The sequence below is a fragment of the Comamonas sp. Tr-654 genome, assembly GCF_011752915.1.
Lineage (GTDB): Bacteria > Pseudomonadota > Gammaproteobacteria > Burkholderiales > Burkholderiaceae_C > Comamonas.
Genome location: NZ_VWWQ01000005.1, coordinates 1 through 57671 on the forward strand (window position 1 = coordinate 1; position 57671 = coordinate 57671).

Annotated in this window: 50 protein-coding genes, 3 tRNA genes and 1 riboswitch (1 of these 54 running past the window's edge); of the genes, 18 read left to right on the forward strand and 35 right to left on the reverse strand. The window is 62.4% G+C overall.

Going from position 1 to position 57671, the window contains the following annotated elements:
- The first annotated feature begins 37 nt into the window (after positions 1-37).
- From F3J24_RS15710 to F3J24_RS15720, 3 genes are all read left to right on the forward strand, one after another.
- Positions 38-122: transfer RNA gene (locus tag F3J24_RS15710), tRNA-Leu, on the forward strand.
- A gap of 145 nt (positions 123-267) precedes the next feature.
- A tRNA-Leu gene (locus F3J24_RS15715) sits at positions 268-352 on the forward strand.
- Positions 353-600: 248 nt separating this feature from the next.
- Positions 601-685, forward strand: a tRNA-Leu gene (locus F3J24_RS15720).
- A 149-nt stretch (positions 686-834) separates the two neighbouring features.
- Here the strand turns inward: F3J24_RS15720 and F3J24_RS15725 are convergent.
- Together F3J24_RS15725 and F3J24_RS15730 are read right to left on the reverse strand one after the other, a co-directional pair.
- Positions 835-3486 carry a DUF349 domain-containing protein gene (locus tag F3J24_RS15725; RefSeq protein ID WP_167008260.1) on the reverse strand — a complete coding sequence of 884 codons (2652 nt, stop codon included), beginning with the start codon at positions 3484-3486 and terminating at the stop codon, positions 835-837.
- A 215-nt stretch (positions 3487-3701) separates the two neighbouring features.
- The gene (locus F3J24_RS15730) at positions 3702-7595 is read right to left on the reverse strand and encodes a DUF748 domain-containing protein (protein WP_167008263.1); all 3894 of its coding nucleotides are present in this window, start codon (positions 7593-7595) and stop codon (positions 3702-3704) included.
- Between the two features lie 868 nt (positions 7596-8463).
- On the opposite strand from F3J24_RS15730, the gene F3J24_RS15735 reads away from it, so the two are divergent.
- From F3J24_RS15735 to nrdR, 3 genes are all read left to right on the forward strand, one after another.
- Entirely contained in the window at positions 8464-9297 is an 834-nt protein-coding gene (locus F3J24_RS15735) for a lytic transglycosylase domain-containing protein (protein ID WP_167008266.1), read from the forward strand.
- A gap of 116 nt (positions 9298-9413) precedes the next feature.
- A riboswitch (ZMP/ZTP riboswitch) is annotated at positions 9414-9568 on the forward strand.
- A gap of 35 nt (positions 9569-9603) precedes the next feature.
- Positions 9604-10851 (forward strand): serine hydroxymethyltransferase, encoded by a 1248-nt coding sequence (gene glyA / locus F3J24_RS15740; RefSeq protein ID WP_167008269.1) that lies wholly within the window; start codon positions 9604-9606, stop codon positions 10849-10851.
- Between the two features lie 21 nt (positions 10852-10872).
- Entirely contained in the window at positions 10873-11355 is a 483-nt protein-coding gene (gene nrdR, locus F3J24_RS15745) for a transcriptional regulator NrdR (RefSeq protein ID WP_167008272.1), read from the forward strand.
- A gap of 131 nt (positions 11356-11486) precedes the next feature.
- Here the strand turns inward: nrdR and F3J24_RS15750 are convergent, their stop codons facing one another.
- Genes F3J24_RS15750 through F3J24_RS15760 form a run of 3 tightly spaced genes read right to left on the reverse strand, consistent with a single transcriptional unit; the run spans position 11487 to position 15954 of the window.
- Positions 11487-13322, reverse strand: a complete 1836-nt coding sequence (locus F3J24_RS15750; protein WP_167008275.1) for a bifunctional UDP-sugar hydrolase/5'-nucleotidase — start codon at positions 13320-13322, stop codon at positions 11487-11489.
- Between the two features lie 50 nt (positions 13323-13372).
- Complete coding sequence (aroC, locus tag F3J24_RS15755) at positions 13373-14470, reverse strand: chorismate synthase (RefSeq protein WP_167008278.1); 1098 nt, start codon at positions 14468-14470, stop codon at positions 13373-13375.
- 29 nt (positions 14471-14499) lie between these two features.
- Positions 14500-15954: a CoA transferase gene (locus F3J24_RS15760; RefSeq protein ID WP_167008281.1), complete on the reverse strand. Its 1455-nt coding sequence runs from the start codon at positions 15952-15954 to the stop codon at positions 14500-14502.
- A gap of 161 nt (positions 15955-16115) precedes the next feature.
- On the opposite strand from F3J24_RS15760, the gene F3J24_RS15765 reads away from it, so the two are divergent.
- Entirely contained in the window at positions 16116-17381 is a 1266-nt protein-coding gene (locus F3J24_RS15765; protein WP_240154343.1) for a citrate synthase family protein, read from the forward strand.
- A 69-nt stretch (positions 17382-17450) separates the two neighbouring features.
- Here F3J24_RS15765 and F3J24_RS15770 read toward each other — a convergent pair whose 3' ends face one another.
- A complete protein-coding gene (locus F3J24_RS15770; protein ID WP_003053381.1) occupies positions 17451-17903 on the reverse strand; it encodes a CBS domain-containing protein in 453 nt (150 codons plus the stop codon).
- A gap of 254 nt (positions 17904-18157) precedes the next feature.
- Between F3J24_RS15770 and F3J24_RS15775 the strand changes: the two genes are divergently transcribed.
- The 4 genes from F3J24_RS15775 (at position 18158) to F3J24_RS15790 (ending at position 21659) form a co-directional block, all read left to right on the forward strand.
- The gene (locus tag F3J24_RS15775) at positions 18158-19456 is read left to right on the forward strand and encodes an O-acetylhomoserine aminocarboxypropyltransferase (protein WP_167008284.1); all 1299 of its coding nucleotides are present in this window, start codon (positions 18158-18160) and stop codon (positions 19454-19456) included.
- The gene (locus F3J24_RS15780; RefSeq protein ID WP_167008287.1) at positions 19456-19878 is read left to right on the forward strand and encodes a GNAT family acetyltransferase; all 423 of its coding nucleotides are present in this window, start codon (positions 19456-19458) and stop codon (positions 19876-19878) included. Before F3J24_RS15775 ends, F3J24_RS15780 begins: the two co-directional genes overlap by 1 nt.
- A 66-nt stretch (positions 19879-19944) precedes the next feature.
- The gene (locus tag F3J24_RS15785; protein ID WP_167008290.1) at positions 19945-20754 is read left to right on the forward strand and encodes an alpha/beta fold hydrolase; all 810 of its coding nucleotides are present in this window, start codon (positions 19945-19947) and stop codon (positions 20752-20754) included.
- Between the two features lie 17 nt (positions 20755-20771).
- On the forward strand, positions 20772-21659 hold the full coding sequence (locus F3J24_RS15790; RefSeq protein ID WP_167008293.1) for a PoNe immunity protein domain-containing protein: 888 nt from the start codon (positions 20772-20774) through the stop codon (positions 21657-21659).
- Here the strand turns inward: F3J24_RS15790 and F3J24_RS15795 are convergent.
- Positions 21645-22457, reverse strand: coding sequence for an alpha/beta fold hydrolase (locus tag F3J24_RS15795; RefSeq protein ID WP_167008296.1), 813 nt, complete (start codon positions 22455-22457; stop codon positions 21645-21647). The genes F3J24_RS15790 and F3J24_RS15795 overlap by 15 nt on opposite strands.
- 252 nt (positions 22458-22709) lie before the next feature.
- Between F3J24_RS15795 and F3J24_RS15800 the strand changes: the two genes are divergently transcribed.
- Complete coding sequence (locus F3J24_RS15800) at positions 22710-23066, forward strand: DUF962 domain-containing protein (protein ID WP_167008299.1); 357 nt, start codon at positions 22710-22712, stop codon at positions 23064-23066.
- 134 nt (positions 23067-23200) lie between these two features.
- On the opposite strand, the gene F3J24_RS15805 is transcribed toward F3J24_RS15800, so the two are convergent.
- The gene (locus F3J24_RS15805) at positions 23201-24484 is read right to left on the reverse strand and encodes a YhjD/YihY/BrkB family envelope integrity protein (RefSeq protein ID WP_240154362.1); all 1284 of its coding nucleotides are present in this window, start codon (positions 24482-24484) and stop codon (positions 23201-23203) included.
- A gap of 533 nt (positions 24485-25017) precedes the next feature.
- Here F3J24_RS15805 and F3J24_RS15810 point away from each other — a divergent pair.
- Positions 25018-25533: a DUF2069 domain-containing protein gene (locus tag F3J24_RS15810; RefSeq protein ID WP_167008304.1), complete on the forward strand. Its 516-nt coding sequence runs from the start codon at positions 25018-25020 to the stop codon at positions 25531-25533.
- Here F3J24_RS15810 and F3J24_RS15815 read toward each other — a convergent pair.
- On the reverse strand, positions 25520-26464 hold the full coding sequence (locus F3J24_RS15815; protein ID WP_167008307.1) for a LysR family transcriptional regulator: 945 nt from the start codon (positions 26462-26464) through the stop codon (positions 25520-25522). The two genes, F3J24_RS15810 and F3J24_RS15815, sit on opposite strands and share 14 nt — an antisense overlap.
- 143 nt (positions 26465-26607) lie before the next feature.
- Between F3J24_RS15815 and F3J24_RS15820 the strand changes: the two genes are divergently transcribed.
- A complete protein-coding gene (locus F3J24_RS15820; RefSeq protein WP_167008310.1) occupies positions 26608-28038 on the forward strand; it encodes an FAD-binding oxidoreductase in 1431 nt (476 codons plus the stop codon).
- A 66-nt stretch (positions 28039-28104) separates the two neighbouring features.
- Here the strand turns inward: F3J24_RS15820 and F3J24_RS15825 are convergent, their stop codons facing one another.
- Positions 28105-28716 (reverse strand): hypothetical protein, encoded by a 612-nt coding sequence (locus F3J24_RS15825; RefSeq protein ID WP_167008313.1) that lies wholly within the window; start codon positions 28714-28716, stop codon positions 28105-28107.
- A gap of 243 nt (positions 28717-28959) precedes the next feature.
- On the opposite strand from F3J24_RS15825, the gene F3J24_RS15830 reads away from it, so the two are divergent.
- On the forward strand, positions 28960-29790 hold the full coding sequence (locus F3J24_RS15830; protein WP_205244812.1) for a thymidylate synthase: 831 nt from the start codon (positions 28960-28962) through the stop codon (positions 29788-29790).
- On the opposite strand, the gene F3J24_RS25060 is transcribed toward F3J24_RS15830, so the two are convergent.
- On the reverse strand, positions 29787-29921 hold the full coding sequence (locus F3J24_RS25060) for a hypothetical protein (protein WP_255498908.1): 135 nt from the start codon (positions 29919-29921) through the stop codon (positions 29787-29789). The genes F3J24_RS15830 and F3J24_RS25060 overlap by 4 nt on opposite strands.
- Here F3J24_RS25060 and F3J24_RS15835 point away from each other — a divergent pair.
- Together F3J24_RS15835 and F3J24_RS15840 are read left to right on the forward strand one after the other, a co-directional pair.
- Positions 29914-30417 carry a dihydrofolate reductase gene (locus F3J24_RS15835; RefSeq protein WP_167008315.1) on the forward strand — a complete coding sequence of 168 codons (504 nt, stop codon included), beginning with the start codon at positions 29914-29916 and terminating at the stop codon, positions 30415-30417. The genes F3J24_RS25060 and F3J24_RS15835 overlap by 8 nt on opposite strands.
- Before the next feature lie 166 nt (positions 30418-30583).
- Positions 30584-31666 (forward strand): metallophosphoesterase, encoded by a 1083-nt coding sequence (locus tag F3J24_RS15840; protein WP_167008318.1) that lies wholly within the window; start codon positions 30584-30586, stop codon positions 31664-31666.
- A 125-nt stretch (positions 31667-31791) separates the two neighbouring features.
- Here F3J24_RS15840 and F3J24_RS15845 read toward each other — a convergent pair whose 3' ends face one another.
- Positions 31792-31998: a DUF333 domain-containing protein gene (locus F3J24_RS15845; protein WP_167008321.1), complete on the reverse strand. Its 207-nt coding sequence runs from the start codon at positions 31996-31998 to the stop codon at positions 31792-31794.
- 283 nt (positions 31999-32281) lie between these two features.
- On the opposite strand from F3J24_RS15845, the gene xth reads away from it, so the two are divergent.
- The gene (gene xth / locus F3J24_RS15850) at positions 32282-33058 is read left to right on the forward strand and encodes an exodeoxyribonuclease III (protein ID WP_167008324.1); all 777 of its coding nucleotides are present in this window, start codon (positions 32282-32284) and stop codon (positions 33056-33058) included.
- An 11-nt stretch (positions 33059-33069) separates the two neighbouring features.
- On the opposite strand, the gene F3J24_RS15855 is transcribed toward xth, so the two are convergent.
- From F3J24_RS15855 to F3J24_RS15965, 23 genes are all read right to left on the reverse strand, one after another.
- Entirely contained in the window at positions 33070-33813 is a 744-nt protein-coding gene (locus F3J24_RS15855) for a hypothetical protein (protein ID WP_240154363.1), read from the reverse strand.
- 203 nt (positions 33814-34016) lie between these two features.
- Positions 34017-35567: a nitrogen regulation protein NR(I) gene (ntrC, locus tag F3J24_RS15860; protein ID WP_167008330.1), complete on the reverse strand. Its 1551-nt coding sequence runs from the start codon at positions 35565-35567 to the stop codon at positions 34017-34019.
- A 46-nt stretch (positions 35568-35613) separates the two neighbouring features.
- Positions 35614-36687, reverse strand: a complete 1074-nt coding sequence (glnL, locus tag F3J24_RS15865) for a nitrogen regulation protein NR(II) (RefSeq protein WP_167009330.1) — start codon at positions 36685-36687, stop codon at positions 35614-35616.
- A 72-nt stretch (positions 36688-36759) separates the two neighbouring features.
- Positions 36760-37272 (reverse strand): hypothetical protein, encoded by a 513-nt coding sequence (locus F3J24_RS15870; protein ID WP_167008333.1) that lies wholly within the window; start codon positions 37270-37272, stop codon positions 36760-36762.
- A 179-nt stretch (positions 37273-37451) separates the two neighbouring features.
- On the reverse strand, positions 37452-38867 hold the full coding sequence (glnA, locus tag F3J24_RS15875; RefSeq protein ID WP_003053345.1) for a type I glutamate--ammonia ligase: 1416 nt from the start codon (positions 38865-38867) through the stop codon (positions 37452-37454).
- A gap of 320 nt (positions 38868-39187) precedes the next feature.
- Entirely contained in the window at positions 39188-40066 is an 879-nt protein-coding gene (locus F3J24_RS15880) for an EI24 domain-containing protein (protein WP_167009333.1), read from the reverse strand.
- Between the two features lie 14 nt (positions 40067-40080).
- Entirely contained in the window at positions 40081-41061 is a 981-nt protein-coding gene (locus tag F3J24_RS15885; protein ID WP_167008336.1) for a sterol desaturase family protein, read from the reverse strand.
- 21 nt (positions 41062-41082) lie between these two features.
- Positions 41083-41910: a polysaccharide deacetylase family protein gene (locus tag F3J24_RS15890; RefSeq protein WP_167008338.1), complete on the reverse strand. Its 828-nt coding sequence runs from the start codon at positions 41908-41910 to the stop codon at positions 41083-41085.
- A 70-nt stretch (positions 41911-41980) separates the two neighbouring features.
- Positions 41981-43162 (reverse strand): YncE family protein, encoded by a 1182-nt coding sequence (locus tag F3J24_RS15895; protein ID WP_167008342.1) that lies wholly within the window; start codon positions 43160-43162, stop codon positions 41981-41983.
- A gap of 280 nt (positions 43163-43442) precedes the next feature.
- Entirely contained in the window at positions 43443-43967 is a 525-nt protein-coding gene (locus F3J24_RS15900) for a phosphoribosyltransferase (RefSeq protein ID WP_003053337.1), read from the reverse strand.
- A gap of 40 nt (positions 43968-44007) precedes the next feature.
- Positions 44008-45384 (reverse strand): adenylosuccinate synthase, encoded by a 1377-nt coding sequence (locus F3J24_RS15905; protein ID WP_167008345.1) that lies wholly within the window; start codon positions 45382-45384, stop codon positions 44008-44010.
- Between the two features lie 37 nt (positions 45385-45421).
- Positions 45422-46570: an ATP phosphoribosyltransferase regulatory subunit gene (locus F3J24_RS15910; RefSeq protein ID WP_003053335.1), complete on the reverse strand. Its 1149-nt coding sequence runs from the start codon at positions 46568-46570 to the stop codon at positions 45422-45424.
- 93 nt (positions 46571-46663) lie between these two features.
- The gene (locus tag F3J24_RS15915; protein ID WP_167008348.1) at positions 46664-46852 is read right to left on the reverse strand and encodes a DUF2065 family protein; all 189 of its coding nucleotides are present in this window, start codon (positions 46850-46852) and stop codon (positions 46664-46666) included.
- 147 nt (positions 46853-46999) lie between these two features.
- Entirely contained in the window at positions 47000-47890 is an 891-nt protein-coding gene (gene hflC, locus F3J24_RS15920) for a protease modulator HflC (RefSeq protein WP_003053333.1), read from the reverse strand.
- An 11-nt stretch (positions 47891-47901) separates the two neighbouring features.
- Positions 47902-49293 (reverse strand): FtsH protease activity modulator HflK, encoded by a 1392-nt coding sequence (gene hflK, locus F3J24_RS15925; protein ID WP_167008351.1) that lies wholly within the window; start codon positions 49291-49293, stop codon positions 47902-47904.
- A 71-nt stretch (positions 49294-49364) separates the two neighbouring features.
- Entirely contained in the window at positions 49365-50528 is a 1164-nt protein-coding gene (gene hflX / locus F3J24_RS15930; RefSeq protein WP_370527745.1) for a GTPase HflX, read from the reverse strand.
- Between the two features lie 101 nt (positions 50529-50629).
- On the reverse strand, positions 50630-50884 hold the full coding sequence (gene hfq / locus F3J24_RS15935; protein ID WP_003053328.1) for an RNA chaperone Hfq: 255 nt from the start codon (positions 50882-50884) through the stop codon (positions 50630-50632).
- 104 nt (positions 50885-50988) lie between these two features.
- Entirely contained in the window at positions 50989-52329 is a 1341-nt protein-coding gene (gene der / locus F3J24_RS15940; protein WP_043008468.1) for a ribosome biogenesis GTPase Der, read from the reverse strand.
- Positions 52330-52344: 15 nt separating this feature from the next.
- Positions 52345-53520, reverse strand: coding sequence for an outer membrane protein assembly factor BamB (gene bamB / locus F3J24_RS15945; RefSeq protein ID WP_167008357.1), 1176 nt, complete (start codon positions 53518-53520; stop codon positions 52345-52347).
- Between the two features lie 2 nt (positions 53521-53522).
- Positions 53523-54200, reverse strand: a complete 678-nt coding sequence (locus F3J24_RS15950) for a tetratricopeptide repeat protein (protein WP_167008362.1) — start codon at positions 54198-54200, stop codon at positions 53523-53525.
- A gap of 49 nt (positions 54201-54249) precedes the next feature.
- A complete protein-coding gene (gene hisS, locus F3J24_RS15955; protein WP_240154364.1) occupies positions 54250-55518 on the reverse strand; it encodes a histidine--tRNA ligase in 1269 nt (422 codons plus the stop codon).
- 235 nt (positions 55519-55753) lie between these two features.
- Positions 55754-57034: a flavodoxin-dependent (E)-4-hydroxy-3-methylbut-2-enyl-diphosphate synthase gene (ispG, locus tag F3J24_RS15960; protein ID WP_167008368.1), complete on the reverse strand. Its 1281-nt coding sequence runs from the start codon at positions 57032-57034 to the stop codon at positions 55754-55756.
- 19 nt (positions 57035-57053) lie between these two features.
- Positions 57054-57671 carry the 3' portion of a helix-turn-helix domain-containing protein gene (locus F3J24_RS15965; protein ID WP_167008371.1) on the reverse strand. Its footprint extends 345 nt past the window's final position, so 618 of the gene's 963 nt are visible here — the last part of the coding sequence; the start codon falls outside the window, past its right edge; its stop codon occupies positions 57054-57056.

Genomic DNA, 57671 nt, shown 5'->3' on the forward strand with positions numbered 1-57671 from the left:
CTAGATCAACTGCTATATAATTCAATCACTCTGAAATGCCCAGGTGGCGGAATTGGTAGACGCACTAGTTTCAGGTACTAGCGGGTAACTCCGTGGAGGTTCGAGTCCTCTCCTGGGCACCAAACACGACAAGCCGTTGCATGCAAATGCAGCGGCTTTTTCGTTTCTGCCCCCCCGCTCAATCGACTGCGCTGAATTTTTTGAAAAACATGCGCAAACCGGCATCTGCGCTAGATCAACTGCTATATAATTCAATCACTCTGAAATGCCCAGGTGGCGGAATTGGTAGACGCACTAGTTTCAGGTACTAGCGGGTAACTCCGTGGAGGTTCGAGTCCTCTCCTGGGCACCAAACACAGCAAGCCGTTGCATGCAAATGCAGCGGCTTTTTTGTATCCGCACTACGCCCTTGAAGTCACTCATATCAGGAGCAGGACTCTGGTGCAAGCTGGCTCCTGCCTGCGTCTGCGGCACTTCCGATCCATCAAATCGAAGAGGATCGCTAAAGCACTAGAACGCCGCGCCGACAACTTGCACAAAAAGTGCCTCAACTCGCCTGACTGCAGCTTTTGACGCTATATAATTCGCTCACTCTGAAATGCCCAGGTGGCGGAATTGGTAGACGCACTAGTTTCAGGTACTAGCGGGTAACTCCGTGGAGGTTCGAGTCCTCTCCTGGGCACCAAATACGACAAGCCGTTGCATGCAAATGCAGCGGCTTTTTCGTTTGTCAGTGTCCTAGCCAAGGGAGCAAGAGACAGATGCAAAAAAGGGAGCTCTCAAGCTCCCTTTTTTGCGACCGCCCCTTTACCGAGGCGGCATGCACAGCATCACTTACTTGCGCAGCAATTGCTTGAGTGCGGCCTGCAGGCGACGGGCAGATGCCTCATCGCTCGCACTGCCCAGCACTGTGGCCACATCTTGGCCCCAGGTCTGCTGCGGCGCAGGATCGTTGCGGCGAGTCAGCATCTGCAGCTGCAGCGCACGGCGTGCAGCCAGCTGATCGGCCGGGGTGTGCACGTCAGCAGCCATTTCCAGGCGCAGCAGGGCTTCCGCAGCATTGCCCTTGGGCGCGGCGGCCACAGCGCCGGACCAGGATGTACGCACAGGAGCCGTCACCTTGCCGCCCAGCTGCTGAGCCGACGGCAGCTGTGCCGCATCACGCGCCTGCCAGGCACCCAGCAACTGGGTCAGCGCTTCGCCATGGGCCTGGGCCGCCAGCTTGCGCAAAGCTTCCTGGGCATGCTCCACGGCATCACGCTGGGCACGGAATGCGGGATCGGCCAGACGAGGACCGCGCTCTTCACGCGTGAACTCGCGGCGACCACGACCGGCATCGCGGCTGTCGCGACCATCACGGCCACCGCGCTCGCCACGGGCTGCATCTCGGCCACGGCCGCCATCCTTGCGATCGCCAGGACGGCCACCGACGGCAGCTGCCGCCTCCTTCTTCATGCCAGGGCGGTCATCACCACGTACGGCGACCACTGGACGTGCCGGCTTGACCACAGACGCAGCCTCTGCAGCATCTGCTTCAGCTCCCGGCCCTGCCTGGGCTTGAGGCTGATTTTCGCCAGTCTTGGCAGGCTGGGCCTTGATGGCAGCCTCCAGCTCGGCCAGCGCTGCGTGAATCTTCTGCGCATCGCCGCTGGCATTGGCCGCTTCGACCGCCTTGGATGCATCCAGCACGCGGCGATCATGCTCGGACAGCTCGACCGCTGCCTGGCTGCGACCACCACGCTCCACGCTCTTGCGATTGAAGGCATCATCCAGCGGCTTGCGGAATGCATCCCAGAGCTTTTGCTCATGCTTGCGATCCAGCGGCACTACCTGAGCCTCGGCCTGCCAGCGCTGCTGCAGCGCCTTCACGGCGTCGATGCGCAGGCTGGGCGCCGCGCCCAGGGCCGTTGCCTCGTCGATCATGGCATGGCGACGCTCCAGGCTGGCCTTCTGCGCCGTCTGCAAGGGCGCTTCGGCGGCAGCCATGGCCTGCTTGAAAAGGGGTTGCAGCTCGGCAAACAGCTTTTCGCCGATATGCCCGCTTTCGCGCCAGCGTTCGCCAAACTGGCGCAGTGCGCGCAGCATGTTCTTCCAGTCCTGGCTCGCAGAATGCTCTGCGGCCCAGGCCTTGATTTCTTCGATCAGCGCCAGACGCTGGGCCTTGGCTTGCGTGCTGTCCTGGCGAATCTTGTCGTGCCAGGACTCGACCACCTTGTAGGCGGCATTGCAGGCCTCGTCGAACTTCTTCCACAGTGCATGATTGGCCGCAGCACCCTGGTCGGCCTGCTTCCACTGCTCGCGCAGGCTACGCAGGGTTTCCTGGATCTTGCGACCACCCAGAACCTGACCATCGGGGCGGTTGAGCAAGGCCTCGGCCTTGGCCACCAGATCTTCGCGCAGCTTGTCGGCCAGCTGACGCTGCCAGCCATCGGCCTCACCAGCAGCCAGCAGGGCGTCGTGCACTTCGCTCACGGTCGCTTCATCCACAAAGCGGCCATGGGTCTTGATAGCAGCGCGCATGGCTTGCACGGCTTCGGAGCCTGCCTTGCTGCTGCCGGCTGCGGTCTCGGCCTTCAGCGCCTCCAGAGCCTGCCCCAGGCCGGCCTTGGCAGCTTCGACCTGCTCGGAGGTGGGCTTGCCACGGCCACCGGCCGCTGCGCGTGGCACAGCAGGCTTGGCCACTTCCACAGCAGCGGCTTCAGGCGGCAAACCACGAGCCACACGGATTTCGTCAGCCCAGACCGGCACGGTGGGCAGAGGTGCGGCCTCGTCGGCGGCAGCCGCTTCGGTCTGCGCAAGCGCAGACTGGAAGGCATCCCAAACCAGCGCCAGTTGTGCTGATGCGGCTTCCAGCTGAGGCGGGAAACGGCCGTCCACGCTGCTCCAGCTGGCGTCACCGGTCAGCTCCTTGGCCTGTTCTTGCCAACGGGCCACATCAGCGCCCAGAGCTTCCAGAACGGCCTTGGCATCCTTCCAGGACTTGGTGGACAGCACTTCGATGCGCTGCGCCAGCAACAGCGCCACCTCGCGCTGCACCTGGGTACGGTGTTGCAGGTCTTCCACGGCCTTCACACGCTCGACCAACTGGGCCTTGAACTGCGACAGCGGCTCGCGCGACAGTGCGGCACCCGCCTTGGCGGCATCACGCTGCCAGGCAGCTGCAGCTGCGGCGTCAAAGGGCACGGCTGCCAACAGCGCCTCGGCCTTCTCGGCCCATTCCACCGAAATCTTTTCCTGATTTGCGGTGCGGCGGATTTCATCAAGGCGCTCACGCACGGCACGGGCAGCACTCTTGTCGCCCTTGCTCAGTTCCTTGTGAACGTCCTGGAGTTGCTCGACCGTGGGCTGGGTCGCCAGCCAGTCGCGAATGCGCGCGGCGCGATCACCCGAGGTCTCGGCGGAGAAAGCACCACCCGTCAATGCATCCAGCGGATGTTGCTCAGAATTCTTGGCAGAGGCCGGGTTCACTTCAGATGCATCAGACATGGTGCTGCTAGGAGAAATAGATGTCATGTAAGGGTCAGAAAATGCTTGGCAGCCACCGCAGTCAACGCTGCAACAGGCCAGAGCCAACCCACATGAGGGCAGACTTTCCAAGCGCAAGCCCAGGCACATGAGTGCCTAGGCAAACCGATATTTTCGCCTTTATTTAAAGGCAAGCCAAAAAATGCGAAATCGCAAGGTATTTCGCGGCGATTTCATCACTGCGCCGACAGGCTCAGCTGGGCACGCGGAGTCCAGTCCTTGTCCTTCAGATCCAGCTTGGGAGCGCCCAGGAACAGGCGCTCCAGCGGCAGCTGCTGCGTGGCCAGATAGTCCCGCACAGCCACGCCGCGCGCCAGTGCCAGCTCACGCATGGCATCGTCAGGCACCTTGATGCTGGCCACCAGCAGGGCCTTCATCTGATCGGCCGGCAGATCCTTGGCCATCCCGACCATGTTACGGGGCTTTTTGATGTCGGCACGGCCGTAGACAGCCTTGAGCAAGGCCAGGCGCTCGGTTTCGCTGAACTCCGTCACCTCATCGCCACTCTTGCCTTCGCGAATCACGTTGCGGCGCTTCTGGGCCAGCAGCAGGCGATCCAGCTCCTCCGACTTCCAGGCCTCCAGGTCTTCGGCTGCACGCGACTCGCCGACCACCGTCATCTTGAGTGCCGGGCGGTCGTTGAGTGCCTTGACGATCTTGGCCAACTGCTCCCTGGCCTGGCCATCGAGCTTGGCACTGCCCGGCGCAAAATTGACGGCGCCCGACTCGTCGCCACCCGAGAATGCGCCCGACAACAGCGCAAACGGCGCCGTCACGGCTTTCATGATGATGTTGCCGATCACCTTGAAGATGATGGGGGCCAGACGGAACTGCGGATCGTTGAGCGAGCCGCTCAGCGGCACATCCAGATCGATCACGCCATTGCGGTCGGACAACAGGGCCACAGCCAGCTTGACGGGCAGCGACGCGGGCGCGCCTTCGACCTTGTCACCAAAAGTCAGCTGACGCAGCACCAGCTTGTTCGAGGCCGTGAGCTGTCCATCGGGCTGAACCTTGTAGTTCACATCCATATAGAGCTTGCCGCGCTCTATGCCATAGCCCGCGTACTTGATGGAATATGGCGACAGCGGCGACAGCTCCAGGTCATTCATCTGGGCGCGCACATCCAGTGCCAGAGGCTTGGCCAGCGGATTGATCTTGCCGCTGATATCGAGCTTCGCCGTGCCCTGGGCCCGGCCCTTGATTTCAAGATCGGCCATTTGCGGCTCGGCCTGGCCTGCAGGGGCCTGTGAAGAGAAAGCACTCAGACGGCCGGTCAGCTCACTCAGATCGGCCGAGTAGTTGGGCTGGATGAAGTAGTCAGAGAACTGCACCTTGCCGCCCGTCAGCACAATCGGCCCCACCTTGATGATGGGCGCAGGCCCGTTGTCCTCTGGCTTTGCCGGCTCTGGCGCAGGCTTGCTGGCTTCGGGCTTCTGGCCCGCCGCCACCTTGGCGTTCGCCTCTTCGTTCTGCGCGACGGACTGTTCGGACTTTTCGGTCTTCACAATGTCCTGCAGATTGATGCGACCGTTGCGCTGCACGATGACGCGCGCAAAGAAATCGCTCAATGCCGTCTCGCGCACGCTCACGCGCAGCGGCTGGGCCGGCTGCATGCTCAGATCCAGCCCGCGCACGGCCAGTGTCTTCCAGGCCAGCAGATCATCGCCCAGGCCAAGGCCGGTACGCGCTGCCAGCGCCTTGGCGCGGTCCGCCGTGGAGTCATTGAGCACCGCCGTCAGCGCCCCCTTGGCGGTGCTGGGCTTGCCAGCCTCCTCCTGCACCGGAGCAGCCAGCGTGGAGCGCACGCGCAAGTCGTTGAGCTCGACATCCCCCGACACGGACACTTGCGGCCCCTTGGCATGGGCCAGGTAGTTGAGTCGGCCGCGGAAGTTGCCATCGGCACGCACCAGATCCACATTGAGCTTGTGAGCAAAGTACGGCTCCAGTGCATGCAGCGGCACGGCACGGGCCTGCAGCTGACCCTGAGCCGAAACCGGCGTCAGACCCAGCAGCCCCTTGAACTGAATTTGGCCAGCCTGCACCCGGCGATTGGCCGAGAGCTGAGCCGAGATCTCGAGCGGAGTCGGCGCCGCCTTGGCCGCCAAAGGCTCAAAAGCGCCAAGGCGCACGCGCAAGGCGCTCACATCCAGCTGTACCGGCTGTGCACTGCGGCCTTGCACAGGTGCGGCATCGCGGAACTGCAGCGCACCGCCATCCACGGCAATCGCTGCGAGCTTGACCGACCAGGGCTGGCCTGGCTCCGTCTTGGCCCCCTGGCTTGTCGATCTGCCTGCCGGCACTGCGGCAGGCAGCCAGCGCTCGTACATCCAGCGCCCTTGTGCGTCGCGCAGCGCCGCAAGCTGAGGTTTCTGGACGGCGATGGCCTCCACCTGCACCTGCCGGGCAGCGAGATCGACCTGAACGCCACTGACCTTGATCTGCTCGATATTGACGGGAGCCTGCTTGTCCTGCAACTGCAGCTTGTCGGCAGTCAGCTCGTTCACTTCCACCACCACCCCGCCCTCGCCCCAGGAAATCCGGGCATCGGTATTGAGCATGGCGCTGAGCTGCGGCTTGAAATGCGCTTCCAAATAAGGCTGCACCCATTGCAGCGGCAACTGCTCCAGCTTGAGGCTGAGCTTGCCGGACTTGAGCGTGGCCTCACCATCCACAGCCAGCCTGGCCTCCTCTTGCGCAGACGGCAGACCGCCTGTTTGCACTCCCGCGGAGACCTTCAGATGCAAAGCTTCATTCATGGGCCAGGCCAGGCTCCTGGCCTGCAGGGTCAACGGGACCAGCGTCAGCGCCGCGGGTGCCGCACCTGTTGCAGCATCCTGCCAATGCACGATGCCGCCTTCAATATCGAACTGTTGCACGCCAACGACCAGGGGGTTGGGCTTCTCAGCCTTCGCATTTGCCTGGGCCGGATTGCTGGCCTGGACGGAAGCGGGCTCAGGCCCGGCCTTCTCAAGCGGCGCTGCGGGGGCGACGGCCGGCGCATTCAGCCCCAGCCAGTTGATCACGCCTTGTGCATTGCGGCTGGCATGTACCTCCGGCTTGACCCAGCGCACCGTCTCCAGCGCAATCTGGTTCTGCAGCGGTTGAACATTCTGGAGCTGCACTTCCAGCGCATCAAAGCTCAGCAGCGGCGCGCCCTGACGGTCCTGCAAAGCGACCTCGCTCAAGGCCAGTTTGCCGCTGATGCGAACCACTGGCTGGTCTTTTTCCTCGAAGCTGACCTGCAGATCCGTATCGAGCATTCCCGAGAGAGGCTGCACCGGAACGCTGGCAGGCACATAGCCCAGATAAGGAGTCAGATCGATGCGGTCCCATTTGAGATGCATCGCCGTCTGCCGGCTGTCCGTGAATGGCGTGCTCTCGCCCGATGTATCGAACTTGCTGCCGTTGAGATCGAAAGCCAGATGCGGCAACACCTTGATCTCGCGCTTGGACGCCAGATTGCTGATGAAGGGAATGCTCAGCTGCAAGTCCTTGAGTTCATGCTTGCGCTGCACCGACTCGTCATTGAGTTCGATACGGCCGTCGCGCAAGGCAATGTTGTAGAGCGCAAAGCTCACGGGCTTGGCAGATTGCTCGTCATCGGGCTCCATGAGCCTGGCAATCACATCGTCGATATCGAGTTTGCCCAACGAATACTGAGTCAGGCGCACCACGGGCGCATCGACCTCAATGGCATCCAGCACAGGCGCAAGTCTGAACAGTGATTGCGCACTGGCATTGATGAAGATGCGCTTGATCTCCAGCTGGGGCTCTGCGGCAGACTTCAGGTCTTTCTCAGCTGGAACGCCTTCTGCAACAGCGGCTTCAGCTACTTTTTTAATAGCTTTATCAATCACCAGATCATGCAGGGTGATGGACATCGCCCAGGGCGCAAACTCGATCTTGCCCACATGGACGCCGCGCCCTAGCTTCTCGGCAGCCCGTTTTTCCAGCTGGCTCTTGGCCACCCAGGGCACTAGCGCCCAGAGCAGCAGCCATAACAGCAAAAGAGCAAGAACAGACCAGATCAGCCGGCGAAGCCAGCGATTCGATGTGAGCAAGGACATGAGGATTTTTTATTGATGCAGGGATTGAAAGCCTTCCAAGACTCTCAGGGGCGGGATCCGCCACGCGCCCGGAACACCACTGTACCTTGAGCGCATACAGGTGTATCTAGATTGCGCTCTATATATAGATAGAGGCAAGAGGCGTTTCCAGGGAGAAGTTTGCGTCATCGGCATGCCCGCCAGAGACAGATGGGCGCGAAAAATGCAAACAATGCGCTGCAGCACGAGAAATCGCCAGAAACGACAAAGCCCGGAAGTGGCGAAACCGACTTCCGGGCTTCACGGCCGGTACCAGACCGGGCCGTTTTCGCGGTTCAAGGAGGGTGTGGTCCTTGCCGCTGGAAGCAACGATTGCTCCCTTTTGTGCCTCAAGCGAAGATAAAGAGCAAGTGCCAACAGCCCATGGAATCAAAGGCCTCGGCGGAGTTTGCTTTTCCTTTCCTTTGGCAAGCACCTGCAACTTGCAGGCAGATTCACTATATCTGTGCTCGCGTAGGGCTACCAAGCTTTTTGCACTTTATTTCGGCTTGATGACAAATAAAACGATGTGAGCGTATACACCTCTTGAATCCGTGATTTTTTGCTGTAATTTTTTGAGCAAGCTGTACATTTATACAGTTTTTATATAATTTTAAAATCTAAAAAGTATTTTTGTTAGTGTTGACTGAATATTTAGGAGGCTTCTAGAATCCGCCAGCGCTCGAAATGAGCGTTTTTTGTTTCCGCTGCCTCACGACTGAGCAGACCGATCGGCGCCCCGAGGGGCGCTTTTAATCGGCCCGCAGCAAACCTCATCGGCCAGTTGTCCTGGTTGCACCGAGAGATTGATCCGGTGCGACCTCGGGCGATAGCCAAGAAAGGACAAGCTATGCCAGCGTCAGGAAAATTAATCGCCTCCGCGCGAACGTTGGGCCACAAGACGGCCCACGGTTTTCTTGCTCTTACTCACAACGGTTTCGCCCTGCTGGGCTTGGCCGTGGCCATTTCGGCCCTGATTTTGATCTCTCGTCCGGACCTGCGTCTGGCCGGCGCCACCGAACTGCGCGAGTGGCTGGACACACGCCTGCCCGCCAGCACCGTTGTGGCTGCCGCCGAAGTGGAGGAAGCCCCTGCTTCTGCCAACATCGTCGTCGCCAGCGACCGCGCCACGGCCGTCAACCCCAAGAACCTGCCCAAGGAGCAGGCGGCTGTCGCCTACTGGCTCAGCAAAAAATACCGGGTGGCGCCCGAGCCGATCGCCGCCCTGGTCAGCGAAGCCTATGCCCAGGGCAAGGCCAACAAGCTGGACCCGACGCTGATTCTGGCCATCATGGCGATTGAATCGAGCTTCAACCCGTTTGCCCAAAGCTCGGTCGGCGCCCAGGGCCTGATGCAGGTGATGACGTCCGTGCACACCGACAAGTACGAAAGCTTTGGCGGCCAGCATGCGGCCTTCGACCCTGTGACCAACCTCAAGGTCGGCGTCAAGGTGCTCAAGGAATGCATTGCCCGCGCCGGCTCCATCGAGGGCGGCCTGCGCTACTACGTGGGCGCAGCCAATCTTCCGTCGGATGGCGGCTATGCGGCCAAGGTGCTTGCCGAACACCAGCGCCTGCGCCAGGGCGTAGGCCTGCAGGCCAGCCCGCTGATGACAGCCAAGTCCGAAGCGGCCACCAAGGTCTCCCACGCCCAGCAGGTGGCCCTGGCCGACTCCAACCTCTAAGCGACAGATCTCCCGTATTTCTCAAGCTGGCTGCGGCCAGCTTTTTTTTATGCCTGGCAAGGCTCTGAGGGAAAAACGGGCATAGGCCTTGGAGCCATGCCGGCTCAGCTACACTAGCGGGTGTACGCAACTGGCGATAGGCGCAGAGTTTTCTGCCGCTGACGTGGAAACCGGCAGACTGCAAGGTCTGTGAACCACCGGGGAGCGTACCGCCCAGAGCCGCAGCGACTGCAGCCTGCAAGCGTTTCAGCCGTTCGCCTGGGCAGCCCTTGGCCTCAAGGGAATATCTAAGTTCATAGGACTGCCATGTTTCAACGCACCGATACCGTCGCGAAAGTCGACCCCGAACTGTTTGCAGCTATTGAAGCTGAAAACCATCGCCAGCAAGAGCACATCGAGCTGATCGCCAGCGAGAACTACTGCTCGCCCGCCGTGATGGAAGCCCAGGGCTCCCAGCTGACCAACAAGTACGCCGAAGGCTATCCCGGCAAGCGCTACTACGGTGGCTGCGAGCATGTGGACGTGGTCGAGCAGCTGGCCATCGACCGCATCAAGCAGATCTTTGGTGCCGAAGCCGCCAACGTGCAACCCAATTCTGGCTCTCAGGCCAACCAGGCTGTGCTGATGGCTTTCGCCAAGCCCGGCGACACCATTCTGGGCATGAGCCTGGCCGAAGGTGGTCACCTGACCCACGGCATGGCGCTTAACATGTCCGGCAAATGGTTCAAGGCCGTCTCCTACGGTCTGAATGCCGACGAAGCCATCGACTACGACAAGCTCGAAGAACTGGCCCGTGAACACAAGCCCCGCATCATCGTGGCCGGCGCTTCCGCCTATGCCCTGCGCATCGATTTCGAGCGCTTCGCAAGAATAGCCAAGGAAGTCGGCGCCATCTTCTGGGTGGACATGGCCCACTATGCCGGTCTGATCGCCGCAGGCGTGTACCCCAACCCCGTGCCCAACGCCGACGTGGTCACCACCACCACCCACAAGAGCCTGCGCGGTCCTCGTGGCGGCGTGATCCTGATGAAGGCCGAGCACGAGAAGGCCATCAACAGCGCCATCTTCCCCGGCCTGCAAGGCGGCCCCCTGATGCACGTCATCGCCGGCAAGGCCGTGGCCTTCAAGGAAGCCCTGACTCCCGAGTTCAAGGCCTACCAGGAACAGGTCGTGAAGAATGCCAAGGTGTTTGCCGAAACGCTGACCGAGCGCGGTCTGCGCATCGTCTCCGGCCGCACCGAAAGTCACGTGATGCTGGTGGACCTGCGCGCCAAGGGCATTACCGGCAAGGCTGCCGAAGCGGCTCTGGGTCTGGCTCACATCACCGTGAACAAGAACGCCATCCCCAACGATCCCGAGAAGCCTTTCGTGACCAGCGGCATCCGTATCGGCACGCCCGCCATGACCACTCGTGGTTTCGGCGAGGAAGAAGCCCGCATCACTGCCAATCTGGTGGCCGATGTGCTGGACAAGCCCGAAGACGAAGCCAATCTGGCCGCAGTGCGTGCCAAGGTGGCCGCGCTGACCGCCAAGTTCCCTGTCTACAGCAAGTAATTCCTGCTGCGCTGAGCTGTCATGAAGTGCCCCTTCTGCAACCATCCGGACACGCAAGTGGTTGAGACCCGCGAGTCCGAGGACGGGGGCTTCATCCGCCGCCGCCGCCGCTGCGGCGGCTGCGACAAGCGCTTCACGACCTACGAGCGCCCCGAGGTCAGCTTTCCGACCGTGGTCAAGAGAGACGGCCGCCGTATCGAATACGAGCGTGCCAAGCTGCAAGGCTCTTTTCAGATCGCGCTGCGCAAGCGCCCCGTGAGCACCGAACTCATCGATGCAGCCATAGAGCGCATCGAGGACAGGCTGCTCAATCTGGGCCAGCGTGAAATCGATTCCAGCCGCCTTGGCGAGTTGGTGATGGATGAACTCAAGGGCCTGGACAAGGTCGGCTATATCCGCTTTGCCAGCGTCTACCGCAGCTTCGAGGATGTGGACGACTTCAAGAACATCATGGATGAGGTTCGCAGTCCCAAGGCCAAGGCCGCCAGAAAGCCCCAGGGCTGACCGCCGCCATGACAAAAGCCACCCTAGGGTGGCTTTTGTTTTGTGCACTTGACGGCAGACATTCGCTATGAACTAATGAGCATCTGGCGCATTATTTCAAAGGATATCAGATAGGTTTTTATCTAATTTCCTTAGTGAACGCGCGTAATGCGCTCCTTTAAAGGTAGCGCCATCGGACCGCTGCGGCTTCGCTCGCGCACATGCTCGGCCAGGGCATCCAGATCCAGCATGCCGCCCACCACATCGATGCCTTGCGCGAAGATGCTGAAGTTGTCGCCGCCGCTGCCCAGATAGCTCTGCAGCCCCACGCGGTAGCGCTGCGACATCTCGAGCCGCCGGCCGTTCAAGCGCAGCTCGCTCACGCGCCGGCCCGCGGGCTGGCGACGGTCGAAGCGGTAGCTGAAGCCCCCGGACACCTGCAGGATGCGCGGTGCATTCACGCTATTGCTGCCGCTGTCGAATTGCTGCTCCAGCGCCAGCCGTATCTGCTCGCCCGTCAGACTCATCACCATCAGCGTGTTGCCGAATGGCTGAACGCTGAACAGCTGGCCATAGTTCACGCTGCCGTCGGCCGCGGGCAGCAGGTCGGCGCGCACACCGCCGGGGTTCACAAACGCCAGTTGCGCTCCGCCCGCGGCAGCATCGCGCGTGGCCGCAAGTATGGCGTCGGCCACGATGCGCCCCATTACGCTTTCGCCATTGGCTTGCGGCTTGCGGCTGACAGGTCCGGCCAGTCGCCCTGCAACGGCCTCGGCCAGCGGCTGCGCCGCAGCCTTGTAGCGCGCCACCAGCGCCGCCACCTCGGCATCGGCATCGAAGACTGGAAACTCGGGCTGCAAGCCCACCTGGCCACCAGCGCTGCGATAGGCCTCGCCCTGCACGATGGTCTGGTGCGCCGACTTGCGGCTGACGCGGCGTGTGCGCGCATCCACCGTCAGTCTGACTTCGGTCAGCAGCGTGCCGTACTGACCAGCGCTGGTCAGCAAGAACGGCTTGCGGGCATTCACCCTGGCGTAATCGCACACATAGGAACGATGGGTATGACCGGAGATCACCACATCGACCTCGCCGGAGAGCTGCTCCAGAATCGGCACGATAGCGCCGGACAGACCCTGGCAGCTATCATCCTGCAGGCCCGACGTGGTGGCTCCGCCCTCATGGATCAGCACCACGATCACATCGGCCCCCTGCGCACGCAGCTGGGGGATCAGCGCATTGGCCGTCTGTGCCTCGTCGGCGAATGTCAGCCCTCTGACCCCGCTGGGCCGCACCATATGCGGCGTGTTCCTGAGCGTCATGCCGATAAAGCCCACGCCTATGCGCAGACCGTCCTGCTCGAAGAACTTCAGCCCCGTCGCTGGAAACAGCGGCCGGCCGTCGCCGCGCAGCGTATTGGCCGCGAGAAACGGGAACTCTGCCCCCTTGAAGGGCTGGCTGATCTGGCATGGCTGCTTGCTGGTGAACTTCTCGCAGCCACCGTTCTGCATGCGCTGCAACTCCGCTACGCCCTGGTCGTATTCGTGATTGCCAGTGGCCGCAAAGTCCACCCGCATGAGGTTGAGCACCTCTATCGTTGGCTCATCGAGAAACAGCGCCGAGACCATGGGTGAAGCCCCGATCATGTCCCCTGCCGTGACCAGCGCCACATGGCGACTGGCCTGGCGGCGCTGGGCGATGGCCCGGGCCATGTAGGCCACGCCGCCAGCGGGCACGGCAACGTTCCGGCCCTGCGCGTTCTGCGCCGTCACCGCCAGTCCGGGCGGCTCCAGATGGCCGTGCAGGTCGTTGAAGCCCAGCACGGTGATCTCCATACTGGCAGGCCTGGGCACACCACCGCTGCATGCGCCCAAGCCCAGTGCGAGCAGCGCAGCGCAGAGAGGAGCGGAGACCTTGTGAAAAGCACAACGCCAGCCTGGCGACAGGGCGCGAGACTGGCGTTGATCCGGTTTTTTGTCAGTTGCAACCATCGGACTCTCCTGAGTCAGAGCTTGTAACGCACAAAAAGGTCTGGGTGATGTCAGCTGGCCGAAGCCGGAATCGGAGCCAGACCGGAATCCACGTCGGCATTCTGCGCGCGGTGGCGCAGCGCATGGTCCATCACCACCAGCGCCAGCAGCGCCTCGGCAATCGGCGCGGCACGAATGCCCACGCAAGGATCGTGGCGCCCCTTGGTGATGACTTCGGTGCTCTGGCCGTGCACGTCGATGGATTCACGCGGCGTGATGATGGAGCTCGTGGGCTTGATGCCGATGCGCACTTCCAGATCCTGGCCAGTGCTGATGCCGCCCACGATGCCACCCGCGTTATTGCTGCGGAAACCCTCGGGGCTCAGCGAATCGCCGTGCGTGGTGCCGCGCTGGACCACGCTGTCGAAGCCTGCGCCGATCTCCACGGCCTTGACCGCATTCAGGCCCATCATGGCGTAGGCAATGTCGGCGTCCAGGCGGTCATACAGAGGCTGGCCCAGGCCGACCGGCATATTGCTGGCGTTCACACGCAGCGCCGCGCCGCAGGAATCGCCGCTCTTGCGCAGTTGCTCCATGTACTCCTCGAAACGGCTCACATCGGCCACGGCCGCGAAGAAGGGGTTGTGAGGCACATGCTCCCAGCTCTCGAAGCCTATGGACAGCTCGCCGATCTGCGTCATGCAGGCGCGGAACTCGGTGCCGAACTTTTCCTTGAGCCATTTCTTGGCCACGGCACCCGCGGCCACGGTGGGCGCCGTCAGGCGTGCCGAGGAGCGACCGCCACCGCGCGGATCGCGGATACCGTACTTCTGGAAGTAGGCATAGTCGGCATGACCGGGGCGAAAGCTCTGCGCAATATTGGAGTAATCCTTGCTGCGCTGATCGGTGTTGCGGATCAGCAGGGCGATCGGCGTGCCCGTGGTCTTGCCCTCGTACACGCCGGAGAGAATCTCCACTGCATCGGGCTCGTTGCGCTGGGTGACGAACTTGCTGGTGCCTGGGCGGCGGCGATCCAGATCATGCTGAATATCCGCCTCGCTCAAGGCCATGCCCGGGGGGCAGCCGTCAATCACACAGCCAATGGCCGGACCGTGGGATTCACCGAAATTGGTGACCGTGAAAATTGTGCCGAAGGTATTGCCGCTCATAGACCGACAATTATGCCTGCAGCGCCTGCTCACCACCGCGGCTGACTGCTGCCGGGCGGCATGGATGCATGGTCCCAGGCCACCGGCGTGTGCGAGAACCGGGCGCTGTGACGCACAGCCTGCAACTTGCCAAAGCCGCTGTCCAATGTCTGCAAATAGGGCACGATATCAGGCTTGGCCTCTGTCCAGGCATGGTCCGCTACCTGCACCCGCCCCAATCTACGCAACCAGTGCGCCACACCGGCCAGGGTGACACGCACACGCCAGCTCCCCCCCTGCTGGGCCTGACGAAGCAAGGCGGTCTCTATGCCAAAGGCCAGCCAGAACCCTGCACCATAGTCCAGCACCTGCATGGGCAGCGCGCGGGGCTGAGCCGAGCCATGCGCAGCGGCCTCATCCTCGTTGATGCCGCTGGCGGTCTGCACCAGAGAATCGAAACCGCGCCGCCCGGCCCATGGCCCCTCCCATCCATAGGCGCAGAGTTCGGCCACCACCAAGCCAGGCCGCATCTGCAGCAGCTGCTCCGTGCCAAAGCCCTTGGCCTGCAAAGCTCCAGGGCGGTAGGCCTGCATGAAGACATGGGCGCCCCCTACCAGCATGCTCAGGGCATCGTGTCCTGCGACCTCATTCATATCCGCATGTGTGGACCGCTTGCCCCGGCTGGTATCGGCAATCGCATCGATATTGGGCAAATGCGGGCTGTTGACCAGCATCACATCCGCGCCATAGGCGGCCAAAGTACGCCCTGCAACCGGCCCGGCCAGAATGCGCGTGAGATCCAGCACCCGCAGCCCCGCCAGCGGCCGCTGCCCGTTCTGCAGTCCCGGCCAGGGCAAGGCTGGAGCATCGCCCACTCGCTCTATCTGCACCAGCGCAGCCCCGGCAACCCCATCCTCCTGGCCCGATGACTGCCACTGGGCATGGCTGCGCGATGCGGCCACCGGCAAGCCACGGACGGCTGCCTGTGTCTCGAAGTCCTGCGCACGCCAATAAGCCAGCGCCTGAGCCACGGCCTCGCGTGGAGTGGCTGCGCCCTCGGGCAGACCCAGCAAGGCCAGCGCCCCGTCGCGGTGATGATCGAAATTGGCATGAATACGAACCCAGCCTGGTTCGCCCACCGCCTGGCCGCAGGCATACAGACCAGAGACTGGCGCCCATTGGTCAGGCCTTCGTCCATCCAGGGTGAAATAGCCGCTGGACTCGAATGCCGCATGCTGGGCATCCACCGTCACCATTTGCACAGGGCGAAGGGGCTGACGCAGATGCTCTATCTGCGTGGCCGCCAGCGCTGCGGCTGCCACGCTGGCCTGCACTGCATCCACCACGGCAAAGCTGCTGACAAAGCCACGGGCCGTGCCCGTCAGCCGCAGCTGCGATAAGGCCGGTGCTGGCAGACCGGCCAATTCCCATTGCTGCTGCAGCGCGGCACGAGCCCCCTGCGCGGACGCTGCAGAAGAAGAAAAGCAAAGACTGGCTGTAGACATCGAAACTCCTGGCAAGTGCCGTAAACCCATGTCTTGCATTGCACGCGCCATGATCCATAGCCGTCAATCTTGATTGGGCCAATCGACTGCGGACAGCACACACTCGCCATCAACCAATCTGCAGGCGCTACGATGCAGTGCCATCACCCTTCATCCTGCCCATGTCCGCTGAAATGCCCTCCTCCTCCCCATGGCTGCAGGCGGCAGAAGCTGCTGCCATGCTGGGGGTGCAGCGCGCCAGCCTCTACAGCTATGTCAGCCGCGGCCTGTTGAAGGCTCAACGACTGGTCGGCAGGCGCGGCACCGTCTACCTGCTGTCTGATGTACAGCGCCTCGTGCGCCAGCGGCAGGCCGTGCGCAACCCCGCACAACTGGCGCAATCCACCCTGGACTGGGGTCAGGCCGTGCTGGACTCGGCCATCACCCTGGTGCGCGACGGACAGCTTTACTACCGCGGCCACAGTGCCGTGCAACTGGCACAGAGCGCCACTTTGGAAGAAACCGCAATGCTGCTGTGGCAGCAAAGCAGCGCAGACCCCGCCGGAGTCGATAAGGCACCGACAAGGCAGGGTGCTCGTCACATGCCCCTTAGCGCGGCACAGGCGCTGGCCACATGGTTTGGCATGGCAACGGTGCCGCCGAATCATCTGGCGCTGCTGCACTGCATGGGAGATGTGTTGCTGGGTCTGCCGCCACCAGCCAACGCATCCAGTTCAAAGCCCTCTGCGCAAGCTGTGACGCTTGTGCCACTGCATCAGCGCCTGGCCGCCAGCTGGCAGATCGATGCAGATGCTGACGCCAACGTGCTGCGTAGCGCCCTGGTACTGTGCGCCGACCATGAGCTCAACGCATCCAGTTTTGCGGCTCGCGTGGTTGCGTCCACCGGCGCCAGCCTGCATGCCTGCGTCGGAGCAGGGCTGGCCGCATTGTCCGGTCCACTGCATGGCGGCATGACCCAGCACATCAGTGCTCATTGGGATGAATGGCATGACAGACCGCCCAAGGCACCACTGGCAGCCTCCCTGCTGGCCTTGCTGGAAGCCACGCAGACCGGTCAGACACCGCACTACTTGGCAGGATTTGGCCACCCGCTCTACCCTTCAGGCGACCCGCGCAGCGCCTGCCTGCTGGCCCTGCTGCCATTTGACTCCCAGCGCGAAAACCTGATTGACCAGGTCCATGCGACCACTGGACTGCACCCAAGTCTGGACTACAGCCTGGTGGCCATTGAACGCGCCCTGCGCCTACCGCCAGGTGCGGCCTTTGTGCTGTTTGCCCTGGGCCGCACCGTGGGCTGGATTGCCCATGCGCTGGAGCAGCAGGCTACGGGCCAGTTGATACGCCCGCGCGCGCAATACACCGGCGCCCAACCCGCTACAGACATGGAGGCAGCGTCCACACAACTCGGCCGCATCATCCGCTTCTAGCCGGTATACCGGGCCGCAAAAAACGGCCCGAAGGCCGCCTGACTCAGATGCAGAACTGCTGCGCAGTCATTACTCCGCGCCCTGGCGCTCGCCTTCGGGCCAGTCGCGGATATAGGCCTTGAGCATGCGGTTCTCGAAGTTCTGGCTGTCCACCACGGCCTTGGCCACGTCGTACAGCGAGATCACGCCCATCAGCATGCGCTTGTCCATCACCGGCATGTAGCGCGCATGGCGATCCAGCATCATGCGGCGCACCTCGTCCATATCGGTTTCCATGGTGCAGGTCATGGGCGCATCGTCCATGGCGCCGCGCACGGAGATGTTCTCCACGCCGCCGGTCTTCACAAAGCCCTGGATCACTTCGCGGAAGGTGAGCATGCCCACCACATCGCCGTGATCCATCACGACCAGCGAGCCGATGTCCTTCTCCGACATCACCTGCACCGCCGCGGCCAGGCTTTCGTCGGGCGACACCGTGTACAGGGTATTGCCTTTGACGCGCAGGATGTCACTAACTTTCATTGCTGTTCTCCGAAGTCTGTTTGGCACGCTGTGGCAGCTTTTGTCCTGCATGTGTCAGCACATGCGGCATCGCTTTGCACAGAATGCAGGTGCGTGCACAAATATAGCCCACAATGGCTTGCATTGAGAAAAACTAAAACAATGACGAAACATATGAATTTCTACATATTTAATCGTCTATTCGACCAAATTGATATTTTATTGCGTGATCAATCACACATTGCGTCAATCAATACCAGCCATGGAGACACAACATGCCCGGTTACTCTGACCCCGGCTTCGACACCCTGAGCCTGCATGCAGGCGCCCAACCCGACCCCGCCACTGGCGCACGCGCCGTGCCCATCCATCTGACGACATCCTTCGTCTTCGAATCCAGCGACCACGCGGCCAGCCTGTTCAATCTTGAGCGCCCCGGCCATGTCTACAGCCGCATCTCCAACCCCACCAATGCGGTGCTTGAGCAACGCGTCTCGGCCCTGGAAGGCGGCGTGGGCGCGATTGCCGTGGCCAGCGGCCAGGCGGCGCTGCACCTGTCCATTGCCACGCTGATGGGCGCGGGCAGCCATATCGTGGCCAGCACGGCCCTGTATGGCGGCTCGCAAAACCTGCTGCACTACACGCTGGCGCGCTTCGGCATAGAGACCACCTTCGTCAAGCCAGGCGACATCGATGGCTGGAAGGCTGCGGTGCGCCCCAACACCAAGCTGTTCTTCGGCGAAACCGTGGGCAACCCCGGACTCGATGTACTGGACATTCCCGCGGTCAGCCAGATCGCCCACGAAGCCGGCGTGCCGCTGCTGGTGGACTCGACCCTGACCTCGCCCTGGCTGATCAAGCCTTTCGAGCATGGCGCTGACATCGTCTACCACTCGGCCACCAAGTTCCTGTCCGGCCACGGCACGGTGATCGGCGGCATCGTCGTCGATGGCGGCAGTTTCGACTGGGAAAAATCGGGGTGCTTTCCCGAGCTGACCCAGCCCTATGACGGCTTTCACAACATGGTATTCAGCGAGGAGTCCACCACCGGTGCCTTCTTGCTGCGCGCCCGCCGTGAAGGCCTGCGTGACTTCGGCGCCTGCATGAGCCCGCACAGTGCCTGGCTGATCCTGCAAGGCATCGAAACCCTGCCGCTGCGCATGGAGCGCCATATGCGCAACACCGAAAAAGTGGTGCAGTTCCTAGCCAGCCACCCTCTGGTCAGTCGCGTGGGCCACCCCATGCTGGAGACCCACCCCTCGCACGTTCTGGCCAGGAAGCTGCTGCCGCGCGGCGCCGGCTCGGTGTTCAGCTTTGACATTGCGGGCAACCGCAACCAGGGCAAGAAGTTCATCGAAACGCTGAAGGTCTTCAGCCATCTGGCCAATGTGGGCGACTGCCGATCGCTGGTGATCCATCCCGCCAGCACCACGCATTTCCGCATGAGCGACGAAGCGCTGGCCCAGGCCGGAATAGGCCAGGGAACGATCCGGCTGTCGATCGGTCTGGAAGACGCCGACGACCTGATCGACGACCTCAAGCGTGCGCTCAAGGCGGCCGAGAAAGCCGTCTGATGCAGGTTCGAGCCTTCACGCCGGCAGACACCGAGGCCGTCGTCCAGCTATGGCAGGACTGCGAGCTGACCCGCCCCTGGAACGATCCGCACAAGGACATTACGCGCAAGCTCAGCGTCTCGCCCGATCTGTTCTGGATAGGCTGCGATGCGGATGGCCGGATCATCGCCAGCATCATGGTCGGCTATGACGGCCACCGCGGCTGGATCAACTACCTGGCCGTGCACCCTGCGCATCAGCGCCGGGGCCATGCACGACTGCTGATGCAGCGCGCCGAGCAAGTGCTGAGCGAGCTGGGCTGCCCCAAGCTCAACCTGCAGGTGCGTGCGGGCAATGAAGCGGTGCTCGCCTTCTACGAAAGACTGGGCTATGCCGACGACCGGACGTTGAGCCTGGGCAAGCGGCTGATTCCCGATCTTTGAGCCGCTTGCATCGCCTATTTATATAAAAAACAGCCTCTAGCGCTTACCCATACTGCGGAGACAGCTATGTTTTTAGAAGTCAACAAGGCCAATATCTACGCCTACACCGGTGGCAAGGCCTTCGATGCGGCCAAGCCCACGGCCATTTTCATCCACGGCGTGCTCTGCGATCACAGCGTCTGGGCACTGCAAAGCCGCTACATGGCCAATCACGGCTGGAACGTCCTGGCCATCGATTTGCCCGGCCATTGCAAAAGCGGCGGCCAGGCCCCGCAAACTGTCGAAGAGGCCGCAAGCTTCATTGGCGCCCTGATGGATGCGGCCGGATTGCGCAGCGCTGCCCTGATAGGCCATAGCTGGGGTAGCCTGATTGCCATGGAGACTGCGGCCAGGCTGCGGGAGCGCATCAGCCATCTGGTGCTGGTGGGCACGGCCTTTCCCATGAAGGTCTCCCCTGCGCTGCTGGAGTCGGCGCTGAATACGCCCGAGAAAGCCATACAGATGGTCAACACCTTCTCGCGCGCCACGCTGGCACCGCCCAATGGTGCAGGCAGCTGGGTATTTGGCGCCGGCATGGCACTGGGCCGCCGCGTGCTGGCCAGCAACACGGGCACGAATCTGCTGCATGCTGGCTTCAAGGCCTGCGACAGCTATGCAGGTGGCGAAGCCGCGATGACCCAGGTCAGCTGCCCGCTTCTGTTTGTGCTGGGCGAGCAAGACCAGATGACACCGCCCAAGGCAGCCAAGGGACTGATCGACGCAGCCAAGGGCGCAGACAAGACCACCAAGGTTCAGATCATCCCCAACGGCCACAACCAGATGACGGAGTCACCAGACGCGACGCTGTTTGCGATTCGGGATTTTCTGGCTGCGTAGGCCATTAAGCTTGGGCCATGAGCCAAACCTTCCAGCACCACGGCCAACTGGCTGACGCCTGCGCCGAATGGGCCAAGATTTCACTGAATGGTCTGCAGCCCCGGCGCAATCTCCATCTGAGCGACAAAAAAGCCGACTGGAAGGAGGCACTGAGCGCGCTCAAGCGCTTTGCCGGCAGCGACAGCTATAAAGCACCCCAGGATTTCAAGGCACATGCCGCGCTGGAAAACTACTGGAAATGGAAGGAAGTGGGCGAGCAAGCGCGCTGGCTGCTGATCTACGGCATTGATCTGGGCCTGAGCGGTGATGTTCTGCGCCCCATCTACCAGGAAGTGGCCGCGCTGTGGATTGATGCTGCCTCGGTGGCCGGGCATGCGCGCGCCAGCATGGCGCAGGAAGCCGGCGCGGACTATGGCGTAGCTGCGCCCATCAACACGCGCACTGACGAGTACGCTATTGCCGTGACCCTGCTGTCACTGGCCACACTGCTGGATGCACAGGACGACGTGCCGGCGCTTGATGAGCATGTGCTGGCCTTCGATACCGACCAGTTGCTGGATTACCTGTGCGCAGGCGGCCTGCAGTTGCAGCAGGTCAGCGACGAGCTTTTCCACAAGCGCCCTTACGGCGCCATGAAGCCTTTTTTCGAACAGCTCGAAGCCCTGCCTGACCCACTGCTGCCCTATCTGCAAACCCAGTACCAGGAGTTCCACAAGCTCTCGCCCAAGCAGCAGAAAAAAGGCGGTCCATGGCTGGGCACGGGCTACTGGGCACTCGAGGTCGCCGCCCTGGCCGTGCTCTACGGCTGGGATGACAGTGCCCTGCGCGCCAGTCCCCACTACCCGGCCGATCTGGTCGACCACGCCCTCGGGCGGCTGGATCAAGCAGAGTCAGGCGATTCTTGACAGGAAAGCCGCGATGCGGCCGCTGATGCGATCGGGCAACTCGCGGTGCGGCACATGGCCACCGCCGGCAATGATTTCCGCTTCGCAAGGGCCTTGCGCCCAGGTGCAGATGTTCTCGGGATGCACCAGGGAGCCGAATTCATCGAGCTCGCCATGGATCGCCAGCACCGGGCAATGCACCTGCTTCAAGGCCGCATCCAGCCGGTAATGCGCAAAAGGCGGGCTCAGCCAAGTGTCCACCCAGGCCGACAGCACCCAGGCCGCCTTGTCGCCATGGTAGCGAGCGAGCCGCTCCAGCTGGCCGGGCTGGGCAAAGTTGTCGCGCGCCGCACTGATGCCCTGCAGCGTGCGGTCTTCGACAAAGCTCTGCGCCGACTCGGTAATCAGCGCCTGGCATTGCCGTCCATACGCAGCTGCCACCATGGCCGCCATGCCGCCGCCCACGCTGTGTCCCAGCATCACGAAATTGCCCAGGCCCAGCTCCCGGTGAAGCGGCGCGAAACCGGCCTCGACCTCGCTTTCCACAAAACTGGGTTCCAGCCGATGCGGATTGGGGTCCGAATGGCCGAAGCCCAGGCGGTCATAGGCAATGACCTCGCGCCCTGTGGCCGCAGCCAGCTGGGCGGGAAACTCGCGCCACAGATCGACACTGCCCAGCGAGTCGTGCATCAGCACCAGCGGCGCCTTGGCTGCCCCGCCCCGCGCATGCCAGCGCTTGACATGCAACTGCCCGTCGGGCGTCTGAACACGGGTTTCACTGGAGCTGATCACAACGGGCGGCATGGTGTCGTCAAACATGGGCAGTGTCTGGGTTGAAGGGCGAGGGACGGTGCTGCCACCTTAGCAAGAGTGCGCGGACAGAAGCTGAACCGGTGGCGAGAGTGGCCGCAAAAATGGCGAATCTGGCCGATTTTGCGCAGTCTTGCCGTATGCAGCCTGTCGTTCAGGTGACGAAGCGCGCTTGCGGGGACCTGGCAGCACTCGCTAACCCGCTGGCCCGCCCGGGCGGTCGGCAGTATAAAAACAGCATCCACTTCACCGGGGTTCGCCATGTCACAGACCACGACCTCAGAACCGGACGGCGCTGTCAAAGCCAGTGTCGATCCGCGCCAGTTCAGGAGCTTTGCCGAGTTCTACCCCTTCTACCTGGGCGAGCACAGCAACACCACCTGCAGACGGCTGCACTTCATAGGCACCAGCCTGTCGCTGGTGTTTTTGCTGGCGCTGTTCCTGACGGGCGACTGGTGGTATTTGCTCGCAGGCCTGATCTGCGGCTATGCCTTTGCCTGGGTGGGGCATTTCGGCTTTGAGAAAAACAAGCCCGCCAGTTTCAAGCGCCCGCTCTACAGCTTTCTGGGCGACTGGATGATGTGGCGCGACATCCTGCTGGGCCGCATCAAGATCTAGCGCACCGTCCCAGGCCCAGGCACGCCTGTTGGTCTCATTGATGGGCAGCCAATCGCTGCCATAGGCTCATGTGCCGCCTGCCTTCGACGGCCCGGCCGCGCGCTTCGATATTCATAGATATCCGTTTTCAGCCATCAAACTCTATGAATATTTCCGCCAGGAACGGCAATCAACTCCGCCACGGTCATGGCATCGAGCTGGGCGCGCTGCCACAGCGGCCGCACCGCCTCGGACGGCTCAAGCAACAGGCTCTGCACCAGAGGCTCTACCCGCGTGGCCTGCGGATCGACCAGCAACACATAGCGCGGCTCGGTGCTCTCCAGCGATACATAGGCATCGGGCGGCTGTACAGCCCCCACCCAGTCCAGCTTGGCCAGCGCCTGCAGCACAGGCTGAATCTGGGAGGCTTCCACGCGCAGGCGCCGCGACAGCTGGTGCACATACAGACCCTTGTGCGGCAGCTCGCGCTCCTTGGCCAGACATTGCAGCACCTCGACGGCCAGCTCGAACTGCCAGCCGCGGTGCCCCGTCATGCGCTCCACACCGGTGAGCACAGTGGGCAGATAGGCCGTGACCAGAGCCCCCAGCAGCACAATGCTCCAGGCCACATACATCCAGATCAGCAGGATCGGCAGCGTGGCAAACGCCCCGTAGATCACCGAGTAGGTCGGCACGGATGACAGATAGAGGCCCAGCACCTTTTTGGCTACCTCCATGAACACAGCCACAAACACTCCCCCTACCAGCGCATGGCGCCAGCGCACCGGTGTGTTGGGCACATAGTGGTAGAGCCCGGCCATGCCGGCAGCGAGCACCACGAACTCTATGGAATCAAAGACAAAGCGCAGGCTGCCAGGCAACGCATTGACCAGCCCCTTGGATGCCGACATCACATAGGACGACAGCACCAGGCTCAGGCCCAGCAGCAGCGGCCCCAGCGTGATGGCGGCCCAGTAAATCAGTACCCGCTGGCCCAGCGGCCTGAGCTGGCGCACGCGCCAGATGTTGTTGAGCGTGCGATCGATGGTCAGGATCAGCGCAATCGCCGTGACCATCAGGATGGAGAAACCGACCAGGCCCAGCTGGCTGGCCTTGGAAGCGAACTGGGTGAGATAGCCCAGCACCTGGCGCGCAATGGTCTCGGGAATCAGGCTGTCCATCAGCCAGCGCTCCAGCACCTTCTGCGCCTTGCCAAAGATCGGGAAGGCGGTGAACAAGGCCAGCGCCACGGTAAAGAACGGCACCAGCGCCAGCAGCGAGGTAAAGGTCAGGCTGCTGGCAGTCACGCCCAGCCGGTCTTCCTTGAAGCGTGCCAGCAGCACCTGGGCCGTGTTGTGCCAGGGGAAGGTACGCAGGCGCTGCTGCGCCCGGCGGCTTCTGCGGCGCAGCGCAGCCTTGAGCTCCTGCTGGCTGGGCATCTGAGGCTTGGGGATGCGCCCGGCCAGATCCTTGCAGCTAGCCGCCAGCGCCCTGGCCTTGTCGAGGCTGCTGCGCGGGCTCTCGGCAACGCGCTCCGGGCGCGGGTCAGGACTGTCGATCACTCCTGAAACGAAAGCATGCACCGCTTTCTGCTCCTGGGCTGGCGTCGCATTCGGCGTGGAATAGCTGGTCCAGCCCTGAGCTGCCGTGCTGAATGCTGCTGCAGGTGATACGGCAGGGGCTGGAACTGGCTCGGGCGGGCCCATGCTGCGGCCAGGCTCGCCCATGGGCTCGAACACCGGCTCCAGCGGAGTGCCCGGACCATCGAGGCTGGGCTCCTGACGCTGGTCGAGCGGCACTGCTCCCGCTGCCTGCGCTGCTGCAGGCACGTCCGTCGAAGGCGGCTGCGCCGGCCTGTCCCTATCCTCTGCCGGCCTGGCTTGCTGCGCCTTGCCTTCCAGTGCGGCCCAGAAGCCAGCACGCTCGTTTTTCTTCATGAGGGCACTCCTTTACGAACGCAAAAGGAGGGCGGGTGCTGCGCAACATCAAGCGCAGAACGCAAAACAAAACGACCGGATTCAAACAGGGCTGGCATGACCGATATGATGCCACTGCTATGACCGACGCCCTCTCGCCCCAAGCCGCCGAAAACACTTCTTCACCAATCCAGCAGCCAGGCTCCGATGTGGCCGCCACGCGCTGGTTGGCCGTGGGCAGTCTGCTTGCACTGATGCTGCTGTGCGTAGTCTGGGAGCTGTGGCTGGCCCCGCTGCGCGAAGGCGGCACCTGGCTGTTTCTCAAAGCCCTGCCGCTGGCCTTTGCCGTGATCGGCCTGCTCAAGCGCCGCATGTACACCTATCGCTGGCTCAGCCTGCTGGTGTGGCTCTACTTCACCGAGGGCGTGGTGCGGGCCTGGAGCGATGCCGCGCCCAGCCGCTGGCTGGCGCTGGCAGAGGTGGCGCTGTGCGTGCTGCTCTTCATCGCCTGCGCAGCCCATGTGCGCCTGCGCCAGCGTGCCGCCAGGGCGGCCCGGCTCAATCAGGCGTGATGCCTTCGAACTGCGCCAGCGTCTGCACCTGCGCCGCCAGCGCATCGAACAGCAGCTGCGCGGCCGGCGACAGCGCGCGGCGCGGGCGCTGAATCAGCAGAGTACGGCGCAGGATGCGCGGCTCGTCCAGCAGGCGAAAGCCCAGATTGCCCTGCAGGCCCAGCGAAGGGTGACGCGCCGTCAGCGCTGGAACAATGCTGACCCCCAGACCCAGGCTCACGGCCTCAAACAATAGTTGCGGATTGGACAGGCGCAGCGGTGTCTGTAGCAGGTTCTGCGGCATGCCCGGTGCCGAAGCCAGCAGCTGGCTGATGGCGGTATCGGTGGTCAGACCCACAAAAGCCAGATCGGCCAGATCGGCCGCCGTCAGCCGCCCGGCCTGCAGCAGAGGCTCATCGAGCTTGGCCACCAGCCCCATGGCATCGCTTATCAGCGGCTGGGTCAGCAAATCGCCGCCTGCAGGATGCGCCGCACCCACGCCGAAATCCACGCTGCCCGCCTGCACGCGCTGGGCAATGCCTTCGGCGCTGTCCTCGATCAGATCCACCTCGATGCCCGGATGCCGGGCCCGCAAGGCCGGCAGCACCGGCAGCAGCAACACCGACAGCACCGACGGTGCGGCAGCAATCCGCACCTTGCCGCGGCGCAGAGCGGCCAGATCGCCCAGGTTCTGAAAGCCCTGCTCCAGCATCTCGAAGGCCTGGCGCACATCGAGCAAGAAGGCCTGGCCGGCGGCCGTCAGCCCCACGGTGCGCGTGGTGCGGTCAAACAGCCGCAGGCCCAGGGCATCCTCCAGCTGCCGGATGGATTCGGACAGGGCCGACTGCGTCAGGCACAGCTCGCGGGCCGCTGGGGCAAATGCGCCCTGGCGCGCCACCTCGTCAAAGGCGCGCAGCTGGCGCAGGCTGATATTGTTCGGAAAAACCGGCATAACCAAGCAATTTATTTCGATTGTCCCGTAGTCTGCCATGCTCTACGCTTGCGGCTTCATGGTTTTCCGGCTGCGCCCCCGTGCTTGGCTTAGGATTTCCGTCTGTTTTCCCTCTCTGCCGCCCATGCTGCGGCCTGCTTGCCATGACTTCCACCGCTTTGCTTGAATCCCTGCGCCAGATTGTGGGCGCCACCCATGTGCTGACCGACGGCGATCTGACCGCCTACGAGCAGGACTGGCGCAAGCGCGTACACGGCAAGTCCCTGGCCGTGGTGCGCCCCGGCAGCACGGCCGAAGTGGCCGGCGTGGTCAAGGCCTGTGCCGCAGCCGGCGTGCAGATCGTGCCCCAGGGCGGCAATACCGGGCTTTCCGTAGGCTCCACCCCCGACGACAGCGGCCAGCAGGTCGTGCTCAGCCTGACGCGCCTGAACGCCGTGCGCCACATCGACAAGGACAATCTGACCTTCACCGTCGAAGCCGGCTGCATTCTGCAGAACCTGCAGGATCTGGCTGACCAGCAGGGCCTGCTGTTCCCGCTGTCGCTGGCCGCCGAAGGCAGCTGCACGATTGGCGGCAATCTGGGCACCAACGCCGGCGGCACGCAGGTGGTGCGCTATGGCAATACCCGCGACCTGTGCCTGGGCCTGGAAGTGGTGACGCCCCAGGGCGAGATCTGGGACGGCCTCAAGGGCCTGCGCAAGGACAACACCGGCTACGACCTGCGCGATCTGTTCATCGGCAGCGAAGGCACGCTGGGCATCATCACCGCCGCCACCATGAAGCTGTTCCCGCAGCCGGCCGCCCAGCTCACGGCCTTTGCCGCCGTGCCCTCCATGGAAGCCGCCGTGCGCCTGCTGGGCCTGGCGCACCAGCATCTGGGTGCAGGGCTGACGGGCTTTGAAGTCATGGGCCAGTTTGCGCTGAGCCTGGTCGTCAAGCACATGCCGCAGCTGCGCGTGCCGTTTGCCGACATGGGCGACGAAGCACCCTACTGCGTGCTGCTGGAGAACAGCGACAGCGAGTCCGAACAGCATGCACGCCTGCGCTTCGAGCACCTGCTGGAGCTGGCCTTTGAAGACGGCTGCGTGGTCAACGCCGTGGTGGCGGAGAACCTGACCCAGGCCCATGACCTGTGGCATATCCGCGAGAGCATTCCCCTGGCCCAGGCCGAAGAAGGCCTGAACATCAAGCACGACATCTCGGTCGCCGCCTCGCGCATTCCCGCCTTTGTCGAGCATGCCGACGCCGTGCTCAAGCGCGAGATTCCCGGCGTGCGGCTGGTCAACTTCGGCCATCTGGGCGACGGCAATCTGCACTACAACGTGCAGGTGCCCGAAGGCGAGGACGGCAAGGCCTTTCTGCGCGACAAGGAGGCCCTGGTCAACCACCTGGTCTACGAGGCCGTGGATGCCTTCGGCGGCTCGTTCTCGGCCGAGCACGGCGTGGGCGCGCTCAAGACGGACAAGCTCGAAAAATACCAGTCTCCCGTTGCACTGCAGATGATGCGCGCCATCAAGCAGGCACTGGACCCGCAGGGCATCATGAACCCCGGCGTGGTGCTGACACGCGGCTGATCCCGCCGCCGATAAAAAAACCCTGCCATGATCGGCAGGGCCTTTTTTCTGACCACAGCCAGGGCTTCATTGGGTGGCCACGATATTGCGCAGCATGCTCTGCACCGCACTGGGCCAGGGAATGTCTGCGCCGTCCACATCGGTGTATACGGTCTGCCTGCCCTCGCTGAGCAGCCAGACGCGAAGGCCGTTGCGCACCGGGTCGATCACCACGGCGGCCATTTCCTCACCGCCCTGATGCTGGCGGTTGCCCATCACGTACAGCAGACCAGCGGAAGGCTCCAGCGGACCCAGCGTCTGCAGGTTCCTGAGCAGCGTTTCGTACTGATGGCCCATCAGCGTCTTCAGCCGCTCGGCCAGCACGCCGTCCTGCACATAGTCCACGCCATCCCAACGATACTTGCCCTGCATTGGTTTGAGGCTGTCCAGACTCTTCTCGCCTTCCTTGACCACATGGGGTACCCGCACTTCCTGCAGGGAGGTCGCTGCCGCCTCCTCGATCTGTGCCGTGGCAGCAGGCTCCTGTGCCTGGGGCAAGGCATCGGGTGGGGCAGTGGCCGGTGCCGGGGCATCCGCAGAGGCCATAGCGGGAGACGAGGTCTTGGCCTTGTCGCAGGCGACCAGCAAGGCCGCAACAGCCAGCGCAACCGCCGCGGTGCTCACAAAATTGCGTGACATGAGCTCACTCTCCTTGTTTCAGCTCGGTTGTTTTCCTTGCCATTGTGAAGCCAGCGACTGCTGCCTTGGGACAGACAGGACCGCAGGCCGGGTCATTGACAGCCGCCAAGCCGGCACACTCTCGCCCATGGCACACTCGGGCTATCGCGGCCCCTGCGGGCCCACCCTCTTCAAGAGCAGCGGCACCTTGTGTACGCTGACGGCACAGCCAGTCTTTGCAAGTCTTTGACCGCTTTTTGCACCATGAACTCCAACACCTGCACCCTGCGCCCCGTGCGCTGCCAGTACGAAACCTTCATGCGCCATGTGTACGAGCATGGCGCATCCAAGACCGACCGCACGGGTACGGGCACGCGCAGCGTGTTCGGCTACCAGATGCGCTTCAACCTCAACGAAGGCTTCCCCCTGGTCACGACCAAGAAGGTGCACCTGAAGTCCATCATCCTGGAGCTGCTGTGGTTTCTGCGCGGCGACAGCAATGTGAAATGGCTGCAGGAGCGCGGCTGCACCATCTGGGACGAATGGGCCGACAAGGAAACCGGCGACCTGGGCCCGGTCTACGGCGTGCAATGGCGCAGCTGGCCCAAGGCCGACGGCACGCATGTCGACCAGATTGCCGAAGTCGTCAAGCAGCTCCAGAGCAATCCCGACAGCCGCCGTATCATCGTCAGCGCCTGGAACGTGGCCGAGCTGGACCAGATGGCCCTCATGCCCTGCCACTCCTTCTTCCAGTTCTATGTGGCCGACGGCAAACTCAGCTGCCAGCTCTACCAACGCAGCGCCGACATCTTCCTTGGCGTGCCCTTCAACATCGCCAGCTACGCGCTGCTGACCCATATGCTGGCCCAGCAATGCGGCCTGGAAGTGGGCGACTTCATCTGGACCGGCGGCGACTGCCACATCTACAACAACCACTTCGAGCAGGTGCAGACCCAGCTGTCGCGACAGCCCTTCGCCTATCCGACGCTGAACATCAAGCGCAAGCCTGACTCCATCTTCGGCTACGAGTACGAAGACTTCGAAGTGCTGGACTACCAGCACCATGCCGGCATCAAGGCGCCCGTGGCGGTCTAAGCTCCCGCTCTTCGAATCACTATAAAAATCAAAGCTGCTATCGCTTGATTGAAAACGGTTTCAAGTATTTTCATACCTGAAATCCATAAATGACAAGCGCCAGCAGCTTCTTTATTGATAGCTATGGCCATTCAACTCATCTACGCCCGCGCAGCCAATGGCGTCATCGGCAAGGACAACACCATGCCCTGGCACCTGCCCGAGGACATGGCGCATTTCAAGGAGCTGACCCGGGGCTGCGCCGTCATCATGGGCCGCAAGACCTGGGACTCGCTGCCTGCGCGCTTCCGTCCGCTGCCGGGCCGCAGCAATATCGTCGTCACCCGCCAGGCCGACTGGCAGGCTGAGCCGGCATCCGACCAAGTCCTGCGAGCCGCCAGCCTGCCCGAAGCGCTGGAGCTGGGCCGCAAGCTCTCGCAGGACGTCTGGGTCATAGGCGGCGCGCAGATCTATACCCAGGCCCTGCCCCTGGCCGATGCCGTGGAAGTGACCGAAATCGGCCGCGACTTCGAAGGCGATGCCTTTGCCCCGGAACTGGGCGAGCAATGGCAGGCCGTGAGCCGCAGCGAGCATGTCTCCGCCAATGGGCTGCCCTACAGTTTTGTGCGTTTCGAGCGCCGGGGCTGACCCTTGCACCGGCCGGCCATCAGTCCGGCACGAGACAAAACTCTCTTGCCCTCGCGGTGCTGCGTTGCAACAATTGTCAGCTTCACTGCATGACTGCCGTATGACAATGGCAAGGTAGCCTTCTGCAGCCTGAGCCCTCCAACCCCGCAAGCTATCGCCCTTCATCATGAGCCTAGTCCAGCCCCTGCCTCCTGGCGCCCTCGATATCGTTGGCGATATCCACGGCGAATACGCCGCGCTGGTGCAATTGCTGGGCCACCTGGGCTACGACCTCCAGGGCAACCACCCAGAAGGACGGCGGCTGGTGTTTGTCGGCGACTTCTGCGACCGCGGGCCGGACAGTCCTTCGGTACTCGCGCTGGTCGGTGCCATGCTGGCCTCGGGCAAGGCCCATGCGGTGCTGGGCAACCACGAAATCAATCTGCTGCGCGAAGATGCCAAGGACGGATCGGGCTGGTTCTTCGACAGCCGCATCGACTCCGATCAGCCCAAGTACGCGCCTTTCGCGCGCATGCCGGCCGATCAGACTCCCGCCATGCTCGAGCAGCTCGGCCAGTTGCCGATCGCGCTGGAGCGCGAGGATCTGCGCATTGTCCATGCGGCCTGGCGACCCGAGCAGATTGCCATGATTCGCCAGCTGCCAAGCGGCAGCGCACGCGCCGCCTATGACCACTTCGAGACGATTGCCGACGAGCAGGCCATCGCCCAATGCGTGGCCGAGCGCATGCGCCAGGAAGCGCTGAGCTGGCCCTACAGCTTGGAAGACTATCGCCACGAGCCGCCGTTTCTGCCCGCCCACAGCGAGAACGAACTCAACAAGGCCATGGTCAACCCTCTGAAAGTGCTGACGGCAGGCGTGGAACGCGAATGCCGCAATCCCTTCTATGCGGGTGGCAAATGGCGCTTTGTCGAGCGCGTGGGCTGGTGGAATGAATATGAGGAAGCGCCTGCCGTCATCGTCGGCCACTACTGGCGCCGCCTGCGCCCGGCCGATGCACCCGCGCACGGCTCGCAGTTTGAAAACCTGTTCGGCGGCACGCCCCCGCTGTCTTGGCACGGTCTGCGCGGCAATGTGTTCTGTGTGGACTACTCGGTGGGTGCCCGCTGGCTGGACCGCCTGCGCGGCGACAACCCCGTGCAGCGCAGCAAGCTTGGCGCCATGCGCTGGCCCGAGCGTGTGCTGGTCTTTGACGACGGCACCCAGGCCGCCTCGGAGAATTTCGAGCAGGCTGCGGTGCTGCGGGACTGAGACTACCGGCCACATCGGCCACATCGGCCACCTTGGCAACGTTAGCCAGGCGACTCCGCTCCCCAGCCTGCGGTCAGTCTGCGCATGAAAGGCGCGCTGCCGATGCCTGAGGCCAGCCTCCTTGGCTATTTGGCGGGCGGCTGCCGCCCATGCTGCACCCACTCCTCAAAGGCCGAGCCGTCGGGCAGCACACAGGTGTTCTTATCGGCGACGGCCCCTTTTTCCGTGCGCAGCACCCCGCCCTGCTTTTTGCAATTGGCTTGCGAAGGATTGCCAAAATTGATGGAAACAGATTGCGCGCAGCCGCTGACTGCCGCAACGACGATCACCATCCCGGCCAAGCTTGAAACATGTTTCATGGGGCCAATGTAGCAAACCCCCGAACGCCGGCACAGGCCCATTGGACTTCAGGCCTGCAAAGACCGAAGTCGCCACCCGTGGGATCACGGCGGACAGCCTTGCCGGTTTCAGAGAGGGCCAGGCTTGCTATGCTGTCAGCCACTGCGAGAAAGATGCCCGCCAGGGGCTCTGTTTGGGTCGCCAGACTGTTAGCTGGAGGCTTTTTACAGGTAGCCATCCCCTGGAACCCGCATGCAATAAGGAAAGTTGAAGAAGATGAAAATCGCCACCTGGAATGTGAACTCTTTGTCCGTGCGACTGCCGCAGGTACTGGAATGGCTTGCCGCTAACCCTGTCGATGCGCTGGGACTGCAGGAACTCAAGCTCACCGATGACAAGTTCCCGCACATGGCTTTCGAGGAAGCCGGCTACAAGGCCGTCAGCCATGGACAGAAGACCTATAACGGCGTGGCCTGGATCACGCGCGAGACGGGCCGTGATGTGGTGCGCAACATCCCGGGGCTTGACGACGAGCAGGCACGCATCATTGCCACAACGATTGACTCGCCAGCCGGCGAGGTTCGCCTCATCAACGGCTACTTCGTCAACGGCCAGGAGCCCGGATCGGAAAAATTTGCCTACAAGATGCGCTGGCTGCAGGCGCTGCAAGACTGGGTCAAGGAACAGATGGCCTTGCATCCGCGTCTGGTGCTGGTGGGGGACTTCAACGTGGCCCCCGAAGATCGCGACTCCTACGACCCCGTCGGCCTCAAGGACACGATCCACCATACGGTGCAAGAGCGCGACCATTTCCAGCGCCTGCTGCAGCTGGGCTTGAGCGATGCCTTCCGCATGTTCGAGCAGCCGGAAAAAAGCTACTCTTGGTGGGATTACCGCATGCTGGGCTTTCAGAAGAATCGCGGCCTGCGCATCGACCATATTCTGGTCAGCGAAGCGCTCAGGAGCAAGGTCAGCGCCTGTAGTGTGGACCGCGCTCCACGCAAGAACAAGCAGCCCAGCGACCATGCTCCCGTGATCGTCACGCTGGACTGAAGCCGCACGGCTCAGGCCGCGCCGTGGCTGAGCCACTGCATGGCCTGCACCTGACCGCGCAGCAGCATCACATGCCGCTTGAGCAGCTTGGCGGCCTTGGCCGGCAAATCCAGCTGCGCCGAGTGCTCGGCACATTCCAGCCAGGTCTGCAGACGCCGCAACACATCCAGCCAGGTCTCGCCCACCGTCACGCCCAGATAGTCAAGCCAGGTCTTGCGTACTCGCTCCAGCAGCCCGCTGTCGCTGTCATCCGCGGCCTCGGGTGGCGCTTCCACGGCAGTGCCGCCGAGCAGCTCCGCCAACTCGGAGACCAGCTTGTGCGAGTCCTGCGAAAAGCGGCGTAGCGCATCGACCGCCATGCTGGAGTCCGCAGTCGTCAGAAACTGCCTGGAGCTCTGAGCAAAGCGCTGTCCTGCCTGCAGCACCAGGGCCAGGCTGCTCTTCGCCCTCTGGCCCAGCACAGCCTCCGCGACAGGCTTGGTCAAGGGGGGAGCGATCGCCCGGCGCCATGCCGCTTTGACGGCTGCCCTGACCTGAGACCAGTCCAGCAGACTGCCCCCGCAATGTGCCGACCAATGCTGGCGCAACTCCGGCTCCAGGGACTCAAAGCTCCTGGCCGCCTGACGAGGCCGATAGCAGCCAGCCTGCCAGCCCAGCAGATAGGCTGGATAGTACTGATCGAAGCCACGCCCGGGTACAAAGTAAGGCTCGTACATGTAGCGCTGGTGCCAGAAGGCCTCTTCGGCCTCCGGCATCTGCAGCAAGGGCGACAAGGCGTTCGACCCCGGCTCAGGCGGGAAAGAGATGGATAAGGGCAAGGCAGACAACGCAAACAGTCCAATCAACAAAAAGCCTGTTGATTTTTACCCCTGCGTCATCTGCTCCATGTCGTCAACCGTGATTGCACCATGTAGGACGAATAAAACCCGTGCCGAAAGCGAGTGGACACTGCGGCGCTTCAGTCGAAGTTTTCGTTCTCCAGCCCCAGCTCCTGCAGCTTGCGTGTGATGGTGTTGCGGCCGATCCCGAGCCTGCTGGCCGCCTCCACCCGCCTACCATGCGTGGCGGCCAGGGCCGTTCGCAGCAGCTGTGCCTCGAACTGGTGGGACAGCTGATCCCAGACGTCATGATGGCCTTGCGACAGCAGTTCCTCGGCCTGCTTGCCCAGCCCCTGCAACCAGCCTTCGGAAGGCGCTGCAGCCTCGGGAGCAGACAGCGCAGCAGCACCGAGCGAGGACAGCGCAACCGGCTCGGGCGGACTGGTCTTGGACGGCTCCAGGCCCACGCCGGTGCTCAGGGCGCCGGCAAAGATCGCGGCACTGCCAGGTGCAGCGCTGCCCAGCACTTCTGGCGGCAAGTCCTTGAGGGCAATCTGCTGGGCCGGCGCCATGACGGTCAGCCAATGGCAGATGTTCTCCAGCTGGCGCACATTGCCGGGGAAGTTGAAGGCCTGCAGGCGGCTCATGGCGGCCGTGCTCATGCGCTTGGGCTCCACACCCAGCTGGCGTGCGCTCTGCTGCAGAAAATGCTGGGTCAGCATGGGCACGTCCTCCTTGCGCTCGCGCAGCGCGGGCAGGCGCAGACGAATCACATTCAGACGGTGGAACAAGTCCTCGCGGAAAGCGCCATCCTTGACGCGCAGCTCCAGGTCCTGGTGGGTCGCGGCAATCACGCGGACATGGGCCTTGACGGCCTGGTGTCCGCCCACCCTGTAGAAGTGGCCGTCGGAGAGCACGCGCAGCAGACGCGTCTGCAGCTCGAACGGCATGTCGCCGATTTCATCGAGAAACAGCGTGCCGCCCTCGGCCTGCTCGAAACGCCCCCGGCGCTGGGTCTGCGCGCCGGTAAAGGCGCCGCGCTCGTGACCGAACAACTCGGACTCCAGCAGGTCTTTCGGAATGGCCGCGGTATTGATGGCCACGAACGGTCCGCCGGCCACCGGAGAATGCTTGTGCAGCGCCCGAGCCACCAGTTCCTTGCCGGCACCGGACTCTCCGGTGATCAGCACCGTGACATGGCTCTGGCTGAGTCGGCCGATGGCACGGAACACGTCCTGCATGGCCGGGGCCTGACCCAGCATTTCCGCCTGCACCGGTGCCTGGATATCGGCCACCTCCTCGCGCTGACTCTCCTCCACAGCGCGCCGGATCAGCTCCACCGCCTTGGGTACGTCAAAGGGCTTGGGCAAATACTCGAAGGCTCCGCGCTGGAAGGCCGAGACCGCGCTGTCCAGATCCGAATAGGCGGTCATGATGATCATCGGCAGGCCGGGCTGCTGCGCCCTGACCTGCTCCAGCAGCTCAAGGCCCGAGCCGCCGGGCATGCGGATGTCGCTGACCAGCACCTGAGGAGCCTGACGCTCGGGATCGCTGTTGTCCACATCAGCCAGGGCCTTGAGCACATCGCGCGGCTGGGTAAAGCTGCGAATGGGCCAGCCTTCGCGCCCCAGTGCCTTTTCAAGCACAAAGCGGATGGAAGGGTCGTCGTCCACAATCCAGATTGGCTTCATTCGTGCAACATCCTTCCCTTCTTCTGCATATTGATAATGTCAGGCTTTATGGCAGCGGAATCAGGATCCGGAAATCCGTCCTCCCCGGCTGGCTCTCGCATTCGATCAAGCCATGGTGACGCTGTACAAAGGTCTGAGCCAGCGTCAGCCCCAGGCCGGATCCGCCATCTCGGCCCGAGACCAAAGGATAGAAAATTCGCTCCTTGATGGCATCCGGCACGCCTGACCCGTTGTCGATTACATGCAATTCCAGTGCCAATCTGTAGCGCTCACGCCCCAAAGTGACCTGCCGGGCCACACGCGTCTTCAGGATGATCTCGGCATCGCCTTCTGCAATGCGCCGCCCCAGCGCCTGGGCCGCGTTCTGAACGATATTGAGCAGGGCCTGGATCAGCTGCGCGCTGTCGCCTCTGAATTCCGGAATGGAGATGTCATAGTCACGCGTGATCCTGAGTCCCTGGGGATGTTCGACCAGTACCAGTGAACGCACGCGCTCGCAGACCTCATGGATGTTGACGTCGCCGACCTCGTGGGGGTGACGATGCGGGGCCAGCAGCCTGTCCACCAGTGCCTGCAGGCGATCGGCCTCATGAATGATGACCGTGGTGTACTCCAGCAGCTCGGGCATGACCAGATCCATCTGCAGCAGCTGGGCTGCACCGCGAATGCCGCCCAGCGGATTCTTGATCTCGTGGGCCAGATTGCGAATCAGCTCCTTGTTTGCCTGGGCCTGTTCGCGGATGCGCTCCTCGCGATCCTGGCGGGCCTGCTGTTCCAGCGGCCACATCTCCACCATGACATGGCCGGCCTTCTCGGCCAGCGAGACGGCAGCATGAATCGGCAGCGGCTCCTGCCCCAGGCGCAGCAGGCTGGCCTCGAAGCGCAGCGCCGCAAAGTCGTTGGAACGGGCTCCGCTGAGCGCCTTGTCCAGCAGGGCCGGCTCGGCAAAGCAGGTGGCGAAGTCACTGCCGACCATGATGCGGCGCGACTGGCCCAGGGCATTTTCCAGCGCCGCGTTGACGAAGCGCACCATGCCGTACTCGTCAAGCACGGCAATCAAGGTGCAGAGCCAGTCCAGCGACTGGTAGCCATGACCGTTGGCCTGATCCGGATCAGGCATGGAGATATCGGGAATCGGGGCTGCAGTGGAACTCATGCGATTGACCAAAAATGACCAGCCCCAGGGGGCGGATTAGTTGACCGCAGGCAGCCGGTCCAGCTCTCGCTTGATGCCTGCGATATCACTTTCCTGGCGGGTGATATCGGCCTTGAGCTTGGCCACCCGCTCCGGGTAGCCCTGAGGATTGCGCAGCTCCAGCGCGGTACGCACGGGATTGCCATCGTTGTACTCCGCCTTGAGCTCGGCCAGTCTGGCCTGGGCCTTGTTCAGCTCGCCTTGCAAGATCGCGCGGGCATCGGAGTCGCGAGCCTTCTGCGCGGCATTGTCGGCGCGGGCAGGGGCCGCCTGGCTCGATGCAGAGCTGCCTGCCGGCTTGGGATTGGCCGGCGCCGCACCGGCATTGCCGCCCGAGGGACGGGTGCCGTGAATCACCGTCACGCCACTGCCATCAACCGGCTTGCACCCCTTGGCCTTGGCCTGCGAAACATTGTTGGTGTACTCATTGCCGCAGCGGTAGATCACATCCTGGGCAGAAACCAGCCCGGATGCAAGACACAGCAACGACAACACATAAAACTTCTTCATTCGGTCCTCTCAGGCAGACGGCGGCCGCAAGTCCGCAATACCCTGAGTATCGCTCCAAGCCTGCAGCTTTTATTGACTACTTGACCGCCACCAACCCGTTTGGTTCCTTTGCTGCCATGTCCGGCGCAGCGCCCGTGCAATAAAAAAGGCGGCTTGCGCCGCCTTTGAGAACCTCTGCTTTACAGCGAGAAGTACATATCGTATTCGACAGGGTGCACCGACTGGCGATAGCGAGTCACTTCGGTCATCTTCAGCTCGATGTAGGCATCCAGCATGCTGTCGGAGAACACACCGCCCTTGGTCAGGAACGCACGGTCTGCATCCAGGGCTTCCAGAGCCTGGTCCAGGCTGTGGCAGACGGTAGGCACCAGCTTGTCTTCCTCGGGAGGCAGATGGTACAGATCCTTGGTCGCGGCTTCGCCGGGATGGATCTTGTTTTCCACGCCGTCCAGACCGGCCATCAGCAGCGCTGCAAAACCCAGGTAGGGGTTCATCAGAGGATCGGGGAAGCGGGCTTCCACGCGACGTGCCTTGGGGTTGCTGACGTAAGGAATACGGATGGAAGCGGAGCGGTTCTTGGCCGAGTAAGCCAGCTTCACGGGCGCTTCGAAGCCGGGAACCAGACGCTTGTAGCTGTTGGTGCCAGGGTTGGTGATGGCGTTCAGGGCACGAGCGTGCTTGATGATGCCGCCGATGTAGTACAGGGCGAAGTCGGACAGACCGGCATAGCCGTCGCCAGCGAACAGGTTCTTACCATCCTTCCACACGGACTGGTGCACGTGCATGCCGGAGCCGTTATCGCCAGCATAGGGCTTGGGCATGAAGGTTGCCGTCTTGCCGTAAGTGTTGGCCACGTTCCAGATGATGTACTTCTGCAGCTGTGTCCAGTCGGCACGCTCGACCAGGGTCGAGAAGCGTGTGCCGATTTCGTTCTGACCGGCGCCGGCCACTTCGTGGTGGAACACTTCGACGGGAATGCCGACGGCTTCCAGCAGCAGCGACATCTCTGCGCGCATGTCCTGGGTGCTGTCAACGGGAGGCACGGGGAAGTAGCCACCCTTGACGCGAGGACGGTGACCGCGGTTGCCGCTCTCGAACTTGGTGCCGGTGTTCCAGGGAGCCTCGTATTCCTCGATTTCGAAGAAGGGGTTGTGAGGCTCGGTGCCCCAGCGCACGCCGTCGAAGATGAAGAATTCGGGTTCGGGACCGAAGTAGGCGGTATCGCCCAGGCCGGAAGCCTTCAGATAGGCTTCGGCGCGCTTGGCGATGGAGCGGGGATCGCGGTCATAGGCCTTGCCGTCACCGGGTTCGATCACGTCGCACTGCAGAATCAGTGTGGTTTCTTCGAAGAAGGGATCGATGTTGGCAGTGTTTGGATCGGGAACCAGCTGCATGTCCGAGGCTTCGATACCTTTCCAGCCGGCAACGGAAGAACCGTCGAAAGCATGGCCCGAGGCGAACTTGTCCTCGTCGAAGTGCGACACGGGCACGGTCACGTGCTGTTCCTTGCCGCGGGTATCGGTAAAGCGCAGGTCCACGAACTTGACCTCGTTATCCTGCACCATCTGCATCACGTCTGCAACGGTCTTCGCCATTAGATCTCTCCTGCCAACTTTGGCTGATCAAATAAAGAATGAATAGTATCTAGCAGTTTGCGTGCCAACTCTGCTTCAGCACCTCATCCCAGCATCCGTGCACTGAAATCGGGCTCTTGCAGCAAGCTCCTGGCCACAAGACACAAGCACTTAGCAGAGCCGCATCTGCAAATTGCACCAAACCGACGCGCATTGTCTCACTGCCGGCACGCATTTCTCAAATGCACCATCTTGGTGAAAATAAACGCACCAATACGGTGCATTTTGTGAACAGGATTGTTTTTGGTGCATGGGCACGATTCGCCCGGCGGCAAGTGCTCTCAGCGAGCAACCGAAGCGGCATCATCTGCACCAGGCGCGAACGGCACCTGGGGATCGGCAGTACTCGGCATGGTCTGCGCCCTCATCTGTTCCAGCGCCGCCAGACAGAAGTGAGCGAACCACAGCGCAGAAAAGGCAAATACCAGCGCATAGATCCAGATGGCAATAGGCACCAGAATCCAGAAAGCAGCCAGAAACAGCAGCCCGGAAATCCAGACCACACCGGGCGCAGCGCCCAGATAGCCGCAGATTACCCCCATGAGAATGAGCGACATGCGGTGACGGGCAAACAGTGCCCGGCGCTCATCTTTGCTGGCATGCTCGGACAAGGCATCAAACGCCATGACCCGGTAAGTGAGCCAACCCCAGATCAAGGGCGCGACCACCAGCATCAGCGGCGGAAACACCCATAGCGGCAGGGTGACGAAAAGGGCCAGCAGCGCAATCAGCGTGGAGCCGCCCGACCAGAGCAGGCTGGCGACGGTGGAGCCGCCATGCTTTTTCTCCAGCCCGGCAAAGCGCTTCTCGGCCACCAGTTGCGTCAGCACGGGCGCCATGAACAGGCCCACCAGCAGCAAAACCAGCACCACGAGAACCGGCATGGCCCCCAGCACCACAAACATGGACGCCACCACCTCCGAGGCATAGCCCACGCCACGCTCCTGCAGCCACAGCCACAGGGAGTGCAGCCAGCCCACCCCATCCAGCAGGCTTTGCACCTTGAGGACCGCATCGGCCCAGAAGAAGTAGCCCAGAAGCCAGGCCATCAAGGCCATGGCCAGCAGCGGCAAGAGTGACCAGACAATGACCCGCTTATGCAGGCAATACGCCAAGGCACGCCAAAAAGAGTCGAGTAGCAAGCTCATGCTGGCAAGCATACTCAAGGATTGGCTTATGCGCGACCCATCAGTCGTAGGACAGCCAGCCACTGTTGCGCCCAGAAGCCGCGGCCATAGTCGCGCAGCTGCCCTTTCGCATTGGCCTGCACCTGATCGCGAATGCCCGTGGGGTCATAGCGCAGATCGAAATTGGCCGTGCCGAACAGCATGTCCCACCAGGGCAGGAGCACGCCAAAGTTGTTGCCGTGGACCTTTTTGTTGCGCACCGGCGCCATCGGCTCGTGACCGATACCAATGGCGTGATGGCGGCGATGAAAGCGCGGGCTGATCCACAGGCGCTCCCCCAGCTGGCCAAACCAGATGCGCACATTGGCGTGCTGAAAGCTCTCGCTGAGCTGTGTCAGAGCCACGATGGCCACGAACTGCCCGGGAGCCACGCCGATCAGCTGCGCCACCAGCACGATGATGGCGTCATGGATCACGTCGTCGAGCAGGTGATTGCGGTTGTCGCTCCACACTGTCATCTGGCGCTGTGAGTGGTGCACGGCGTGCAGCTTCCACCACCAGGTAAAGCCGTGCTGGCCGCGATGAATCCAGTACTCGACCAGATCGAAGACGACCAAATACATCAGCAGGCTGACCCAGGCATTGTCCGTCACGCCCGGCCAGATGTCGTCAAGGTGAAAGCCAGGCAAGCCCCAGACATGGAGCTGACCCATGAGCGAATTCCACAGCGGCTCTGTCGTGAAGAACAAGGCCAGCCGGAAAAGTCCCAGCCGATGAATCAGCGTATAGAGGATGTCCACACGAATCGCCTGACGGTCGACCACGGGCTCGGCCGGCCTCCAGCGCTGCAGCGGCACGATCACTGCGACCATGACGGCAATCTGCAGCAAGCCCACCAGCAGCCAGCCCGTGGCGGTATAGCCATCCTCCAGCAGATTCGCCATGCCGAAATGAAACAGAAAAGGCTGCACCACGCCTTCAAACAAGCGTTGCTGCGCCTCTCCAAACATCTGTACCAACCAATCCACGACTCACTCCTCTTGCAGCACTCAGCGCTGCTGCGCGATCCAGCCCTGATACACCGGGTGCTCGGCCAGCGTACGGAAGCAAAAACCCCTGTCCAGCAAACCCAGAATCAAGGGCTCCAGCACCGCCGGAGCCCATGGGTCCTGACGCGACCAGATCCCGAGGTGCGCCAGCAAGATATCGCCGCTGCCTATGTTTTTGAGTGCCTGGGCCAGCAAGCGTTCATTCGGATATTTGTCGCTGGGTAGCTCGTCACCCAGAAAGCCTGCGGGCGCCCAGCCCACATGCTGAAAGCCGCCCTGCCGGGCCGCAGCAATCAACGCTGGCGATGTCTTGCCACCCGGTGCACGATAGAGCGGCAAGGTCTTGCGGCCCGTGATCTGGGTCAGCCGCTGGGCGGAGCGTGCAATCTCCTGCCGATACTCATCAGCGGACACCACATAGGTCTGACCAGCCTTGGGACCGGCCGAAGGCCTGACCCTGAAATGCGTGACCTGCCCGCTGGCCTTGTCGCGAATATCGGCCAGCCAGTACATATGGTCAAAGGTATGGGACGCGAGCTGGTGCCCTTCGTCGGCACGCGCCTTCCACCACGGCGCCCAGAAGTCGCCCAGACTGCTGCCCCCCTCTTTCGTGGCCTCATTGGCCGCAAAGAAGGTGACGGGAACCTTGTGCTTTTGCAGCACCTGGGCGACCCACTGGGCTATGCCCATGTGCCCAGTATCAAAAGTCAGGTAAACCGCCTTGGAGCATGTACCTGAAGATATCTTTTTTGAAGCTTCGGCAGCGAAGGCAGGAACGGCAAACAAGCCGCCGGCCAGCGAGCCGAGCATGAAACAACGTCTTTGCATCCACCCTCCTTGAGGTGGTCAACACGAAACCGGGCGTCCCGGCCACTCCGATGCGACCGGAACAAGCGCTTCAACGCGCAGCGTGGGACAGCGTCCAGACCCCGTGGGGCGACTTGCCCACATTGACCTGATTGACCACCTTCTTCTCTACCGTGTCGATCACCGACAGCTTGCGTGCCCAGCGCGAGGCCACAAAGATATAGCGACCGTCGGCCGAAACATCCATGCAGTCCGGGCCGCCCGGTGCCGGGTAGTTGGCTACGACCTGGCTGCTGACCATATCGATCTTGCTGATGGTATTGGCCACGCGGTTGCTCACGTACAGGTGGCGATCGTCGCCGGCAGCGCGGAAGGCGTGTGCACCGGCAGCCGTCTTGATCTGGCCCAGGCTGCGGGGCTCGGCGCCGGTGATGTCGAACACCTCGACGCCATCGCCGCCGGTCAGGCCGACAAACAGCTTCTTGCCGTCAGGGCTGCCGTAGACGTCCGCAGGCATGGGGCCGGTGGGCACGCGAGCCTTGATGGTCTGGGTGACGATATCGATGGCCACCAGGGCATCGCTGTCCTGCATGGTGGAGTACAGCGTCTTGCTCTGCGCGTCGATGAACAGATGGCTGGGCGTCTTGCCGGTGGAGACACGCTTGACCAGGGTCGGCGTCTGCGTGGCCGCGTCCCAGCGGTAAAAATCGATGTGGTTGAGGCGGTTGGCTGCCGTGACGAACCACTTCATGTCCGGCGAAAAGCGCAGATGGTACGGGTCCACGATGTCGCGGATCACGCGCTGCACGGCACCCGTGCGCGGATCCACCAGGGTCAGTGAATCGCCCAGTGCATTGGCCACCACCAGCGACCTCTCGTCCGGCGTCAGGTACAGGTGATGAGGCTCCTTGCCCGTGGGAATGCGCGACTGCTCCTTCCAACTGACCGGATCAATCACGCTAATGGATGCATCCAGGGAGTTCAGCACAAAGATGGGCGTGGGGCCTTGCACGGCACGCGCTGCCTGTGCCGGCTTGACGGCAGCAGGCAACGCAGGCGCAGCGCTGGTTGCAGGCGGCGCTGCGGGCGCGGCTGTTGGAGCGACCGCAGCAGCGACAGCGGCCGCCGGTGCGGCTGCCTTGGCAGACTTGAAACCGGGCAATGCCGAAGCCCCCAACCATGCCGCGGCGCCCACGCCCACGACCAATGCCACAGCAGCGCCAGTGCGCCCAATAGAAAGACGTCCCACAACCACCACCTTCTCAGAATCCATGCAGTGTAGCTGCGCCAATGCAGCCGCTGCCAGCACAAGCCTTCTGGTTTACAAAGCTTGTTGAAATGCCACGCGAACCTTGCCTGACCGGCGCAGGCCGCATCATGACAAGAATTCAAAACAGGAGCAGTTAGCGCGTGATTTTCTTACGATACAGCTCTAAATAAGCCTGAAATCGTTGGAATAAAGGCGCATGACGCTCATCTATTGATGAACATCACTGCTCTATAAAAAAAGGAGCCCCAAGCGGGGCTCCTTTGCCAACATTGGTGCAGGGTCCTCAGACCTTCCACTTCTCCGCCAGCTTTTCGGGATTCAGCGTGTCATAGCCTTCGAAAGGCTGGTGAATCCAGGGATTAGTGCCCAGGAAGTCCACCGAGTAGTCGGGCTCGAAGGTCGACACGCCCTTGGTCCAGATCACGGCGCTGCGCAGCTCCGTAATGGGCGCGTAGTTGGTCTTGAGCATGGCGATCACGGCCTTGAGCGTGGCTCCCGAGTCCGCCAGATCGTCCACCAGCAGCACGCGGCCGGAAATATCGCCCTTGGGCGTGGCGATGAAACGACCGATGTCCAGATGGCCCTGCACCGTGCCGGCTTCGGCGCGGTAGGAGCTGGTGGACATGATGGCCAGGGGCTTGTCGAAAATGCGGCTCAGGATGTCGCCGGGACGCAGACCACCGCGTGCCAGGCACAGGATGGTGTCGAATTCCCAGCCAGACTGGTGGATCTTGATGGCGAGCTTTTCGATGAGACCGTGGTACTCGTCGTAGCTCACATACAGGTGCTTACCGTCTTCTGTCAGCATGGGCACAGTTCCTTTGAAAGTTCAGTAAAACCCAGCCCGATCAGGCGGCGCTGTACGGGTTGTGCATCAGGATGGTGTGATCGCGGTCGGGGCTGGTGGACACCATGGCGATGGGCACACCGGTCACTTCGGCGATACGGTCCAGATAGCGGCGGGCATTCACGGGCAGCTTGTCATACTCGGTCACACCCACGGTGGAGTCGGTCCAGCCGGGAATGGATTCGTAGATCGGCTTGCAGCGCTCGATATCGTCCGCACCCAGAGGCAGCAGGTCGATCGTCTCGCCGTCCAGCTCGTAGCCCACGCACAGTTGCAGCTCTTCGATGCCGTCGAGCACGTCCAGCTTGGTGATGCACAGGCCGGACAGACCATTGATCTGGGCCGAACGCTTGAGCAGCGCAGCATCAAACCAGCCGCAGCGACGCGAACGGCCGGTAGTCACGCCCTTCTCGGCGCCCACAGTGGACATGACCCAGCCGGGAGTGCCTTCCTTTTCCCATTCCAGCTCGGTAGGGAAAGGACCGCCGCCCACACGGGTGCAGTAGGCCTTGGTGATGCCCAGGATGTAGTGCAGCAGACCAGGGCCCACGCCCGCGCCTGCGGCGGCATTGCCAGCCACGCAGTTGGACGATGTGACATAGGGGTAGGTGCCGTGATCCACGTCCAGCAGCGTGCCTTGCGCGCCTTCGAACAGCAGGTTGCCGCCTTCGGCGTGCACCGCGTTGAGCTCGCGCGAGACATCGGCAATCATGGGCTTGAGCAGCTCGGCATGACGCATGGCTTCTTCGTACACGGCGTCGAACTGCACTTCGCCGTCCTTCATGTAGGGAGCCAGGCCGGCGCCGAAGTCGAAGTTCTTGGAACCCAGCACATTCACCAGAATGTGGTTGTGCAGGCTCAGCAGCTCGCGCAGCTTGGTGGCGAAGCGCTCGGGGTGCTTCAGATCCTGCACGCGCAGGGCGCGGCGGGCGATCTTGTCCTCGTAGGAAGGGCCGATCCCCTTGCCGGTGGTGCCGATCTTCTGCACGCCACCCTTTTCACGGGCCGCTTCACGGGCCACGTCCAGAGCCTGGTGGAAAGGCAGGATCAGCGGGCAGGCTTCGGACACGCGCAGGCGGTCACGCACTTGCACGCCGGCCTTCTCCAGGCCTTCGATTTCCTCAAACAGCTTGCCCACGGAGAGCACCACACCGTTGCCGATGTAGCACTTCACGCCAGGGCGCATGATGCCGCTGGGAATCAGGTGCAGAGCCGTCTTCACGCCGTTGATGACCAGTGTGTGACCCGCGTTGTGGCCGCCCTGGAAACGCACGACGCCGTTGGCGCTTTCGGTCAGCCAGTCGACCAGCTTGCCCTTGCCCTCATCACCCCACTGGGTGCCGACGACGACCACATTGCGACCTTTGGATGTATTCATATTCCAATCCGATAAATCGAAGAATTAGTCAAATGCCTTAAATGGCTTGCACGACCCATTGCCCGCCAACATTGGCAAGCTCACGGTCGCAGTGGAACTCGTCCACTTCGCTTTCATGCCCTGGCAGCACGCAGACCACCGTCTCGCCCTGCTGGCGCAATGCGGCAATGGCGGCAGCCACTTGCACGTCATCGCCCCAGGGAGCGCGAATGGCAGCCTTGAGCGGACGCTCGGGCACGACAGCCACCAGTTGTTTGATATCAAGACTGAAGCCGGCAGCGGGACGGTTGCGCCCGAACACTGCACCGACTTCGTCGTAACGGCCACCGCGCACCAGCGCATCGCTGCCGCCGGGCACATAGATGGCAAAGCGCGTACCGCTGTAGTAGGAGTAGCCACGCAGATCGGCCAGGTCGAAACTGACCTTGACGCCATCGAGTCGCTGCACCAGCCAGCGCAGATGAGACAGCACATTGCGCACGCCGGCAGTGCGATCCAGCAGCTTTTCAGCCTGATCGAGCACTTCCATGCCGCCGTACAGCTGCAGCAGCGCCATCAGACCTTCACGCGAGGCCTCGGGGAAATCGCGGGTCAGCTGGGCCAGCTCGGTTGCGTCCTTGGAGGCCAGGGCCGCGTGCACGCCTCGCAGCACCTGCTCGTCGACCATCACGCCAGCCAGCAGGCTGCGCACGATGCGCACGTCGGCCAGATCCACGATGACGTCCTTGACGCCAGCGCCCTTGAGGCAGTCCAGGGCCAGATGCAGGGCTTCGAGGTCGGCCTCCAGGCCTTCGTGGCCATAGAGTTCGGCACCGAACTGGAACGGCTCACGCGTGGCACGCGGGCGATCGGGGCGTGCATGGACGACGGGGCCGCAGTAGCACAGACGGGTCACGCCCTTGCGATTGAGCAGATGCGCATCGATACGGGCCACCTGCTGCGTCATGTCGGCGCGCAGACCCATGGTGCGACCGGAGAGCTGGTCAATCAGTTTGGAGGTTTGAAGGGCAAGAGCTTCGCCTGTACCCGTCAGCAAGGACTCCAGATACTCCAGCATGGGTGGCATGACAAGTTCATAGCCATAGCTGCGCGCAGTATCGAGCAATCCTCGACGCAATTCTTCGATGTGCCGTGCCTCTGAGGGCAAAACATCGGCAATGTGATCCGGTAGGACCCAAGCAGACATGGAGAAATGGGGAGGCTGTTAAAAATGCGATTCTACCGGCTTTGCCAGCCCTGCCCAATTTGACCGCTAAGGCCTAGCCAGTATCGGCAGTATTCATAGCAGCATCAGCATGATGGCGCCTGCTGCGATACAGAGCAGTCCGCAAAAGCGCAGCTGCCCATCCCTGAGCTGCATCAGTTGGGTAAACAGTTGCCGCCACAACCCGGGCGCGAGCAGCGGCAGCAAGCCTTCCAGCACCAGCAGCAGGGCCAGCGCCAGGCCCAGTGTCTCCAGCCAATCCATTGCCATCTCCCCAATAGGCAATGGCCCTCGAGGGGCCATTGCTTTTGTCGTTGTCAAAGCTATCGGAACTTGCGCAAAAGAGGAGGCGCAACAGGCATGGCTATCGACAGAAAACCATGCTTGATCCGAACTTGCGCAAGCCTGGGCTTATTTGCCAGCGGCACCGCCATTGCGGTAGGTCTTGAAGAAGTCGCTTTGCGACGGGTCAAGCACCATTACGTCGCTCTTCTTGGAGAAGCTCTCCTTGTAAGCGTCCAGGCTGCGATAGAACTGCGCAAACTGCGGGTCCTTGCCAAAGGATTCTGCATAGACTCGTGCAGCTTCGGCATCGCCCTCACCCTTGACCTTCTGGGCATCGCGGTAAGCATTGGCAATGATGACGTCGCGCTGACGATCGGCCTCGGCGCGGATCTTCTCGCCTTCGGCGGCGCCCGTGGAGCGCAGTTCGTTGGCCACGCGCTTGCGCTCGGCCTCCATACGACGGTAGACGGACTCGGTGATGGTCTCGGCGTAGTCCACGCGGGTGATACGCACATCGACGATGTCCACGCCCCAGGGCTTGGAGCCACGCACGGTTTCCAGAACTTCACGCTTGACATCGGTCATCAACCCTTCGCGCTTGGAAGACAGCAGCTCGCGCACGGTGCGGCGATTGATCTCTTCCTGGAAGGCATTGCGCACCACGCGGTTGAGCTGCATGGCTCCGGCAGATTCATCCAAACCCACGTTACGGATGTATTCCGAGGGCTCGGAGATGCGCCAGCGCACATACCAGTCAATGACCACGCGCTGCTTCTCGGCGGTAAGCATGGGCTCGGTATCGGTGCTGTCGAGCGTCAGCAGACGCTTGTCGATATAGCGCACGTTCTGCAGCGGAGGCGGCAGCTTGAAGTTAAGTCCTGGCTCGGTGATCACTTCCTTGATCTGCCCCAGCGCATAGACCACACCGAACTGACGCTGATCCACCACGAACAGTGTGGAACTCAGCAAGGCCAGCACCACGAGAATGCTGGTGACAAAAAATCCGATTCGATTCACTGCATTCTCTCCTAGCGTGCGTCACGGTCACGGCTGCGCGCATCGCGGCTGCGGGCGTCACCGGCGGGATTGGGAACTACACGTACGTTGGCTGGAGCCGAAGCGGCGCCCCCGGCAGCTGCATCACCCGACGCAGCAGGAGCAGCTGCGCCGCCGGTCACGTTCTGCATGATCTTGTCCAGTGGCAGATACAGCAGATTGGAGCCCTGACGCGACTCCACCAGAACCTTGGTCACGTTGGTATAGACCTGCTGCATCGCATCGATGTAGAGGCGATCACGCGTGACCTGAGGAGCCTTCTGGTATTCGGAATACAGCGAGCTGAAGCGCCCTGCATCACCCTGAGCCTGGGCCACAATCTTGGACTTGTAGGCCGCAGCCTCTTCACCCAGACGCGCTGCAGCACCCGCTGCACGCGGCACCACATCGTTGGCATAGGCCTGGGCTTCGTTCTTGGCGCGTTCGCGCTCCTGACCAGCCTTGAGCACATCGTCGAACGAGGCCTGCACCTGCTCGGGCGGACGCACGCCGCCCTGCTGCATATTGATGCCCACCACCTCAACACCAATCTGGTAGCGATCCAGAATGGTCTGCATCAGATCGCGCACGCGTGGGGCAATCTGGTCGCGCTCTTCAGACAGAGCTGCATCCATCTTCATCTTGCCGACGACTTCGCGCACGGCGGACTCCGCCACCTGAACCACAGCCTCGGAAGGGTTGCGGCTCTCGAACAGCCAGTCGCGCGCATTGCTCAGGCGGTACTGCACGGCAAACTTGATCTCGACGATGTTCTCGTCCTCGGTCAGCATGGCCGATGCACGCAGACCCGTGCCACGCACGATATTGTCGCTACCCACCTCGGCAGAGCGAATCTGCGAAACGTAGACCAGCTCATGCTTCTGGATGGGATAAGGCAGACGCCAGTTGAAGCCGGCGCCCACGGTACCCTTGTACTTGCCGAACTGCGTGATGACGGCCTGCTGGCCTTCCTGCACGATGAAGAAGCCCGTACCCAGCCAGATCAGCACGGCCACGCCGGCGATCAGGAAAATGCCCTTGCCGGGATTGAAAGGCTCGCCAGGCTGGCCGCCGCTGCGGCTCGGAGGCACGCCGCGGCCATTGCCGGAGCCGCCGCCGAACAGACCGGAAAGTTTGCGATTGAGGTCGCGCCACACCTCTTCCAGATCAGGCGGCTGGCCTTGCTGGGAAGAGGAAGGACGGGGACGCTGCTCGGGTGCCGGCGGCATCGGAGGACGCTCCCCTTCAGGTGCCGAGCTGTCCGGCTTGGAGCTATCTTCGTTGTTGTTGTCGCCACGACCCCAGCGCGGATCGTTCAAATTGAACATCCCGCGAATGCGTTGCGGCAGCATCGCCAGGCGATGGACGCGTTGTGAAAAATTCATGCGAGACGTCTCTGTGTTTTCAAAAAGACATGGACCATGGCAAGCATTGTGCCCAATAGGGGCGCAAGCCCCTAGTATTGCGCGTCGTCATCAGGGGACATCCAGTACGTATCGTCCTGCCCCTCGACTTCTTCGCGTGCCGCCTCTTCACGTACCTGCAAGACCCGGTCAGCCAACATCTGCCGCAGCTGCGCAAGCCCCTGCCCCGAGCGAGCACTGACAAACACACGTGGCACCGGCACGCCATCGAGCTCATACATATCCTGCAGCACGGCAGGCTGACGCTCGGGCTCAATGGCATCCAGCTTGTTGAAAACCAGAATCTGGGGCACATCATCGGCCCCGATTTCACCCAGAACTTTTTGGACTTGTTGTATTTGTTCCGGGAATCCGGGGTTCGATGCATCCACGACATGCAGCAGCAGATCGGCGTCAATCGCCTCCTGCAAGGTGGCCTGGAAGGCATCCACCAGACCGTGCGGCAAGTCACGAATAAAACCGACGGTATCCGACAGGGAAACCGATTCCTCGGCCTCCGTGAGGTACATCTGCCGGGTGGTCGTATCCAGCGTGGCAAACAGCTGATCCGCGGCATAGGCGCGAGCCTTCACCATGGCATTGAACAGCGTGGATTTGCCGGCATTGGTATAGCCGACCAGGGAAATATTGAAAACTTCGCGACGCGAGCGCTGGCGCCTTTGCGTGGAACGCTGCTTCTTGACTTTTTTCAGGCGCTCCTTGGTGCGCTTGATGGCATCGTCAATCATGCGGCGGTCCAGCTCGATCTGCTTTTCACCGGGGCCACCACGGCCACCAATACCGCCGGCCTGACGCTCCAGGTGGCTCCAGCGACGCACCAGGCGCGTGCTGATGTACTGCAGACGAGCCAGCTCCACCTGAAGCTTGCCTTCATGGCTGCGTGCACGCTGGGCAAAGATTTCGAGAATCAGCATGGTCCGGTCGTTGACCGGCATCTGGATATGGCGCTCCAGATTGCGCTGCTGCGCCGGGCTCAGGGCCTGGTCGAACCAGACTTCCTTGGCTCCATGCATCTGGGCCAGCATGCGGATCTCGTCCGCCTTGCCGCTGCCCACGAACAGCGCGGGATCGGGGGCTTTGCGCTTGCAGGTCAAGCGCGCCACGGGCTGCAAGCCAGCGGTCTGGGCCAGCAAGCCCAGCTCTTCCAGCTCGTCATCGAAATGGGGAACACCAAAATCCACGCCCACCAGCAGCACTGGCGCAGACGCGGAACGTTCAAAGGATTCAGAACTCAAATACCTGTCCCGTAGGGTAATAGCCGCGCCGGGCTGGCCGGCGGGCGTTGACGCAAGAAAGCTTAGGCAGCGGGGGCGTCGTTGTCAGCCGGTGTAGCGGCCGAGAAGTTCACGGCACGGCCGGGAACGATGGTGGAGATGGCGTGCTTGTAAACCATCTGGGTCACGGTGTTGCGCAGAAGCACCACGTATTGGTCGAACGACTCGATTTGGCCCTGCAGCTTGATGCCGTTGACCAGGTAGATGGAAACGGGCACATGTTCACGACGCAGTGCGTTCAGGAACGGATCTTGGAGGAGTTGACCTTTATTGCTCACGATATTCTCCGTGTTCGAAGAGTGTTGTTGTAAACCGACACATTACCACAGGGCCCGGGGAAAACAGTGAAAAAGGGTTTTCCCTAGGCGCAAGCAGACTGCTATTAATCCTTGTCGGCGTAAGGATTATGGGAGGTTTTCAAGTCGATGCGCAACGGGGTGCCGATCAAATTGAATTCCTTGCGGAAACGACCTTCCAGGAAACGCTTGTAGGCATCAGTGACCAGCTCCAGCGAGTTGCCATGGATCACGATGATGGGCGGGTTCATGCCGCCCTGGTGGGCGTAGCGCATCTTGGGGCGATAGGCCCCCACCTTTTTGGGCGTCTGGAACTGGATCGACTCCATCAGGATACGTGTCAGCACCGGCGTAGGCATCTTGCAGGTGGCTGCACGATGAGCCTGGATGATGGATTTCCACAGCGGCTCGAGACCCTGGCGCTTCTGTGCCGAGATGAAGTGCAGCGGTGCAAACTTCAGGAAGGACAGGCGTGTCTCGATGGAACGCTCCAGCATCTGGCGCTGATAGTCATCGACAGCATCCCATTTGTTGATGGCCAGCACCACAGAGCGGCCGCTCTCCAGGATATAGCCTGCGATATGCGCGTCCTGGTCGGTCACGCCCTGCGTGGCATCGATCAGCAGCAGCACCACGTTGGCGCCTTCGATGGCCTGCAGCGTCTTGACCACCGAGAACTTCTCGATGGCTTCAAACACCTTGCCCTTGCGACGCAGACCGGCGGTGTCGATCAACTCGAACTTCTGGCCGTTGCGCTCGAAAGGCACGGTGATGGCATCGCGCGTGGTGCCGGGCATGTCGAAAGCCACCAGGCGCTCTTCACCCAGCCAGGTGTTGATCAGCGTGGACTTGCCGGCGTTGGGACGGCCAGCCACCGCCAGACGCACGGGCTTCTGGTCTTCCTCGCCAAAAGTTTCCTCTTCGGGCTCGGGCAGGTTCAGCAGCCCCAGGGCCGCATCGACCAGGCTGCGCACACCCTGACCGTGGGCTGCAGACACGGGCACAACCTCGCCAAGGCCCAGCTCATAGAATTCGGACAGCTGCGCACCATCCTTCATGCCTTCGGCCTTGTTGGCCACCAGCATGGTGGGCTTGCCCAGACGGCGCAGGTAGTTGCCGATCTCGTGATCCTGACCGGACAGACCGGCACGCGCATCCAGCACGAAGATCACGACATCGGCTTCCGCCACGGCTTGCTGGGTCTGCTTGGCCATCTCCTTGAAGATGCCGCGCGATGCGTCCGGCTCGAAGCCGCCCGTATCGATGACGATGTACTCATGCTTGCCCTGACGGCCCTGGCCGTAATGGCGGTCACGCGTCAGTCCAGCAAAGTCGGCGACGATGGCATCCCTCGACTTCGTGAGTCGATTGAACAGCGTCGACTTGCCCACATTCGGGCGCCCTACCAGGGCAATAACTGGCTTCATTCCAAAAACAACCTATCAATCCGGCTTGAAGCCATACACAGTTCCGCTTCGGCTGACGACCACCAGAGTATTGGCGGCAACAACCGGGGAAGTGGCAACTCCTGCCTTGTCAGTTTCCAAACGGGCCAGTGCAGAGCCGTCTTCACGCGAGAGCATATGCACCGTCCCCAAATCATCGGCCAGCACCACGGAGCGGCCCAGCACCAGAGGTGCCGTCAGCTTGCGGTACTGCAGTTTGTCGATGGACCACAGACGCTGACCGTCTGCACGATTCCATGCCTGTACCGTGCCATTGCTTTCGGCGCCGAACACGGCCTGCTCGTCACCGGCCACGCCATCGCTGCCCTTGGAGGTCTGCGTCCAGCGCACATTGGCCGTGCTCACATCCACGCAACCCACCGAGGCCTGGAAGGCACGTGCACAGACGCTGCTGTCCACACGGCTGACGGGACCAACCAGGTCCACCAGTCGCTCCACATCGTTCGTGCCGCGCGGTGCGGCCAGAGGCGCCATCCAGCGCACCGAGCCATTGTCGGGATCGACACCGGCCAGACGTCCGGATACGCCCACCACCAGATTATTACCAACGGCCTGCAAAACGCCGGGCTGACGCAGAATAAGCGGTTCATTGCTGGGGCCTTCGACAGACCACAGCTCACGACCGGTGTTGGCATCGAAGGCCGCCAGCGAGCGGTCAGCGGCCATCACGAACACACGCCCACCGGCCACCAGGGGCGGCGTGTAGACGGCGGCGTTCAGATTGTTCTTCCACAGCTGCTTGCCTTCGGCAAACACCATGAGCTGGTTGCTGCGCGTGACTACCGCCGTGCGCTGGCCGTCGCTGCCCACACCGGTGGTCAGCGGCTCGCCCGCACTGAACTTGCCCAGCTGGCTGCCGGTATTGCCGTCCAGCGTGGTGACGCTGCCGTCCTTGGTGACCACGGTGACGGTATTGCCCTGCACCAGCGCAGGCATGGCCAGAGGCACTTCACCGCCCAGCTTGGCGGTCCAGGCCTGGTGCACTGCGATCTTGGCGGGGTTGGGTCCCAGATCCTGTGGCTTGGGCTTGTCCTTGCCGCCAAACATGGAGCAGGCAGCCAACGACGCGGCCACTGCGGTCAGCACCAGCACACGGGCTGCGGATTGCGCTGCGGGAGCAGCGGACTTCACTTGATGGGCAAAAGTCTTCAAGATTATTTCTCCGACGGCGTTGTCTTGACCAGGGTTGCGGTTTCAGGAGCCGCACCCAGCGCGTTCAGCTTGAATTCCACCAGGTGGCGGTAGTCCAGATCCTTATCCAGTGCCTTGTAGGCTGCCTGGTACTGGGCAATCGCCTCGGCCGGCTTGCCCAGCGCGCCATACAGATCGCCGCGGCGGTCGGCCTGCAGACCGGCGTAGGACTCGGGCATGGAAGCTTCCAGCACCTTCAGGCCTTCGTCATAGCTTTTCTGCTGCTCCAGCACCGAAGACAGGCGAATGCGGGCCAGGGCCTTGAAGCCTTCGTCACCCTTCTCCGCCACCCAGCTCAGTTGCGCCTTGGCGTCATCGAACTTGCCGGCATCCACCGAGGCCTTGGCCATCAGCAAAGCCGTCTGGGCGGCCTGCGCAGTGCCCGCGTACTTGTCACGCAGCTCGCTGAAGGCCTGGTCGGCACGGGCTGCATCCTTGGCAGTCAGGGCTTCGTCCACCGCGAATTCCAGGGCCGAGGCCTGAGTCGCCTGACGCTTTTGCCAGTACTGCCAGCCGTTCCAGCCAGCCAGTCCGAGAAAGACCACGACCAGCACGCTGGTGATCAGAGTCCCCCAGGAATTCCAGAAATGCTTGAGCTGCTCAATTTGCTCTTGTTCTTCAAGATCGAGATGGTTTGCCATGGCTACTTAGATTGAGTGGAACGCTGGTCAGAAAACGGGAAGCGGAAAATCAAACCGCCGATTTTAGGCTGCCGGCCCACAGGGCCACGTCCGCCAAAGCTTGCTGCAGCTGCTGGCCTTCGCCGTCGCGCAGCGACTTCACGGTCACCTTGCCCTGTGCCAGCTCGTCGGCGCCGAAGATCAGGGCGAAGCGTGCACCCGAGCCATCAGCCTTCTTGAACTGGGACTTCATCGAGCCCATGCCTTCGGCAGAGCCGCCTGCGGCTGCGTGCATCTGCACCGCCACACCGGCGGCGCGCAACTGCTGCACGGTCTTGAAGACCTGGGGCAGCGCCGAGGCGTCGGGAATGATGGCGTAGACATCGGCTGCGGGCTGAGGAATCTCGGCACCCACCTCCTTGAGCACTTCGAGCACGCGCTCGACACCCATGCCCCAGCCCACGGCCGGTGCGGGCTTGCCGCCGATTTCCTCGATCAGGTAGTCGTAGCGACCGCCGCCGCAGATGGTGCCTTGCGAGCCCAGCTTGTCGGTAATGAACTCAAACACCGTGAGGTTGTAGTAGTCCATGCCGCGCACCAGGCGAGGGTTCAGGCTCCAGGCCACATCGTTGGCATCCAGAATGTCCTGCACGGCCTTCAGATGCGCCTTGGAGGCATCACCCAGGTAGTCCATCAGCTTGGGCGCTGCGTTGACCATGTCCTGCATGGCCGGATTCTTGGTATCCAGCACGCGCAGCGGGTTGCTGTACATGCGGCGCTTGGCCTCTTCGTCCATCACCTCGGTGTGCTGCTCGAAATAGGCAATCAGGGCCGCGCGATGCGCCTTGCGTTCCTCGGGCTGTCCCAGGCTGTTGAGCTCCAGGCGCACGCCTTCGATGCCCAGCTCCTTCCATAGCTGCGCAGCCAGCAGGATCACCTCGGCATCCAGCTCGGGACCGGCAAAGCCCATGGCTTCCACACCGACCTGATGGAACTGGCGATAGCGGCCGCGCTGGGGACGTTCGTGGCGGAACATCTGGCCGATGTAGAACAGGCGCTTGCCGCCTTCGTACAGCAGATTGTTTTCCACCACCGAGCGCACCACGCCGGCCGTGCCTTCGGGGCGCAGGGTCAGGTGCTCGCCGTTGAGCTTGTCTTCGAAGGAGTACATCTCCTTCTCGACGATATCGGTCACCTCGCCCAGGCCGCGCACAAACAAGGCCGTGGGCTCGACGATGGGCGTGCGGATATTGCGGTAGGCAAAGCGCCCCATCAGATCGCGCACCTTGGCTTCAAACCATTCCCAACGCGCCGAGTCGGGAGGGAGGATGTCGTTCATGCCTTTGACGGCAGTCAGTTTTTCGTTCTTGGCCACGTGAAATCTCACACTTGGGCTACTAGCAAAACAAGAGCACATTGCGCTTGGCAACTATGCCTTTTAACTAGAAACCTAATTCAAATCCATATAGATAGTGCGCAAGCAGCTATCAATTCCAAAGTACTGGCTCGCCGGCATTGTGCCAGCAAGCGCAATCACCACCCGCATGACGGGACGCTGCGAGCGTCTGAGCCGCTCAGGCCTTCTGGCCGTAGCGGCGCTGCACATATTCCAGCACCAGAGTCTGGAACTCCTCGGCGATATGTTCGCCACGCAGCGTCAAGGCTTTCTCGCCATCGATGAACACCGGCGCCGCAGGCGCTTCGCCATTGCCGGGCAGGCTGATGCCGATATCGGCATGCTTGCTCTCGCCGGGGCCGTTGACGATGCAACCCATCACCGCCACCTTCATGGCTTCCACGCCGGGGAACTGGGTACGCCAGACCGGCATTTCACCACGCAGGAAATCGTCGATCTTCTTGGCCAGTTCCTGGAAGGTGGTGCTGGTGGTGCGGCCACAGCCCGGGCAGGCGGTGACGCTGGGCACGAACACGCGCAGACCCAGGGCCTGCAGAATTTCAGAGGCCACCACGACCTCCTGCGTGCGTGCTTCACCGGGCTGGGGCGTGAGCGAGACGCGAATCGTGTCGCCAATGCCCTCCTGCAGCAGCACCGACAGCGCAGCAGTGGATGCCACCGTGCCCTTGGTGCCCATGCCGGCCTCGGTCAGCCCCAGATGCAGCGCATAGTCGCAGCGGCGCGCCAGCTCGCGGTAGACCGAGATCAGATCCTGCACACCGCTGACCTTGCAGGACAGGATGATGTTGTCGGGGTTCAGCCCCATGCTCTTGGCCAGCTCAGCCGAGGTGATGGCCGAGGTAATCAGTGCCTCGTACATGACCTGACGCGTTTCCCAGGGCTGAGCACGCTTGCTGTTCTGGTCCATCAGCTCGGCCATGATTTCCTGGTCAAGCGAGCCCCAGTTCACGCCGATGCGCACCGCCTTGTCGTACTTGGCGGCGATCTCGATCATCTGTCCGAACTGCTTGTCCTTCTTGTCGCCCTTGCCCACGTTGCCGGGGTTGATGCGGTACTTGGACAGCGCCTGGGCGCAATCGGGATAGTCGGTCAGCAGACGGTGGCCGTTGTAGTGGAAGTCGCCAACCAGCGGCACATACTCGCCCATGCGGTCGAGCTGCTCGCGAATATAGGGCACGGCTGCTGCCGCCTCGGGCGTGTTCACCGTAATGCGCACCATCTCCGAGCCGGCCTGGGCCAGCTGACGCACCTGGATGGCAGTCTCCACCGCATCCACGGTGTCGGTATTGGTCATGGACTGCACGCGCACGGGCGCATCGCCCCCCACGGTGACCACGTTGTTGCGCCACACCACACGGGCCTGGCGCGATTTGCGCGGCAGCGGGCTGGCGATGGCTATCGCCTGGCTGAGCTGCTGCGAACTTTGAGAATCTTGCACTCTTGTTTACCTCGAACGGTTACTTCACCTCGAAGCGAGCCACATTGTCGCGTGTGCTCGAGATATCGAAGGGTTCGCCACGTACCGTCACCTGCGTGCCCTTGGCATTGCCCACAATCACCGACAGGGGCAACTGGCCTTCGGCAGTCGCAGATTCATCCTTGGACAGGGTCTTTTCCAGCACCACCTTGCCGGCCGCGTCCTTGACTTTGACCCAGGACTGGCCGGCATTCACCTTCAGCACCAGCAGACCGCCAGCGCCGGTTGCGGGCGTGGCTGCCTCGGCGGCCGGTGTGGCTGCCTGGGGCGCGGCAGCAGGGGCAGCTCCGGCAGCCGCAGCAGCCGTCGCGGACTCGGTCGACGCAGCCGCTGTCGCGGCCGATCCGCCTTGAGCAGTCTCCTCGGCCTGGGCCGCAGGCTCCGTCACAGGAGCGCCCATCACGGCCGCCTCGCCAGACTCCGCCTGCGCGGGCATCTGGGCCTGGACGTCTGCCGTATCGGCGCCGTCAATCACCTGATGAAAGGGAACAAAGTACACGGCAGCCGCTGCCGCCAGCAGAATCAGCACACCTGCCGCAATCTTGCGCGAGCTGCTGTTGCCTGAGTCCAGCGATGTCCCCGTGACCTTGAAGCTGCT

Bases quoted from the DNA above. Each gene is read 5' to 3' on its own strand.
- F3J24_RS15725 (WP_167008260.1), bottom strand. From the start codon at position 3,486: ATGTCTGATGCATCTGAAGTGAACCCGGCCTCTGCCAAGAATTCTGAG.
- F3J24_RS15730 (WP_167008263.1), bottom strand. From the start codon at position 7,595: ATGTCCTTGCTCACATCGAATCGCTGGCTTCGCCGGCTGATCTGGTCT.
- F3J24_RS15735 (WP_167008266.1), top strand. From the start codon at position 8,464: ATGCCAGCGTCAGGAAAATTAATCGCCTCCGCGCGAACGTTGGGCCAC.
- glyA (WP_167008269.1), top strand. From the start codon at position 9,604: ATGTTTCAACGCACCGATACCGTCGCGAAAGTCGACCCCGAACTGTTT.
- nrdR (WP_167008272.1), top strand. From the start codon at position 10,873: ATGAAGTGCCCCTTCTGCAACCATCCGGACACGCAAGTGGTTGAGACC.
- F3J24_RS15750 (WP_167008275.1), bottom strand. From the start codon at position 13,322: ATGGTTGCAACTGACAAAAAACCGGATCAACGCCAGTCTCGCGCCCTG.
- aroC (WP_167008278.1), bottom strand. From the start codon at position 14,470: ATGAGCGGCAATACCTTCGGCACAATTTTCACGGTCACCAATTTCGGT.
- F3J24_RS15760 (WP_167008281.1), bottom strand. From the start codon at position 15,954: ATGTCTACAGCCAGTCTTTGCTTTTCTTCTTCTGCAGCGTCCGCGCAG.
- F3J24_RS15765 (WP_240154343.1), top strand. From the start codon at position 16,116: ATGTCCGCTGAAATGCCCTCCTCCTCCCCATGGCTGCAGGCGGCAGAA.
- F3J24_RS15770 (WP_003053381.1), bottom strand. From the start codon at position 17,903: ATGAAAGTTAGTGACATCCTGCGCGTCAAAGGCAATACCCTGTACACG.
- F3J24_RS15775 (WP_167008284.1), top strand. From the start codon at position 18,158: ATGCCCGGTTACTCTGACCCCGGCTTCGACACCCTGAGCCTGCATGCA.
- F3J24_RS15780 (WP_167008287.1), top strand. From the start codon at position 19,456: ATGCAGGTTCGAGCCTTCACGCCGGCAGACACCGAGGCCGTCGTCCAG.
- F3J24_RS15785 (WP_167008290.1), top strand. From the start codon at position 19,945: ATGTTTTTAGAAGTCAACAAGGCCAATATCTACGCCTACACCGGTGGC.
- F3J24_RS15790 (WP_167008293.1), top strand. From the start codon at position 20,772: ATGAGCCAAACCTTCCAGCACCACGGCCAACTGGCTGACGCCTGCGCC.
- F3J24_RS15795 (WP_167008296.1), bottom strand. From the start codon at position 22,457: ATGTTTGACGACACCATGCCGCCCGTTGTGATCAGCTCCAGTGAAACC.
- F3J24_RS15800 (WP_167008299.1), top strand. From the start codon at position 22,710: ATGTCACAGACCACGACCTCAGAACCGGACGGCGCTGTCAAAGCCAGT.
- F3J24_RS15805 (WP_240154362.1), bottom strand. From the start codon at position 24,484: ATGCCCAGCCAGCAGGAGCTCAAGGCTGCGCTGCGCCGCAGAAGCCGC.
- F3J24_RS15815 (WP_167008307.1), bottom strand. From the start codon at position 26,464: ATGCCGGTTTTTCCGAACAATATCAGCCTGCGCCAGCTGCGCGCCTTT.
- F3J24_RS15820 (WP_167008310.1), top strand. From the start codon at position 26,608: ATGACTTCCACCGCTTTGCTTGAATCCCTGCGCCAGATTGTGGGCGCC.
- F3J24_RS15825 (WP_167008313.1), bottom strand. From the start codon at position 28,716: ATGTCACGCAATTTTGTGAGCACCGCGGCGGTTGCGCTGGCTGTTGCG.
- F3J24_RS15830 (WP_205244812.1), top strand. From the start codon at position 28,960: ATGAACTCCAACACCTGCACCCTGCGCCCCGTGCGCTGCCAGTACGAA.
- F3J24_RS15835 (WP_167008315.1), top strand. From the start codon at position 29,914: ATGGCCATTCAACTCATCTACGCCCGCGCAGCCAATGGCGTCATCGGC.
- F3J24_RS25060 (WP_255498908.1), bottom strand. From the start codon at position 29,921: ATGGCCATAGCTATCAATAAAGAAGCTGCTGGCGCTTGTCATTTATGG.
- F3J24_RS15840 (WP_167008318.1), top strand. From the start codon at position 30,584: ATGAGCCTAGTCCAGCCCCTGCCTCCTGGCGCCCTCGATATCGTTGGC.
- F3J24_RS15845 (WP_167008321.1), bottom strand. From the start codon at position 31,998: ATGGTGATCGTCGTTGCGGCAGTCAGCGGCTGCGCGCAATCTGTTTCC.
- xth (WP_167008324.1), top strand. From the start codon at position 32,282: ATGAAAATCGCCACCTGGAATGTGAACTCTTTGTCCGTGCGACTGCCG.
- F3J24_RS15855 (WP_240154363.1), bottom strand. From the start codon at position 33,813: ATGCCGGAGGCCGAAGAGGCCTTCTGGCACCAGCGCTACATGTACGAG.
- ntrC (WP_167008330.1), bottom strand. From the start codon at position 35,567: ATGAAGCCAATCTGGATTGTGGACGACGACCCTTCCATCCGCTTTGTG.
- glnL (WP_167009330.1), bottom strand. From the start codon at position 36,687: ATGCCTGATCCGGATCAGGCCAACGGTCATGGCTACCAGTCGCTGGAC.
- F3J24_RS15870 (WP_167008333.1), bottom strand. From the start codon at position 37,272: ATGAAGAAGTTTTATGTGTTGTCGTTGCTGTGTCTTGCATCCGGGCTG.
- glnA (WP_003053345.1), bottom strand. From the start codon at position 38,867: ATGGCGAAGACCGTTGCAGACGTGATGCAGATGGTGCAGGATAACGAG.
- F3J24_RS15880 (WP_167009333.1), bottom strand. From the start codon at position 40,066: ATGCTTGCCAGCATGAGCTTGCTACTCGACTCTTTTTGGCGTGCCTTG.
- F3J24_RS15890 (WP_167008338.1), bottom strand. From the start codon at position 41,910: ATGCAAAGACGTTGTTTCATGCTCGGCTCGCTGGCCGGCGGCTTGTTT.
- F3J24_RS15895 (WP_167008342.1), bottom strand. From the start codon at position 43,162: ATGGATTCTGAGAAGGTGGTGGTTGTGGGACGTCTTTCTATTGGGCGC.
- F3J24_RS15900 (WP_003053337.1), bottom strand. From the start codon at position 43,967: ATGCTGACAGAAGACGGTAAGCACCTGTATGTGAGCTACGACGAGTAC.
- F3J24_RS15905 (WP_167008345.1), bottom strand. From the start codon at position 45,384: ATGAATACATCCAAAGGTCGCAATGTGGTCGTCGTCGGCACCCAGTGG.
- F3J24_RS15910 (WP_003053335.1), bottom strand. From the start codon at position 46,570: ATGTCTGCTTGGGTCCTACCGGATCACATTGCCGATGTTTTGCCCTCA.
- F3J24_RS15915 (WP_167008348.1), bottom strand. From the start codon at position 46,852: ATGGATTGGCTGGAGACACTGGGCCTGGCGCTGGCCCTGCTGCTGGTG.
- hflK (WP_167008351.1), bottom strand. From the start codon at position 49,293: ATGAATTTTTCACAACGCGTCCATCGCCTGGCGATGCTGCCGCAACGC.
- der (WP_043008468.1), bottom strand. From the start codon at position 52,329: ATGAAGCCAGTTATTGCCCTGGTAGGGCGCCCGAATGTGGGCAAGTCG.
- F3J24_RS15950 (WP_167008362.1), bottom strand. From the start codon at position 54,200: ATGGCAAACCATCTCGATCTTGAAGAACAAGAGCAAATTGAGCAGCTC.
- hisS (WP_240154364.1), bottom strand. From the start codon at position 55,518: ATGAACGACATCCTCCCTCCCGACTCGGCGCGTTGGGAATGGTTTGAA.